Raw genomic sequence first — 57,671 nt, 5'->3', positions numbered from 1 at the left:
GCGCGCGGTGCGGTGGGGGACCCGATGACCTTCGGGACCGACGTGGCCCGATTCGATGCGGTACTCGGCCGGGAAACGGATATCCGAATCCCGTCCGGCCAGGACGCGGTTCTGGTGGGGGTTGTCGCCCTCACGGCCCCGATGCGCGCCTGAAGTCCGTTGCCGGTGTGGCCTTCGCGGGTCTGGTGAGACGACCGGAAAGCCGCTGCCCACCCCAGAAAATCGGCTGTGTGTAGCAAGTCCATAACTGTCAGTGTTTGCCGATGGCACGCAAAACGAGACAGACTTGGCTAGGCTGTGCCCCGGTCATGGATATGGCCCCAGAGATCGACAGGGAAGGGGGCGGTGTCACGTGGACCGCTGCGCGTTGTTCGTCGACGCGGGATACCTTCTCGCCGACGGCGCGATGGCCGTACACGGAACCCGTAACCGGGACTCCGTCGCCTGGGACTACTCCGGCCTCGTCCAGTTCCTCAACGAGGTGGCACGGGACCGGACGGGGCTGCCGCTGCTGCGCTGCTACTGGTACGAGGCGGTCGCCGACGACCGGCGCGCCCAGGAGCAGGACAGCATCGCCGACATCCCCGGCATCAAGTTCCGAGCCGCCCGGATACGTCCGGGCCGCCGCGAGGGCGTGGAGAGCTACGTCCAGCGCGACCTCACCACCCTGGCCCGTACCGGCGTCCTGTGCGACGCGGTGCTGGTCAGCGGGGACGAGGACATGGCCTCCGTGGTCGCCGACGTCCAGGACATGGGGGTGCGCGTCACGGTCGTCCACATCTCGGTGGAAGGCAACTGGACCATCTCCCGCGCGCTGCGCCGGGAGTGCGACGACCTCATCGAGATCGGCGCCGGGCACCTGCGCCCCCACGTCAGCCTGCTCTCCGGCGGTGGCTCCACCCAGGAAACGGCAGCCAAGACGACCACCCCCTTCAACAACGGCCGCGCCCGCTCGGCGCCCGAGACGCCGCGCCAGCCCGCGGCGGCGGCCGCCAACACCGGCCGGGTCGAGCCGGTCAACACCTCCACCGGCGGCCTCGAGGCGATGTTCGCCGGTACCGGCGGTCAGCCCGTGCCCCAGGGCAGCGCCATGGAGCAGTTGCGTGCGATGCGCCGTTCGATAGCGCAACAGCGCGGCGTCGACCACCTGGCCGGACCGGGGGCGGAGAACGCCTCCTCCGGCGCGATCGACGTGAACGGCTTCCCCTCCGGCGGGCAGGTCCCGCCCGCTGTGAACGGCAACGGGTCCTACCCCGGTGCCTCCGGGGCCAACGGGGCGCACTCCGCCCCGAGCGCGCCGAGCGGACACGGCACCAACGGACACGGTCCCGTCGGTCAGGGCGGCTACCCGGCCTCCGGAACCGGGGGACACCAGTCCATGCGCGGGGTCGACCCGGGCGGCTACGGGATCCCCGGAAGACCGGTGCCGCCCCAGGCGCAGGGCCAGGGGCAGCCGCAGGGCCCGCCCATGGCCGGTGCCCAGCCGTCCTTCAGCGGTACGGGGCCCCAGGCCTCCTTCGCCGGTACGGGACCCCAACGGGCCTTCGACGCCGGGACCGGGCCGCAGGCCTCGTTCGCCGACAGCCAGCAGGGCCCGCCGCAGAGAGACACGCCACCCCTCCAGCAGGATCTGAGGTTCGGAGCCGGCGAGGATCCGGGCTTCGGAGGTGGGGCGGACGCAAACCCTACCTATGGGACCAGTACGGAAACTGACGCCGCGCGCCGCGGTGGCGCCGCACCCCGTTTCGGGGGAAGGCGACCTACTGGTCCCGAGTTCGACAGCCGGTTCGGCCCCGCTGGATACCAGGAACCCAGTCCCAGTCCTGGATATGGCCAGCAGACGGGCTCCGCCGCGAATACCGTTGATGACGCGGTGCATGTCGCGCACAAAGAAGGGAACGACTTCGCGGAGTCGATCGCACGTGAGGCACCCGCCCTGTGGGTCGAGGCCGTGCTGGCACGGAGACCCCGGATGCCCTCCGACCTGGAGGCGCGCCTGCTTCAGGGTTCCTCACTCCCGATCGACCACCTGTTGCGCGACGAGGTCCGTGACGGACTACGTCAGGGGTTCTGGCAGGCGTTGGAGCGTGCCAGGCCCTGATCGGCGCGCGCGAGTGCGAGTAGGGGATGGGGGCGATGCGGTTGACCCGCGTGACGACGGCAGAACTCGACCGGTTGGAATTCCACGCCGTCCGGTCGGGTGAGCACAGTCGGATCGCCGCCCAGCTGCTGGATCTGGCCAACCGGGTCGATGCCGGGAGCGAGGTCACCCGGGCGGAGCTGTTCGTCCGCGCCGGGGAGCAGTGGGAGATCGCGCAGGAGTTCGAGCGTGCCTGCGCCGCCTACCAGCGGGCCATGGACGACGGCGGCCCGACGGTGGTGGACGCGCACGCCCTGAGCGCCGGGGCGCTGCTCCAGCTCGACGAGCGCGAACTGGCCTACGAGCACCTGAAACGATTGGAGGGCGCGGACCGGTCCGGGCTCTCCACCTTCATCCACGTCGCCGAGGCCCTCTACGCCCACGACGACCTGGAGGGCGCGGAGCGCTGGGCCACCCTGGGCGCCCGGGAGGCCGAGGGCCGGAAGTCGTCCGCCTACGCCCAGGACCTGTTCCTGGAGCTGCTGCGGATCCGGTTCCGGATCCGGACCGATCTGGGCCTGCCCGAGGACGACCTGGATCTGCGTCTCGACCAGGAGTGAGCTTTCTGACGCACCCGGCCCGATACCCGGCTGGGTGCGTTCCGCCCGGACACGGCGGCGCCGCGGGGGCGGGCGTCCGCTTCCGGCCTCCCGGCGGCCGAGCCGCGCTGCCGGGGCGACCGGGTACGCCAGGTCCCCCGCCCCCGCCCGGCCCCGCGGAGGCCCTTCCGGGGGCTCTCACGCCTCCCTGTGGCGACCCCGCGGGAGCGGGGCCCGGATACATTGGCCCCTCCGACGTTCTAGGCTGTGTTCGGCCCTCTCCGAAAGCCTGAGAACTCACCGCTCCGCGCCCTGGAATCGGGCGCCGGTGAGGCACTCATACCACGCTCCACGCGTGTGTTCGACACTCGTCGATGAATCCGAGAAATCAGCGACACGCCATCATCTTGGGGTGTTCCAAGGCAGCCGCCCCTAGATGTAGTATCGGGTCCCGTTGGTGGTTCACCGGGGTTCCCGCCCTGGTGAAGCAGGCGGGAACGACGACCGCCACGCCCGCCGAGGTCCGATCGATCTCGGGAGCGGAGGTCGAGTAGGTCACCCGCGGGTCCCCAGGACCCGCCATCAGCAACGCAGACGAGGGGGCTTCCAGGGGAGCCGCCGCGACCCACCGGTCGCGAGTCCATCCGCATCCAGTGCGGGGGGCCGCCGGTGCGAGCCGCGTCTGCTACCCGTGAACCCCGTTTCCCCGCCGGGACTCTTCTTTACCGAGGTTGGAGCCGCTGTATGACCCTTGACGTCGAAGCCGTGCCCGCATCCGTTCGGCCCGAGCCGACCAGCGGCGGTGGCGCCCGCGCCGCCATCGACCGGATCGAGCACGTCGTAACCGAGGCCTGTGCGCGGCTCACCGGTGTTTCGGCGGACAAGGTCCTCACCGAGGCGCGGCGGGGCTTCTACCCCGGGATCTCCGACTCCGAGGTCGAGCTGGCCCTGGTCATGGCCGCCCGCAGCTTCGTCGAGGTCGACCCGAACTACTCCTACGTGGCCGCCCGCCTGCTGCTGGACAAGCTCCGCACCGAGGCCCTGAGCTTCGTCGGCGGCGAGGCCGAGACCGCCACCCAGTCCGACATGGACGAGCGCTACGCCAGCTACCTGGGCGCCTACGTCGGCCGCGGCATCGCCCTGGGCCAGCTGGACCCGGCGCTGGCCCAGTTCGACCTGGAGCGCCTGGGCAAGGCCCTGCACGCCGACCGCGACGAGCAGTTCACCTTCCTCGGCCTCCAGACCCTGTACGACCGCTACTTCCTGCACAGCGACGACGTCCGCTACGAGCTCCCGCAGGCGTTCTTCATGCGTGTCGCGATGGGCCTGGCGCTCAACGAGGACGACCGCGAGGCCCGCGCCATCGAGTTCTACGAGCTGCTGAGCTCGTTCGACTTCATGGCCTCCACCCCCACCCTGTTCAACTCGGGCACGGTCCGCGCGCAGCTCTCGTCCTGCTTCCTCACCACGGTCGGCGACGACCTGCAGGACATCTTCCACGGCATCAGCAACAACGCCATGCTGTCCAAGTACTCGGGCGGTCTGGGCAACGACTGGACCCCGGTCCGCGGCCTGGGCTCGCACATCAAGGGCACCAACGGCAAGAGCCAGGGCGTCGTCCCGTTCCTGAAGATCGCCAACGACACCGCCGTGGCGGTCAACCAGGGCGGCAAGCGCAAGGGCGCGGTCTGCGCCTACCTGGAGACCTGGCACATCGACATCGAGGAATTCCTCGACCTGCGCAAGAACACCGGTGACGAGCGCCGCCGCACCCACGACATGAACACCGCGAACTGGGTTCCGGACCTGTTCATGCAGCGTGTGGAGCAGGGCGGCAGCTGGACCCTGTTCTCCCCGGACGAGGTCCCCGACCTGCACGACAAGTACGGCAAGGACTTCGTCGAGGCCTACGAGAAGTACGAGGCCGACGCCGAGGCCGGCCGCATCAAGGTCTCCAAGAAGATGCCCGCCGTGGACCTGTGGCGCCGCATGCTCACCATGCTGTTCGAGACCGGCCACCCGTGGATCACCTTCAAGGACCCGTCCAACCTGCGCTCGCCGCAGCAGCACAACGGCGTGGTGCACTCCTCCAACCTGTGCACCGAGATCACGCTGAACACCAGCAAGGACGAGGTCGCGGTCTGCAACCTCGGCTCGGTGAACCTGCCCCAGCACGTGGGCCCGAACGGCATCGACGTCGAGCGCCTGCGCCGCACCGTGCGCACCGCCGTGCGCATGCTGGACAACGTCATCGACGTGAACTTCTACACGATCCCCGAGGCGCGCCGCGCGAACATGCGCCACCGTCCGGTGGGTCTGGGCCTCATGGGCTTCCAGGACGCGCTGTTCAAGATCCGCACGCCGTTCGCCTCCGAGGGCGCGGTGACCTTCGCGGACGAGAGCATGGAGCTGATCAGCTACTACGCCATCGAGGCGTCCATGGAGCTGGCCGGCGAGCGCGGTGCCTACGAGAGCTTCGACGGCTCGCTGTGGAGCCGGGGCATCCTGCCCATCGACTCCCTGCGCCTGCTGGCCGAGTCCCGCGGCGGCGACCTGGACATGGACCGCGGCGAGAACCTGGACTGGGACTCCCTGCGTGAGCGCGTCAAGAGCAACGGGATGCGCAACTCCAACGTCATGGCGATCGCGCCCACCGCGACCATCGCCAACATCACCGGCGTCAGCCAGTCGATCGAGCCGGTCTACCGGAACCTGTTCGTGAAGTCGAACATGTCCGGCGACTTCACCGTGGTCAACGACTACCTGGTCCGCGACCTCAAGGAGCGCGGCCTCTGGGACGACGACATGGTGTCCGCGCTGAAGATGCACGACGGCAGCCTCGGTGACATCGACCGCGTCCCGGACGACCTCAAGGCCCTGTACGCCACCGCCTTCGAGGTCGACCCCAACTGGCTGGTGGACGCCGGTTCGCGCCGCCAGAAGTGGATCGACCAGGCCCAGTCGCTGAACCTGTACATGGGCGCCCCCAGCGGCAAGAAGCTGGACGCCCTGTACCGCCGCGCCTGGCGCTCCGGTCTGAAGACCACCTACTACCTGCGTTCGCAGAGCGCCACCCACGTGGAGAAGAGCACGCTCAAGGGCACGGACGGCCGCCTCAACGCGGTGTCCTCCGGTCCGGCCGCCGCAGCCGCCCCCGTGGCCGCCCCGGTGCCCGCCGCCCCGGCCCCGAGCCCCAGCCCGGCCCCGGTGGCCGAGCCCGTGACGCCCGAGGACGAGTTCGAGATCGTCGACGGCCAGGCGTGCGGCATCGAGGACCCCGAGTGCGAGGCCTGCCAGTAACGAGGACCCCCGGGGCGCCCGCCACAGCGGGCGGGCGCCCCGCCTCCTCGCCCTCCCTCCACTCCCGCAGACGACCCCGGCCCGACCGGAGAACGGAAAAGTACCGAGCATGACCGCGGTTTCCGAGAACAGCGCCACAGCCACCAGCGGCCTCGGCGAGATCGAGCGCGACGCCGAGCGCGTGAACGTCGACGACAAGTCGATGATCAACGCCCGTGCCGACGTCAACCAGCTGCTGCCCCTCAAGTACACGTGGGCGTGGGAGAAGTACCTGTCCGGGTGCAACAACCACTGGATGCCCACCGAGGTGGCCATGCAGGCCGACATCGCGCTGTGGAAGTCCAAGGACGGGCTGACCGAGGACGAGCGCCTCATGCTCAAGCGCAACCTGGGGTTCTTCGCCACCGCGGAGTCCCTGGTCGCCAACAACATCGTCCTGGCCGTGTACCGCCAGCTGACCAACCCGGAGTGCCGCCAGTACCTGCTGCGCCAGGCCTTCGAGGAGGCGGTGCACACGCACACCTTCCAGTACATCTGCGAGAGCCTCGGCCTGGACGAGGGCGAGCTCTTCAACATGTACCGCGAGGTCCCCTCGATCACCGCCAAGGACGCCTGGGCGCTCAAGTACACCCAGAACCTGGAGAACCCGGAGTTCCGCACCGGCACGCCCGAGGCCGACCAGGCCTTCCTGCGTGACCTGGTCGCGTTCTACGTGATCTTCGAGGGCATGTGGTTCTACACGGGCTTCGCGCAGATCCTGTCGCTGGGCCGCCGCAACAAGATGGTCGGTATCGCCGAGCAGTACCAGTACATCCTGCGCGACGAGTCGATCCACCTGAACTTCGGCATCGACGTGATCAACCAGATCAAGATCGAGAACCCGCACCTGTGGACCGAGGAGTTCCAGGCCGAGGTGCGGCAGATGCTCACCGAGGCCTGCGAGCTCGAGGTCGCCTACGGCCGCGAGACCATGCCGCGCGGCGTGCTGGGCCTCAACGCCGAGCTGTGCGAGAAGTACATGCACTTCATCACCGACCGCCGCGCCGAGCAGATCGGTCTGGCGCCGATCTTCGGCGAGACGGAGAACCCGTTCCCGTGGATGTCGGAGATGATGGACCTCCAGAAGGAGAAGAACTTCTTCGAGACCCGAGTGATCGAGTACCAGACGGGTGGCGGCCTGGACTGGGACTAGGTCCTCTTCCGGGAGAGACCGAGTTTCTCCCCTCCAACGGCCCGGGGCGGGCGCGCGCCCCGGGCCGTTCGCATGGTGTGCCCAGCATGGGCAGTTGCTTGGAGGTGGAAGTCCTCTAGAGGAAGCGGCAGTGCTAACTCTGAGCCGGAGGCAACGGCGTCACCGCGAGGTGGGGTCGGGAGGAAGCCCGAGGCGAAACCCTGCACTGAGGAACACGAACCGCATACAAGGCAGTCCGGTCGGGGTGAGCCAGCCATGGATGGCGAAGCCCGTCACTGCCAAGACGGCCGGGGTGTAGATGCGGCAGGCGTAGGGGGAAAGTAGCTGTTCTTACCTGGGGAGGTCTGTCCGGGTGTCGGTTGTGCTGAGTATGTCGCCGCGCCGACGGCCGCGACCGCAAGGGAGCGGCTGACCGGGCAGAAGTCAGCAGAGGTCGTAGTACCAGCCGGGATCGCTCGTGGGCTGGGAAGGGCCGAACGTCAAATGGGACAGAGGAACCGGTGCCGCTCGTGCTGGTCACACAGATCGCAGCCACCCCGCCGAAGGCGGGCCTGCGGTGGGAGGGGACGGTGCATTTCCGTTGAGTACCGCCGTAGAGCGTAGTGACCTGTCGGCGCGGCCTGGAGACGATGTCCACCACGGCCAGGGGGATCTGTGGCAGCGAATGCTGTCCAGCGCGAACCTGGCCGCGGCGCTCGAACGGGTCGAGACCAACCGGGGTGCCCCGGGTGTGGATGGAGTCACTACCGCTGATCTGCGGGGATGGCTGCGCGAGCACTGGGAGGGCGTTCGGGAAGAACTCGACGCGGGGAGATACCGGCCCTCGCCGGTCCGCCGGGTGATGATCCCCAAGCCCGGGGGCGGCGAGCGGATGCTGGGTGTTCCCACGGTGCTGGACCGTTTGATCCAGCAGGCCATCGCGCAGGTCCTCACCCCGATCTTCGACCCGGAGTTCTCCGGGTCTTCGTTCGGGTTCCGTCCCGGCCGGTCCGCCCATCAGGCGGTGCGGGTCGCGCGGCGGGCTATTGAGGACGGCCACCGATGGGTCGTGGACATCGACCTGGACCGGTTCTTCGACCGGGTCCAGCACGATGTGTTGATGGCCCGGGTGGCGCGCAGGGTTGACGACCGCAGGGTGCTGCGACTGATCCGGTCCTTTCTGGAAGCCGGGATCATGGCGGACGGGGTCAAGATGCCGAGCGCGCAGGGGACCCCGCAGGGGTCTCCGCTTTCGCCGGTCCTGTCCAACATCATGCTCGACGACCTGGATCGGGAGCTGTGGCGTCGCGGTCACCGGTTCGTGCGCTACGCCGATGACATCCGTGTCTTCACGCGTAGCAGGCGGGCCGCTCACAGGGTGCTCGACTCGATCACGGTCGTGGTCGAGCAGCGGTTGAAGCTGAAGGTGAACCGGGAGAAGTCGAAGGTGGTTCCGGCATCCGTCGCGACGTTGCTGGGGTTCGGTTTCTACTTCACCCGGGCCGGGGTGCGTATCCGGGTCGATCCCAAGGCGCTCAGGCGCTGGAAGGTGCGGATCCGGGAGCTGACCTCGCGCCGGTGGTCGGTTGCGATGGAGTATCGCATCGGCCGGTTGAACCGGTTCATCGTCGGGTGGATGGGTTACTTCCGGCTCGCGGACACCCCCAGGGTGTTCCAGGGGTTGGATGAATGGCTCCGCCGCAGGATGCGGCAGGTCCGTTGGAAGGAATGGAAGCGGGCCAGGACCCGCCGCCGGATGTTGCGCTCGCTCGGTATCTCGGATCGTGTGGCCCGGGACTGGGCGATCAGCAGCAAGGGGTACTGGCGGATCGGTGGCTCGGTCGTCCTTCAGCAGGCGCTGCCCAACTCCTACTGGGAGGGCTTTGGTCTGCGGATGCTCAAGCCGACCTGGCAGCGGTTGAGATCAGTTTGACGAACCGCCGGATGCGGGCCCGCATGTCCGGTGGTGTGGGGGGAGGGCCGGGCGACCCGGCCCTCCTACCCGATCCCGGGGCCCGGTACCCGTGGCCGCTCCCGGGAGCCTGAGCACGGGCACCCAGGTTCCTGGCCGGTTCCGGTAGCGCTCTGGCCGGAGCAGGCCAGAACCGGAACGAACCCGCGTGAGCCGCGTCGGAACCGGGTGCGACCAGGACGTTCCTGGCGCGGAAGGGAAAGACATGGAGCATCACTTCGGCGACGGGCGGCACGAGGCGCTGCGCAAGGAAGTACGTGATTTCGCGGAGCGGGAGGTGGCGCCCCGGGTTCCGGAGATGGAGCGTGTTCGCGGTGTCGACCACGAGCTCTCGCGGTTGATCGCCGAGCAGGGGTGGATCGGGGTCACCGTCGGGCCGGAGCACGGCGGGATGGGGCTGGGGCACCTGGCCAAGACGATCATCATCGAGGAGATCTCGCGGGTCAGCGGTGCCATGGGCGCGATGGTGCAGGCCTCGCAGCTTGGGGTCGCCAAGATCGTGCACTTCGGGGACCAGGCGCAGCGCCGGACCTGGCTGCCCGAGATCGCGGCCGGGCGCTGCCTGCCCACCATCGCGGTGACCGAGTACGGCTCCGGCGGGCACGTCCTGGGCATGACCACCGGCGCGGTGCGCGACGGCGACGACTACGTCCTGAACGGGCAGAAGGTCTTCGTGGGCAACAGTCACGTGGGCGACCTGCACGGCGTGGTCGTCCGGACGGGGACCGGTTCGCGGGGGCTGTCCGCCTTCCTGGTGGAGTCCGGCCGGCCCGGGTTCTCGCTGGGCGAGCACCAGGGCACCATGGGCCTGCACGGGTTCAGCTTCGGTGAGCTGGTCTTCGAGGACTGCCGGGTGCCCGCCGCGAACATGCTCGGCGCGGAGGGCGACGGGCTGTCGGTGGCCTACTCGTCGAGCGTGTTGTACGGGCGCGCCAACCTCGCCGCGGTGGCCCTGGGCATCCACCGGGCCCTGGTCGAGGAGACCAGCGCCTACGCCTCGGAGGTGTTCCGCTACGGCAAACCGCTGGCCGAGGTGCCGTCGGTGAGGCTGAAGCTGGGGCAGATGCAGTCGCGGCTGATGATGGCGACGCTGTCGCTGTACCACGCGGTCTCGCTGCTGGACCAGGGGCGGCCCTGCGACCACGAGCTGATCAACGCCAAGCTGGTGAACGTGGAGTTCGCCCTGGACACCGCCCGGAACGCGATGGAGGTGCACGCGGCCCAGGGGCTGTACACGCACCGACCGATCGAGCGGTACCTGCGGGACGCGCACCACATCTTCGCTCCGGCAGGGACGTCGGACGTCCAGCTGCTGCGGCTGGGCGAGGCCGCCCTGGGGGTGGACCGGGGGCAGTGGTCCGACCGCCTCTCCGACCGGATCACCGAACACCTCGCGATGCCGGTCGGTTAGCTCAGGACTCCTGACGGTACGACGGGAGTAACGGGAGTGTGGCGGGGACCGGAGGGGAGAACCACGTCTCCGCTGCGCTGTCAAAGAACCTACCTTTGTGAATGCCGACAAACGGGCACGAAAGCGGAGTCACGTGCCTCTTCGAAATGCGCCCGCCTCCAGTCGGCGGTCTTTTCCGGCCGCCAAGGAAAACGATCAAGTAAATTCGTGAGCCGTGCCCGGCCGAGGCATCGCCCTGTGGGGCTGGAGTGCGCTAGCGTTCCCCCTGTGCTTCGCGCCGTGTCGTGCGCGGGCGCCTCCGCGTCTCGTGTATTCGGGCTCTGACCTGCCATGTCATCGCTGTGTCCAGTGCGGTCGGGGCCCCGATTCGGTGTGCTTGAAGTAGCCCGAAGTCAACGTTGACAGATCAGGACAAGAACATGACCGAAATGCGCGCGGGGGAATCTCAGGCCTTCTTCGGCCGGTGGCGCAAGTCGCAGTACTCCTATGACATCGGGGCCTGCTGTGAGGTTCTCAACCTGAAGTCAGGGGAGTCGTTCTTCCGTGACTCGGTGCATCCCGAGGACGCCCGGCTGGGCTTCGACAACCGCGAGTGGAGCACCTTTCTCGCGGTTTCCAAGGGATCGTTCTGAGGCTCCCTCACAGGGGCGCGACGGGGAACACGTCGCAGTCCTGACGGGTGAACGAGGACATGGACACCGTCCCGGGGTGCTCGCCGCCGAAGCGTTCGGCGAATTCCGCGCGTAGCCGGTCCCATTCCTCGCTCACGTCCTCACCCCCGGCATGTCGGCTGACCAGGTGGTTCCGGCGTGCTGTCAGGAGGATCGGATGGTCGGCGGGCAGCCGGTGACGGCAGTCCGCCTCCGTCATGGCCTCCAGGTCCCCCGCCTCGCGGAACCGGCCCAGGCGGTACAGGTCGGTGGCCACGTTGAGCGCGGCGGGCAGGGTGCTGAACGACCCCGGACCGTAGATCCGCAGCAGTCGCTCCAGCCCTTCCTGGTCGCGTTCGAGCGCCTCGGTGTGGCGCCCCGCGGCCCGTAGGACGATGCCCATGCTGAGCCGGGCCGCGGCCGGGAACGGGTGCTCCGCGGGGTAGCGCTCGTCCAGCGGCGGCATCAGGTCGTCCACCTCGCGCAGCGCCTCGTCCAGGGAACCCGCCCGCACCAGCGACACCATGCGGATGACCCGGCAGTACAGCACCTGCCGGACGGTCGAGGGGTGTTTGCGCCGGTACCGGACCAGAGCCCGGTTGGCCAGCTCCAGCGCCCGCTCCGGATCCCCGAGCCGCCGGTGCGCCACGGACAGGAACAGCATCCCCTGAAGCGCGTGCGGACTGTCGGGCTCAGCGGCGGTCTCGAACCGCTCCATGCACTCCGTGAGCTGTTTCCGGGCCTCGTCCAACCGGCCCAGCAGGATCAGGTTCAGGCCCAGGGACAGTCCCGTGCGCAGCGTCTGCACGTCGTCCGGCCCGAGCAGGGCGCGGCGCCCCGCCAGGGTGCTCTGGTCCATGGCCAGCGCCTCCTCGAACCGGCCCTGCTCCTGCAAGGCCTGCCCGTAGTCGTGCGCCGCCTCCAAGGTGCGCCGGTCGGCGGCGGAGTGCCGTTCGCGCCGCTGCTCCAGGATGTCGCGGAACAGCTGCCCGGCCTCCTGGAACCGGGCCAGGCCGCTCAGTGAGATGGCGACCGCCCGGAGCGCCTCCAGGGTCTCGTCGCTGTCGGGTCCGGCCCGCTCGACCTGTTCGGCGTGGATGCTCCTGGCTTCCTCCAGCGCGGTGACGTACTCACCGTGGATACGCCGGATCTTGTTGCGCCGCAGCCGGGCGTGCAGGAGCATGCTCGGGTCGTCGAGCCAGACGTTGACGGCCTGCCCGAGCAGGCTGGTCGCGTCCGAGTAGTTGCCGACCTCGGTGAGGAAGTCGACCACGTTGAGCACCATGGCGCGCACCCGCGGGTCCCGGCTGGTCCAGGCGTGCGAGGCCTTCACGTGCGTGTACAGGGACAGGTAGGCGGCGCGGTGGGCCGGGTCGGTGGGTCCCTCCGGGGCGTTGTCCGCCAGGACCAGGTGGGCCAGGTTCCGGTGGTGCACCCGCTCCGCCATGGTGAGCGAGTCGCGCACCACGGACTGGAACAGCTCGTGCAGCTGGAAGGCGTCGTTCCGGTCGTCGAAGAAGGCCAGGTCGTGCCGGCGCATGTACTCCAGGGCCCGGTCGAGCACGGCGCCGTCGGTCCGGTGGAAGAGGCCCCGGGAGAGCGGAAGGGGCGCGAAGAAAGCGCAGAGCCGGACGAGCTCCAGGGCCACCCGCCCGGTCTCCCGCTCCCGCTCGTCGGCCCCCTCCAGCATGTGCTCGGCCTGGATGCTCCAGGCCACCCGCAGCGGGGCGGTGTGGTCGTCCTCCGCCCCCATCTGCCAGAGCATCGCGTCGTAGCGCTCCTCGAACAGATCGAGGAAGTCGCCGGTTGGCATGGCGGACTCCCGCAGGAACGCGCCGACCTGGCTGAGCGCCAGGGGCAGGTGTTCGAGCAGCTCGGCGAGGCGCTCGCCGTCACCCGGGGGCTCCAGCCGCTCGGGGCAGATCCGGCGCAGCAGGGAGAGGCTCTCGGCGGTGGTCAGCCGGGGGACCACCTGTCCGTCGAAGCGCTGCCCGCCCTGCCCCCGGGGCAGCCAGCGGTGGTGCCGGGAGGTGACGATGATGTGCCCGCCGCTGTGCGGGAAGTACTCGCTGGCCAGGGCCTGCGCGTCCACGACGTCGTCGAACACCAGCAGCCAGGATCCGAGGTCGGCGCGTTCGGAGAGCTCCCTTCGCACGGACTGCACGGTGCGGGGGACGTGCTCGTAGGAGACCGGCAGCCCGAGGTGCTCGGCCAGGCGCAGGTAGGCGCGGTGCGTCTCGATGTCGGTGGCGGCGGGGATCCACCAGATGAGGTCGTACTCACGCGCGTGGCGGTACGCGTACTCGGCGGCGATGCGGCTCTTGCCGACACCGTTGCCGCCGCTGATCAGGAAGCGCGCGCCGGGACGGGAGCCGAGGAAGTCGTGGATCCGCTCCAGGGCGGCCTCGCGTCCGGTGAAGTGCGGGTCGGCGCGGGGAACCCCGCCGGTGACCGGAAGGAGCTCGTGCTCCCCCCGTCGGGGGCGGCCGGGTCCGGTCGTCATCGGTCCACCAGCTTTCTCGTGCGGCGGTGAGGTCGGGCCCGGGGCCGTGGGCCCTGACGTCAAGACCGTTCACCTGGTGCTCTCGGACGGTGACGGAGCGGCGGAGGAAGGGAGGCGGGGCGCGAACGGCCCTGGGGAGCGATGGGGAACCCTTCCTGGTCAGGGCAGGGCCCGCTTTCCAGGCTAGGTTCTGCCTCGGCGCCGTGTCGATAGCCCGTGATCGGTCTTTTCCGGGCGAGGGTGCCGAACACGCCCTAAGCTGGCCCCGTGGTCCCAACCTGTGATCCCGCGGCCGAGGCTGTCTTCCGCCCGGTCCAGGCCGGTAACGCCCTGGAGGTCACCGTCGAGCGGCTGATGTCCGCCATCAGACTCGGCGTCGTCCCGGCGGGCGCCCGTTTCCCCGCCGAACGCGACCTGGCCGCCCGTCTGGGCGTCAGCCGCATCACCCTGCGCGAGGCGATCCGCCTCCTCCAGCGCCAGGGGTACGTCGAGTCCCGGCGCGGCCGCAGCGGCGGCACGTTCGTCGCGGAACTGCCGCCCAGGCCCACCCCGGAGGAGGCGCGCCGCGAGCTCAGCGAGACCGGCACCGCCCTGGAGGACCTCCTCGCCTTCCGGCGCGGACTGGAGACGGGCGCCGTGGTCCGGCTGGCCGAGACCGGACTCACCGGAGCCCAGGGCGACCTCCTGGACCGGCGCGCGGGCGTGGCGTCCGAGGCCGGGGCCGCCGACTACCGGCGCTGCGACACCGTCTTCCACATCACCCTGGCCCAGCTGACCGGTTCCACGCGGATGGCCGCCGCGCTCACGGACGTGCGGATGCGGATCAACCAGCTCATGGACGTGGTGCCGCTGTCCGAGGCTGGGCTGGCGGCCAGCGACGGCGAGCACCGCCGGATCGTCCGCGCCGTGCGCGAACGCGATCCGGAGGCGGCGCGGCGGGCGCTGGGCGAACATCTGGATGGTGCGGAGCGGCGGCTGCGGGAACTGCTCGGCTGATCCCTCCGGGCGCCCGCGGGGTGACAGCGCCGGAGCAATTCCGGGCGGCTCCGTCCCGGACCATCGGCGTCTCGTCCTGCGAAACACATCCGATCACGGGACGTAACGTATGTCCGATCAGGCAAGCGGGCCCTCGCGGTGATGGCCTATCGGCCAATAGTGCCTGGTCAAGAACTCGGCCGGGTCTCAAAAGGGTGTTTTTCCGCGCACAGGGCATTGTGATCCGGATTGCGGGGAGTGATGATCGGCCTCCTCTGGACAAACTGCGCGTAAGGCTCAGATCACGCGCTTCGAAAGAAAGGAGGGGACTGGTGAACAACTCCATGCTCGCGTCAGTCGCAACGTTCGGCGTGTACCTCGTCGTCATGGTGGCCATCGGACTGTGGGTCTACCGGCGGACCGTCTCGCAGTCCGACTTCGTGCTCGGCGGACGGCAGCTCAACAGCTGGGTGGCCGGACTGAGCGCGAACGCCAGCGACTTCAGCGGTTGGCTGCTCCTGGGCCTGCCGGGCGCCATCTACGTCTCCGGCCTCGGTGAGGCCTGGATCGCGGTCGGGTTGGCGGCGGGGTTCGCCGGCAGCTGGATCCTCATCGCCCCGCGTCTTCGGGTCTACACCGAGAGGGTCACCGACTCCCGCTCCGGAGGCGAGTCCGATTCGCTGACGCTCTCCTCGTTCCTGGAGAACCGCTTCGAGGACCGGTCCCGTTCCCTGCGCGCTGTCTCGGCCGTCCTCATCATCGTCTTCTACTTCTTCTACGTCGCGTCCGGCCTCGTGGCCATGGCGGCCCTCTTCGACCAGGTCTTCGGTCTGGACCCGGCCCCCGCCATCGCGATCGGCGTCAGCATCGTCGTGCTCTACACGGTGCTCGGCGGGTTCCTGGCCGTCTCCTACACGGACGTGATCCAGGCCGTCATGATGTGGGCCGCCCTGTTGGTGGTCCCGGTGCTGGCCATCACCGCCATGGGCGGGCTCGGCGGTCTCGCGGAAGGGGTCACGGACAAGGGCGACGGCCTCCTGTCCGCCATGGGGGGCATGTCCCTGGACGGCGACGCCGGTGCCTGGGTCAGCACCGAGACCCTGGGCTGGGTCGTCATCGTCTCCGGCCTGGCATGGGGCTTCGGCTACTTCGGCCAGCCGCACATCCTGGCCCGCTTCATGGGCATCCGCTCGGTGACGGACATCCCCAGGGCCGGGTTCGTCAGTGTGGCCTGGGCGGTCTCCGCGATGGCCCTGGCCGTCCTGGTCGGCTTCATCGGCATCGCCTACTTCGACACCCCGCTCGACTCCCCGGAACAGGTCTTCCCGCGCCTGATCGAGGCCCTGACGCACCCGTTGGTGGCCGGTCTCCTCCTGGCCGCCATCCTGGCCGCGGTGATGAGCACCGCCGACTCCCAGCTCCTGGTGGCCGCGTCGGCGCTCACCGAGGACGGCTACAAGGCCTTCGTCGACAAGGACGCCGCGCCCCGGTCGCTGCTCTGGATCAGCCGCGGCACGGTGGTCGCCGTCGCCGTGATCGCCGCCTGTGTGGCGCTGTGGGGCAACCAGTCCGTCATGGATCTGGTCGGATACGCCTGGGCGGGCTTCGGTGCGGGCTTCGGGCCTGTCCTGCTGCTGGCGCTGTTCTGGAAGCGGATGACCTGGGTCGGTGCGCTCGCCGGCATGATCGCCGGTGGCGCCACCGCGATCATCTGGGACATCGTCGACAGCGCCTACCTGGGCATCGGCCTGTACGCGATGCTCCCGGCCATCCTGCTGAGCTTCGTCGCGATCTTCGCCCTCAACGGGATGGGTCGGGTCAGCCCGCAGATGGCGGATGACTTCGACAAGGTCGTCCGTGAGATCGAGGAGGCCAAGCAGGCTTCCTGACTCCGCCGGACAGGGTCCGCGGCTCACCAGGGGCGAGCCGCGGACCCTGTGGTGAACGGCCTGCCGTGCCCGTGTCGTGTTCGGCACGGGCACGCTCGCGCCCTGGCGTCCCCGGTGCTCGTAGCGGTAGAACGGTGACATGTCGTCACTGACGGAACACCCCGCCGCCTGGACCCGCATCGACGTCCCCGAGGGGTTGGGGCTCGGCGCGCTCCTGCCCGAACCGGACGGCCACCGGCTGGAGGCGGGGGAGACCGTGGTGGAGGGGGAGGAGCGCTTCTTCACGCGTTTCACGGTCCGTACGGACCTGGCCTGGACGACCCGGGAGGTCCGCGCCGAGGTGCTCTCCGCCTCCGGTCTGGAATCGGTCACCCTCCGGGCGCAGGACGGCCACTGGGCCGACGCCCACGGCAACCCCCTCGCCGAACTGGTGGGCTGCCTGGACGTGGACGTCGCGGCCACCCCCCTCACCAACACCCTCCCGATCCGGCGGTTGGGCCTGCGGCCCGGGGAGCACCGGGACATCGCGGTCGCGTGGATCGACATCCCCTCCCTGCGCATCCGCCGCGTCCGCCAGCGCTACACCCGCCACCCGGCCGAGGCCGGCCTGGAGCTGTACACCTACCGGGACCCCCTGCACGGCGAGTACCGGCTGTCCGTGGACGGCGACGGCCTGGTGGTGGACTACGAGCGGTTCGCCCGAAGACTGCGCTCGGAGCCCTGATCCCTGAACCGGGAGCCGCTGTGCCCGGAGGCCGGAGTCCTGTTCCCTCCCCGGCACAGGTCATAATCGGGGGGCACACGCACCACACGCAGGGAGCGCACGTGACCGAGACCGAGCTGAGCCAGGAACGCCGCGAGATCATCCGCGACCTCGAAGTCCCCGAGCACTTCGACGCCGCGGCCGAGATCGAGCGCCGCGTGGCCTTCCTCGCCGAGAGACTCACCACGACCGGCGCCCGCGCGCTGGTCCTGGGGATCAGCGGTGGCGTGGACTCGCTCACCGCCGGTCGCCTGTGCCGCCTGGCCGTCGACCGGGCCTGCGAGAGCGGGCACGAGGCCGAGTACGTGGCCATGCGCCTGCCCTACGGGGTTCAGAAGGACGAGAAGGACGCCGCCCGGGCCGTGGAGTTCGGCGCTCCGGACCGCTGCCTGACCGTGGACGTGCGTCCGGCCACCGACGCCATGGCGGCCTCCCTCGGCGAGGGCGGCATGACCTACGAGGACGCCGCCGCCGAGGACTTCGTGGTCGGCAACATCAAGGCCCGGCAGCGGATGATCGCCCAGTACGCGGTCGCGGGCGGACTGGGCGGCCTGGTGGTCGGTACCGACCACGCCGCCGAGGCGGTCACGGGGTTCTTCACCAAGTACGGCGACGGCGGGGCGGACCTGGTGCCCCTGACCGGCCTGACCAAGCGCCGGGTGCGCGCGGTCGCCGCCGAGCTCGGTGCCCCGGAGGACCTGGTGCACAAGGTGCCCACGGCCGACCTGGAGACGCTCACCCCGCAAAAGCCCGACGAGGACGCGCTGGGTCTGACCTACGAGCAGATCGACGACTTCCTGGAGGGCCTGCCCGTCTCCGACCATGTGACGCGCACCCTCGTCGACCGCTACCGTGTCACCGCTCACAAGCGCGCACTGCCCACCGCGCCCTGATCGGCGCACTCCGATCACCGCGTGCTGACCCCGCCGCGTCGGCCCAGGCCACTGCCGGGGCGGCGGGAACCCCCGCACCACAGGCGAACCAGGGGACCCGGTAGTGCAGGCACCACCTTCCAGGGGTGGGCAGGCCGCCGGGACGAGAGGGTACCCAGCGCCCTCGCGACCGCTTGACCCCGCGCCTAGGGTCGTTAACAGCGACGCGTCACCACTCGGGACCCGTGCCGGTGAACGCCCGTGAACAGGGCAGACGCCGGGAAACGTGTCGAAACCCCCAATGGGTCAGCACAGCCCGGTCACCGAGGCCTGAGCACCGCCGTGTGCCCGGCCGCCTCCCAGAGACCGGGAAGACCAAGGAGCGACAACTCTATGACCCTGACCGTCGAGCCCACCGGCGGGGACCGACCGCCGACCACGGCCCTCGTCAAGGCTCCGGTACGCGCCGTGCCGAAACCGGTGGTCGGTCGTGACCGCTTCCTCGACGCCCTGCGTTTGTTCGTCATGGTCCTGGTGGTCGTCCAGCACTGGTGGCTGCCGGTGCTGACCGTGCAGCCCGAGGGCGAGCTCGCGGCGACCAGCGTCCTGAGCACCCCGGGCGGGTTCGCGCTCACCTGGGTCTCCCAGGTCATGCCACTGATCTTCTTCGTGGGCGGCGCCGCCAACCTGATCAGCTGGCGCTCGGCCTCGGCCCGGGGTGAGAAGGCCTCGGTCTGGTGGGCCAAGCGGCTGCGGAGACTGGCCTGGCCGGTGGTCCCGCTCGCCGTGGTGTGGATCCTCGCCTCCCACATCGCGGTCCTGGGCGGCACCCCGGTGCAGCCCGTCCTGATCGGTGCGGGCGCCGCGGGCATGGTGCTGTGGTTCCTGGCCGCCTACGTGCTGGTGGTCGTGGCGACGCCGGTGCTGGTGGCCGCCCAGGAGAGGTTCGGCTGGTGGGTTCCGGCCGCGCTGCTCACCGGTGCCGCCCTCGTCGACCTGAGCCGGTACGGGTTCGGGGTGGACGCGTTCGGCTTCCTGAACGTGGCGTTCGTCTGGTTGGCCGTGCACCAGCTCGGTTTCCACTACGCGACCGGCACGATCCGCCGGGCCCACACGGGGTGGATGATCGCGGTCGGCGCCGCGGTCGCGGTGGTCCTGGTCTACGCGGGCCCCTACTCGCTGAACATGACCGGCGTGTTCGCCGCCGAGACCTCGAACGTGGCCCCGCCGACCCTGGTGCTGGCGGCGCTGGGCGCGGTCCAGGTGGGTATCGCGGTGCTGCTGCGGGACCGGATCGCCGCGTGGTCGGACCGGCCCGGACCGGCGCGCATGCTGGACCGGGTCTCCCCGCAGCTGATGACCGTGTACCTGTGGCACATGCTGCCGATCACCATCGTCGCCGGGGTCGTGGTGTACGGCCTGGGGATCGACACGCCCGACCCGATGACCGGGCTGTGGCTGCTGTGGGGCGTGCTCGGTGTGGCGGTCCTGCTGCCGCTGCTGCTGCCGCTGGCCCACTGGGCGGTGCGGTTCGAGAACCCGCCGAAGGTTCTGCGGGGCGACCCGGGCCCGATCCGGGTGCTGGCCGCCGCGGCGCTGATCGGCGGAGGCCTGCTGGCCCTGACGGTGGCCGGTCTGGGCTTCGGTCTGGCCCCGGTGCTGGGCCTGGTGGCCGTGGTGTCGGGCCTGCTGCTGACCGCGGCCCCGCGGCTCCGCCCCGAGCGTGTGGACGGCTCCGCCGGAGGGTCGGCCGAAGGGTCAAGCTGGGTGCACCTGTTGTCTAGTTTCGTGGCTCGGATCGGCGGCCGGAGCGCATAGCTCGGGTAGACCGGTGGAATGGACCCCAGACGCATCGCCTACGACCGACACGGCAGCGGCCGCCCCGTGGTGCTCCTGCACGGGCTGGGTGACCGCAGACAGTGCTGGCGGGCCGTGTCGCCCCGGCTGGCCGACGACTACGAGGTCGTCAGCGTGGACCTGCCGGGGTTCGGGGCGTCCCCGGCCCCGGAGCGGGACGAACCCTACGACGTGCACAGCCTCGTGCGGGTCATCCGGGAGTTCTGCGAGCTGCACGGCCTGGAGAACCCGCACCTGGCGGGCAACTCCCTGGGCGGCTCCATCGCCCTGGAACTCGGGGTCCAGGGGGTCGCGGGCTCGGTGACGGTGTTCTCCCCGGCCGGGTTCTCGGACAATCTCGCCCGCTGGGGCATGCGCACGGTGGGCCTGATGGCCAACCTCGCCACCCGCATCCCGATGCCGGTCAAGGAACGGCTCGCCGACACCCCGCCCGCGCGGGCCGCGGCCCGGCTCGCCCTGCGCGGCGACCCCTCCTCGCCGGAGGCCAAGGCGACCCGGTTCGGTGTGCGAGGGCTCGAACCGGGCGCGCCCTATGTGCGGATGGTGCCCAGGATCGCCGACTACGACTTCACCCCGCGGCCGATCCCCTGCCCGGTCACCATCGCCTGGGGCGACCGGGACCGGACGCTGCTGCCCTCCAGCGCCGAGCACGCGCACCAGCGGGTGCCCAACGCGCGCATGGTGTCCCTGCTCGGGTCCGGGCACATCCCGATGGCGGACGACCCCCGCACCGTCGCCGAGCACATCCGCTGGACCTGCCGCGCCGCGGACCGGGGGGCCAGGACGGCTCCGAGGGGGTGAGCGCCGCACCGGGCCGCGCTCACCCCCTCGGGATCACGCCCCGCCGGCTTCGGCCCGGTCCGGCTCGATCGTGACCGAGTCCAGGTAGCACCAGCCCCAGCTCTCACCGGGTTCCGCGGACGTCACGACCGGGTGCCCGGCGTCCTCGGCGTGGACGCGCGCGTGCCTGCCGGGGGAGGCGTCGCAGCAGCCCACGAAACCGCAGCCGGCGCACAACCGCAGGTGGACCCAGTCCCGCCTGCCCTGCCGCAGGCATTCGGTGCAGCCGGGGCTCTTCGGCAGCACGGGCTGGAGGTTCTCCGTGTGCGCACAGGAGGAGCCGGGGGCCGGGGCGAAGAGGGACATCACGGTGGGGTCGGGGTGGTGTTCTCTGGTGCGGCCGATGCCGAGCAGGTCCAGGACCGCGCGCCCCAGCGGCTCGGTGACCGCGCGCTGGGTGTCCACCACCCGGGCGGCGTGCGCCTCGTACAGGCCGGGGACGTCCGGGGAGTCCACCGGCCGCACCACGATCGGGACTCCTGGTGCGACCCCGTTCAGGATGTGGGCGGTGTGGGTGGCCTCCTCCGCCGTGTTCTCGGAGATCACGATCAGCCTCACCCGTGCCATGTCGATCTCGTGGAGGACGCTCGCCTTCGTGGCCTCCCCCCGGACGACCGTGTGCCCCTCCGCCTCGGCCTAGGCGGCCAGGTCCGGGTTGAGCGTCGTCACCGTCACCGGGACGCCGTTCGACCGCAGGTAGGCGGAGAGGTTGCGGGCCACCGGGCCCCAACCGGAGACCAGGACGCGGTCCCGTGTGTCGCTGTGCTCCCTCGCGTCGACGTGCCCCCGGCCGTCCCCGTCTGCGGAGGGGCCGGCCGTTGTCCCATCCGCTTGGTGATGTGCTCGCCGAGGGCGCCGAGGGCGGGCGTGGCGGTCATGAGGACCACGGTGACGGCCACGAGGAGCTGGTCCCCGTCGGCGCCCAGTCCGGCCGGGCTGAGCCCGTACTCGGCTCCCACCTGCTGGAGGACGAAGGAGAACTCGCCGATCTGGGCCAGGAGGAAGGCCGCTCCCATCGCCGTCGGCGCGCCGACCCGGAGAACGGAGACCGCCGTGTAGGCGGTGGCCACCTTGATGACCACGACGGCGATCGCGGTCAGCAGGACCATCCACCACAGCTGGGCCAACACGGCGATGTCGAGCATCATGCCGATGGACACGAAGAAGACCGCGCTGAAGATCATCTGGAGCGGCATGATCTCGCTCAGCGCGTGGGCGCTGTGCCGGGACTCGCTCAGCACCATGCCGGCGAGGAAGGCCCCCAGCGCGTCGCTCACCCCGGCCAGAGAGGTCAGGTAGGCCACGCCCAGGGCGATGGCGACGATGGACAGCAGGAAGATCTCGGGGGAGCACAGACGTGCCACCCGCTCCAGCAGCGGGGGCATCACCTTACGGGCGACGACGATCACGGCGGTCAGGACCAGCGCCGCGGTCCCCAGGGCCTGGATGATGCCCCAGACACCCTCGCTCTGCCCGCCCAGGATCGGGATCAGCAGGACCATCACGATGATGGCGAGGTCCTGGAGGATGAGGGTGCCGACCGAGGCCTGGCCGACCGGCTGTTGCGTGATGCCCTTCGCCGCGACCACCTTCAGTACGATCGCCGTGGAGGAGAGGGCGACGAGGAATCCGGTGAAGACTCCGATCCGCCAGTCGACCCCGAACAGCACGCAGAGTACCGTCACGACGGCGGTGGTCAGCAGCACCTGGACCGTTCCGCCGCCGAGCACGAACTTCTTGATCCTGGCGAGGCGTTCGATGGAGAACTCCACGCCGATGGTGAACAGGAGGAGCATGACCCCGATCTCGGCAGCGGCCTCCACCTGGCTCTCGTCCGCGACCACTCCCAGCTGGTGCGGGCCGATGAGGACGCCGGCCAGGAGGAAGCCCACGATGGGCACGACCTTCAACCGGACGAAGAGCGCCCCGATGAGCCCTGCCGCGACGAGCAGGGCCACGATGGGGCCTAGGTATACGGGGGTCTCCCCCGCAGCGAGCATCATTGTCTGTCTCCTGAACGTTCCCGGTGGTGTGGGGCGGATGCGCCGCGACGCTGGTGAGGGCAGAGAGGATACGGGGTGTTGCCGTTCTGACCTGGTCAGACCGAATCATCGGCGGGAAGCCGCAGCAACAGATCAAGATATATCGTCATGAACGTCACGTGCGGCTCCGGGCCTGGCGGAGTCCGCCGCGACGGGGCTCTCCGGCCTTTCCCGGACGGAGGGGCGCGGGATACGGTTACGCGCGCAACGACTCCCGAGGAGGCACTGGTTTGACCGCATCGACACATCCGCTCCCCGGCGATCCCGCCTGGCTGGGGGCCGAGGAGCGGCGCCTGGCCGGTTTCGCCGCGGGGGCCTTGGTCCCCGACGGCTTCGGTTGGCTGGACGCCAGGGGCGGAGTGGAACCCGACCGCCCGACCGAGACCTGGATCACCGCGCGCATGACGCACGTGTTCTCCCTGGCGCACCTGCGCGGCGACCCGGGAGCGGTGGATCTGGCCGACCACGGCCTGGCCGCGCTGTTCGGGCCGCTGTACGACGTTGAGCTGGGGGGTTGGTTCGACGAGGCGCCCGGGGGAGGGGGCGCGGCCGCGATTCGGGAGCGCTCCCAGGCAGGGGGCGGAAAAGCCCTGCCGCGCAAGTCCGCCTACCCGCACTCGTTCGTGGTCCTGGCCGCGTCGTCGGCCGTCATCGCCGCCCGGCCCGGCGCGCGTGAGCTGCTCAACCGTGCCCTGACCGTGTTCGACGAACGCTTCTGGGAGGAGGAAGCGGCCTGCGTCCGGGAGAGCTGGGACGCCGACTGGACCGTCACCGAGCCCTACCGCGGCGCCAACAGCGCCATGCACTGGGTGGAAGCGCTCCTGGCCGCGGCCGACGCCACCGGTGACCTCCGCTGGACGCGGCGGGCCCTGGCCATCGCCGAACGCCTGGTGCACGGGGTGGCCGCCGCGCACGACTGGCGCCTGCCCGAGCACTTCACCCCGGACTGGCGGCCGGTCCCGGACTACAACCGGGACCAGCCCGACCACCCCTTCCGGCCCTTCGGGAGCACCACCGGCCACCTGCTGGAGTGGGCCCGCCTGCTCGTGCACCTCGAACTCGCCCTGGAGCGCGCGGGCCAGGCCGCCCCCGCCTGGCTGCGCACCGACGCCGAACAGCTCTTCGCCAACGCCGTCCGGCGCGGCTGGGACGTGGACGGCGCGGAGGGGTTCGCCTACACCCTGGACTGGCAGGACGAGCCGGTGGTACGCCAGCGCATGCACTGGGTGGTCGCCGAGGCCACCATGGCGGCGTGGGCGCTGGCCCGGCGCACCGGCGACCCGGCCTACACCGAGCACTACGACCGCTGGTGGTCCTACGCCGACCGCTTCCACGTGGACCGCGAGCACGGTAGCTGGCGGCACGAACTCGACCCCGCGAACCAGCCGTCGGGCTCGGTGTGGGCGGGTAAACCGGATGTCTACCACGCCTACCAGGCCACACTCCTGCCCCAGGTGGGTTTGGCGCCCTCGATCGCGGCGGCCCTGTCCGCCGCCGGCAACGACGGGGGTGTCGCGTGAGCGACCAGGTTCCCGCACGGCTCGTGGTGGTCGGGGAGAACGTCATGGACCTACTGCCCTCCCGGCACGGCCCCGACGTCCTGCGTGCGGCCCCCGGCGGCGGCCCGGCCAACACGGCGGTGGCCGCCGCCCGGCTGGGTCTGCCCACCCGGCTGTTGGCGCGCATCGGCTCCGACGGGTTCGGTGAGATGATCCGCGACCGCCTGCTGGCAGAAGGGCTCGACCCGTCCGGCCTGATCTCCGCCGAGGAGCCGTCCGCGCTGGCCCTGGCGACCGTGGACGAGAACGGGGCGGCGCGGTACGACTTCCGCATGGACGACGCCGCGGACTGGCGGTGGCAGCCAGACGAGCTCCCGGAGAACTTCGAGACGGGTGTCAGGGTGGTGCACGCCGCCTCGATCGCGCTGTTCCGGGAGCCGGGGGCCTCCCTCGTCGAGGCCCTGCTGCGGCGCGAGCACGGCCGGGGCCAGGTGACGGTCACCCTCGACCCGAACATCCGCCCGGACGTGATCGGCGACCCGGCCGCGGCCCGAGCCCTGGCCCTGCGCCACGCCGCCCAGGCCCACGTGGTCAAGGCCAGCGACGAGGACCTCGCCTTCCTCTACCCGGGGCGCAGCCCGCAAGACGCCGCCCGCGCCCTGGCGGCGCTGGGCCCCGCCCTGGTCGTGGTCACCCTGGGGGCGAAGGGGGCCTTCGCCCTCTCCCACGGGGCGTCGGCCTCGGTCCCCGCCCCGGAGGCGGAGGTCGTGGACACGGTGGGCGCGGGGGACTCCTTCATGGGCGCCCTGCTCCGCCGCCTGGACCTGGACGACCGTCTGGGCCCCGAACCCCGGAACCGTCTGGCCGGACTCGCCGAGAAGGATCTGACCGCCCTGTTGTCCTTCGCCGCCACCGCCGCGGCCCACACGGTGACCAGGGAGGGCGCCGACCCGCCCACGGCTCAGGAGCTGCGTCTGGACCCGTCCGGTGAGGCGGGCACGCACCACGGGTGAGGGGGCGGGCCGCCGCGGGCGCGATGGGCCGCGGACCGGCCCGCCGCCCCCGTCCCCGGCGAGCGCGGAACCCCGGGACAAGAAGCACGAGAACCATTTATCACTTCTTGGTTATATGGATTCTTCATAAAAAGGCGAAGGCCCATTTCGAGGGCGGTCCGCGGGTTCCGTGGAACGCGCGCGGTCACCTTGGGTGTTTATTTTGTCACCTTTTGTGTGCCTTTTTGTGCTACCATGAGGCTTATTCACAAGCTCCACAAGAGATAAATCCGATCATCCGATGAAAGGACCCATCCTGTAGATGCGGTGAGTTTTCGCGTTCTGTGCACACAGCAACGGCTCCTCCGCTGAAATCTGGGGTTGAGAGACCGAACCAGACCCGCAAAGAAGCCGTTGGACCTGCAGCGTATAACCGGACTGTCACCCGAACAACTCACCGAACTCACCGCCCGTGTCCACCACCAACTGGGCCCGCTGACCCATCCCGGAGGCAGACCCGCCGCGATCGGTCTGTACGCCTCCGTCGCGCTCGTCGTGGCGCTGCACCGCCACAACCTCACCCAGGACCTGGCCGGAGCCCTCTTCGATGTCTCCCAGGCCACCGTCAGCCGCCGATGGGACCTGCTCCGCCCCCTCATCGCCGCCACCCTGGCCGACCTGGTCCTGGCCCCGGACGCAACCGTAGGCGGCTCGACCGTCCTGGTCGACGGCACCCTCGCCGCCACCTGGGACTGGAAAACGGCCGAAGGCATGTACTCGGGAAAACACCAGACCACCGGCTTCAACCTCCAGATCGCCTGCACGCCCTCGGGCGACATCGCCGCCGTGGGCCCCGTGCCCGTACCAGGATCACGCCACGACGCCCACGCCTACTACGCCAGCGGCCTGGCCGACCTCATCTTTGATCTGGACAGCACTTTGGGTGACAAGGGCTACCAAGCCCACGTGGACATCTCACCGGTCCGCAAACCCCCGGGCGGCGAACTCTCCCCGGAGCAGCGGGCCAACAACACCGTGATCAACAGCGTCCGGGCCGCCGTGGAGAGAGCCGTCGCCCATCTGAAGAACTGGCGCATGCTCCAGACCCGCTACCGCGCTCCGCTGGCCAAGTTCAACGAGGCCCTGTCAGTGATCATCGGCCTGTACTTCTTCACTCGCTACTTCGAGGCTTATGAATAAGCCTCCATGGCGCGCCGTTGGCTGGTCGTCGATAGCTGCTTTGTCGGGCTGGCCTTTGTCAGTCTGCTGTCTGTCGTTCAGTGAAGAGGGTTCTGCTAGTGGCCGCAGTGGGGGGACTCATTACCGCCGGAGTCGGTATTGTTTTCGTCTCGGGGTTCATGCACTGAGCGCTTTTCATCCTGCTTCTCGGAGTTGGAGGGCGAGCACGGCTCGGGTGATCTCACCGGCCCGTCGCGGGCAGCACCGCAGCCGGCGTAGCACGTCCCAGTTCTTGAGCTGGGCGATGGCCCGCTCGCCCGGGCCGCGAAGCTTGGCGTGCTCGGAGTTGGCGTCCTTCTTCCACTGCGGCTTGCCCCGGCCCTTGAACGGGCAGAACACCACGTCCGAGAGCCCCACGTACCCCTTGTCACCCAAGCCGAGGAGCCCCGCGGCAGCGATGCGCTCGGCGATCCTCCATACCCGTGCGGCTCTGGTGTCGTGCACCGAGCCCAGGAGTGACCACGAGGTCCACAAGGGCTCGCCGTCCGGGGCCGCGACGACCTGGATATTCATGCCGTGCCGCTTGTGCTTGCCCGAATAGAACGGGCGGTCGGCCGCGACGCGGTCGCAGGCAATGAGCGTGCCGTCCACAATCACATACCCCCACCCTGTGCGGCGTGCGCGGCGCAACCCCTGCTCCAGGGTGGGTGCCAGCTTCGCGAGCAGGGCCGTGGTCTCGCGCACGTACCGCCAGGCGGTTGTGGTGCCCACCCCGAAACCGGCCGCGAGGTGGGTGAACGTCTCGCCCTTGTACAGATGGACCAGCACGAGCAGGGCCTGCTGTGCGGGGTCCAGGCGTCGCCATCGGGAACCGGTGTTCTTGCGGTGGGTGCGGATGGTGCGGGCGGCCAGGTTCAAGGTCCGGCGTGACAGGGGCAGCGCGGCACGGTAGAAAAGCATGTGGAGCCTCTGGTGGGCTGGTTTTCTTGGTCGTTAACTCATCTACCAGGGGCTTCTTGCTGTCAGGGGAGGTTTCGGGTAGTCGGTGCGAGCCTGTGACCAGCACCTTCAGGATGAAAAAGGCTCACGTGCGCCACGAGGCGCTGTTCAAACACATATCCGAGTGGAGGTGAAAGCAACTCCGCCGCCTTCTCGTCGTAGCGAGAAGGTGAAGCAAGGGGCAGTCTGAAGCGGAGATCGCCGCCAAGGACGGGAAGCAGCCCTGACAATGCCTGGATGGCCCAGTACTACCGGATGGGTCATGCCGCGGTTAGCGAGATGGGACGGTATACGAAAGGAACCGGTGCCATAAAACCCCCTAATTTTTCGCCAGCTCTAACCCGGTGGATCCGGGCTGGAAAGCAGTGCGCATCCACCAACGGAGAGGACCATAGTTCTCTCTCGTGGTGGAAAACTCCCGAGCCGGTATGTGAGATCTGGCAGGGAGGCCCTGGTGAAGGTCTACGGCGTAACCAGGGCGATACTGCGGGGGTAAAGCCGGGTACCTCGCCCGTCGATCGGAGAACAGCGAACGTGGGAACCACCGGTCCTCACTCCCTTCCCTTCTCGATGCCATCGAGAAAGGAAAGGATAGGTGCGATGCTCACCGAAGAAGGCCAGTGGGGCGGAGACGCCGTAGTAGTCCGAGACCGGGAAAGCCGGTCACATGGCGAAGGGCGGCAGCGATTCCAAGGAGAACACAGGTGAATGCAAGATCCGAAGACGCACCGGTGAACACCGGAGCTTCGATCGTATGGCCGGATTCCGATACCGCCTACTTTCGGGTACGGAAGATGCAGACCAAACTCCATCAATGGGCGAAGGAGGATTCTTCACGCAGGTTCGATGACGTATTCAACCTGGTCTATGATCCGGCGTTCCTGGTCGATGCGTTCGAACGCACCGCCCGGAACAAAGGTGCCAGGACAGCAGGAGTCGACGGGGTCACCGTGCACATGGTCCGATCCCGTATCGGAAGGGATGCGTTCCTCCAACAGGTGCGCGACCTGCTCAAAAGCGGGGAATTCCGACCCAGTGAAGTACGTCGGGTGGCGATCCCCAAAGCGGGCGGGAAGCTGCGCAAGCTGGGGATCCCCACCGTGATCGACAGAGTGGTTCAGGCATCACTGAAAGCGGTGCTGGAACCGGTCTTCGAGGCGGACTTCCTTCCCTGCTCCTATGGTTTTCGGCCCAACCGGCGCGCTCAGGACGCGATCGCCGAGATCCACAGCCTCGCCTCACCGGTGAAGAACCACCACTGGGTTCTGGAAGCCGACATCAAAGCGTGCTTCGACGAGATCGATCACACCTCTTTGATGGATAGGGTGAGAGGACGGGTCAAGGACAAGCGGACCAACGCGCTGGTGAAATCGTTCTTGAAATCCGGCGTGATGACACAGTCCGGGAATCGAGAGGAGACCATCACCGGGACGCCGCAAGGCGGAATCCTGTCACCGTTGCTGGCCAACATCGCGTTGTCAGCACTGGACGAATACATCGCAGCGCAATGGGAAACCAGTGCATACCGTAGACGTGTTCGTCGCCAGAAGGGAATCGGTAACTGGAAACTGGTTCGTTACGCTGATGACTTCGTCATCATGGTGCAAGGGAGCCGTGACCGGGCCGAGGTCTTGAAAGAAGAGGTGAGCCAGGTACTGACCCCGTTAGGGCTGCGCTTGGCCGAGGAGAAAACCGGGGTTGTCCATATCGACCAGGGGTTCGATTTCCTCGGGTTTCATATTCGCCGCAGGGTGAAGAGAGGGACCCGACGTCGGTACGTCTACACCATCCCGTCTAAGAAATCCGTTCAGGCGATCAAGGACGGGGTGCGGCGGGCAACGAACAGACCCACCCGGAACACGGCCACCGAACGCAAGATCGCGGAGGTGGACACGATGGTTCGGGGGTGGGCGAACTACTTCCGTCATGGTGTGTCCAAGAAGATGTTCTCCACTGTGGATTCCTTTTCCTGGTGGAGGTTGTCTTCTTGGATCCGCCGCAAGCACTCCAATATTGGTCTGCGTGAGTTGAGGCGGCGGTTCACCGATCGTGGGTGGCGGCTCGCCTATCAGGGATCTGTTTTCCGTGGCGCATCCAACGTCACGGTGTCCCGGTATCGGTTCAGGGGGTATTCGATTCCCACCCCGTGGACCACACGACCTGCAACCTGTTGAGGAACCGTGGAGAGCCCGTTGCGTTGAAAGGCGCACGGCGGGTTCGGAGGGCGGGCCGTGGAAACCTGTCGTGAGTGATCACGGTAAGGCGCCACGGTCCGACCCTACTACGTCAAGAGTGCCACGGAAAACGGATCCCTCGATCGGAACTCCGCTGTCGGGATCAGGACAAGGATCACCACGGCTTCTGACGCGGCTTGGCGGTCGGGTCACCGGGCCGCGGGCCCGTGGCTGCTTTCCGGTGCTTTCACTGGATATTTCATCACGTTTCTCTCGCTGGCGTCGGCGGTGTATGGAATGACTTCCGGTGGTGTGGGTGATGCTTTCATGCTCATTCCAGGCACTGGTTTCCTGGTGCTGGTGGTGATTCTCATCGTGGCCGCCATTATTGCCGACAAGCACGGATCCAAGGTAAGCATTCAGTTGCTGGGTTCGCCTGACAGGGCGACACTGGACCAGGCACGATGTCCACCATGCCGTCGGGACTGGAGACCGCCTCGCGTGAGGACCTGCTCGCGCTGATCGGTGTGCTCCACGAACAAAACACCGCCCTGCGCCAGCACCTGGCCCAGCAGACCGAAGAGATCACCCGCCTCAAGGCCGAGAACGAACAGCTCCGAGCCGACAACGCGCGTCTGACCACCCGGGTCGCGCAGCTCGAACGCCGCCTGGGACGCAACTCCGGCAACTCCTCCCTGCCACCCTCCTCGGACCTGTTCGACAAGCCCGAACGCGCACCCGCCAAGAAGAGCGCCCGCAAACGCGGACGCCAACCAGGCGCTGAAGGCTTCGGACTGCCTATGGTCGAAAACCCCGACCAGGTCCACGACCATCTGCCCGCCACCTGCACCGGGTGCCACGCCGAGCTGGACCCGGCCTCCTCCATTGGCTACCAGCGCCGTCAGGTCCGCGACATCCCCCTGGTCACGGTGCAGGTGAGTGAGCACCGCGCCCACACCTGCGCGTGCCAGTGCGGAAGCATCACCCAAGCAGCGATGCCCCAGGAACTGGCCGCCTCCCCTTCCTCCTACGGCCCCCACCTGCGCACCCTGGCCGTCTACCTGCTCGTGTTCCAGCACATCCCGGTGGAGCGCACCGCACAGCTCATCAACGACCTGACCGGCGCGAAGGTCTCCACCGGATGGGTGTCGCATCTACTGGGCGAGGCCCATGCTCTGGTCAGCGACAGCCTCAACCTGATCCGGGCGTTGCTCACCCTGGCCCACGTGCTGCACGCCGATGAGACCACCACCCGCATCAAGGACCAACGGTGCTGGTTGCATGTGGCCTGCAACGAGCACCTGACCCTGCTGGGTCTAGCTCCGCGTTCACGAGCCGGGGCGAACACGTTGGGGGTACTGCCGGGCTTTACCGGCACCCTGGTGCACGACTCCTTGGCCTTGTACTCGGGTTACACGTGCGCCCACCAGCTGTGCGGGGCGCACCTGATCCGCGAGCTCACCGCTGCCGAACAGGACCACCCCGGCCAGCACTGGCACCGTCAGATCCGGTCCGCGCTGGCCACCTTGGCCCGCGAGGCGGGGCGTGTGCGCTGCGGCCAGGCCGAGCACATCCCCGCCGGGGTGCTCCTGGCCCAAGGGGAGTTGTTCCACCACGGCATCGCGGTCGGGCTGTCCTGCCATCCCCGGGCCCAAGGAAGGAAGCAATCACCGGCCCGCAACCTGCTCGAGCGTCTGCGGGAGCGGGCCGAGCAGGTGTTGGGCTTCTCCGACCGGCCCCACCTGGTGCCCTTCACCAACAACCTCGCCGAAAGAGCGCTCAGACCCCTCAAGACCCAGGTGAAGATCTCCGGTTGCCACCAGTCCCGTCAGGGGGCGGCGGCCTGGCTCGGGGTGCGTTCCTACATCGACTCGGCCCGCAAGCACGGGGTGAGCGCGTTCGAAGCGCTGCGCCGGGCGTTCACCGGACAGTTGTGGATGCCGCCCATCCCCGCCTCCGCCTGACCAGCTAAGGCCATCTACCCTCCGCAGTCCCCAACGCCTTCTGAATGCTTACGGCGTGCTGGTGGTCTTCGACGACGCGATCGCCCATTTCGACACCGGTTCCGTCCGTGAGATGTGGAGCCGTTTCGATTTCGGCGGATCCATCGCGGCGGGTGTCACCGCGGACGGCGAACGAGTGGTGCTGGCCCACGAGGGGGCGGGACTCTTCTCCGGGCAAACACGCTGGATGGTGCTGGAGTCGCAAACCGGGGAGTCTGTCGCGGCACATTGGTCTAAGAAGTCTCCGGCGGATCTGGTGTCCGTGCTGGCCGCGCATTCCAGGATCGAGTTCTCGGATGACGGACGCGTGACCGCGTACTCCCTGGATGAGGACAGGCAACTGTGGTCCTATGACGGCCCTGGCGAGGGGTGCGCCGATTCCGCAGCCGAGGCTGTGGGCATGCGGGTGGCCCTGGTGAGCGTCTGTGGCGACCAGGTGAAGCTAGTCGAGCTGTCGGCCGAGACCGGTCGGCTGTGGGATGCCCGGAGCTGGGCCGGTACGGAGGTTCCGGAGCTGCTACCCCTCACCCCGCGAACGGTTCCGGGATCAAGCACGGATCCGGTGAGGAGCCTGGTGAACGGCGGCTGGGTCGACGGTTATGTGCAGCAGGCCGAAGGCGCGCACATCGATCGGGACACCAGTTCTCTGGGGTATTTTCCGCCGCAGTCCGAATCGGATCAACTCCCTGGGCACGTCCTCCTGGTGGAGGATGCGCAGAATGCTCGGGGCAGATTCGCCCTGGCGGCGGCCGAACTGTTCCTAGAGGAGGGGTTGGTTAGCCTCGGCGAGGTGGAAGAAGCCGTTCCATTGGTCAATGGAGGACTTCCCGGATCGACCCAGGAATGGGGCACCGGAGATCTTGTTATGGGCGGAAATCTGCAGGCTCTGCTGAACGACGTGCTACGGCGGGACCCAGGGCTCCGGCAAAGTCAGGTCTGTAGGAGTCTGAGTGGGCGAGCCTCGTCGCGGATCATGTGACGGTTGGCCTGGGCGATGTTGTCGAACCCGGCTGCTCGCAGCAGTCCGATCGCGGTGTTGCGCAGGGTCGCCATGACCTGGGGAGCGCTGCCCGTGCGCACTTGGGAGCGGTCCTCGTCGTAGGTCACATCCCGCACGTGATGGAGCTTGTTCTCGATCCCCCAGTGCTGGCGCACCCACCCGGACAGCACCAACGCAGGAGCAACGCGGTGGTCGGCCGAGGTGATCAGGTAGACGACCTCCACGCTCTTGCGTTTGGGTGAGCCCTTGGACTTCTTGCGCCAGGTGGTGCGGCGTAGCTGGGCGATCTGAGCGGCGCCTTCGAAGGTGACCCATGCCGGGACCTGGGCGGTCTTGATGGTGCGGGTCTCTTTGCGGCCGTGCCCGGTATCGCGTGTGGTGTGTACGGGCACGTGCTTCCACGGCACCTTCTTGAGCTGGGCGTACAGGTTTTTGTTGTTGGCCTTGACTGTGAAGACGTAGTGGGCGCCCCCGGTCCGGATGGTGGTAGCGGTGTCGGTCTGGGTGTGCATCGCGTCAAGGGTGACGACCGCTCCGTCGATGTCCAGGAGGCCGAGCAGGTCCCGCACGGCGGGAATCTCGTTGCTTTTGGCGTCCACCGCGACCTGGCCCAGGGTGGTGGTGCCGCACAAGGCGGCGACCAGGTGCGGTGCCCGTTCGGTTCCGGTACGGGCACCGCGCAGGGTCTTGCCGTCCAAGGAGATGACCCGCAGCCCGTTGACCACCATCAGGCGGGTGGCGGCCCAAGCGCCCAGCACCTGATCGAGCAGGTCGGCGTCCAAGCGGGCGAAGGTGCGGCGAAAGGTCGCCTCGTCGGCGGCTCCCCGGAGCATGCCCAGGGCGGTGAGGGTGTGGGTGGTGGTCTCGGCGGCCCACTGGCCGATCGCGGTGAACCCTTTGGCTCCGGCCAGGGTCGCGCAGACGGCCACGGCGATCAGCGCGGCCAGGGTGTGGCGTCGTCCGCGGGGTTTGCGTGGGTCGGGCACACCTTGAAGGACCTGGATCAGGTGATCCTGGCGGGAGACGGGCTCGACGATGAGCTCGCCGGGGTGAGACGATGACATTCGCGGGCGTGTTCCTCGGTTGGGCGAAAGCGTGAAGAACTTCCATCCAACCGGGTCGGACACGCCCGCTTCTGCTTGTTCGCCCTACGAAGACGCAGGTCACATCCCTACAACCCGACTTTGCCGGAGCCCTGCGGCGGGACCCTGACGTGTGGGGCGGATTCCGGTAGAACGCCCTTCGCCGAGACGGTGACGATGCGGCAGACAGAGACAGCGGTGATGAGCGCCAAGGGGATGGTCAGGATCCCAGCGTGGGTTCATCGGAGGCGATGTCATCGAAAACCGAACACCCGTTGACCAGGAGGAGGGCTACTGACAAGGCCATCGCGGCCGGTGGGGTCGTCCTGCCGTTCTGTCCTACACGGAGAGCTTTCTAAGGGCTGGAGGTGGAAGCCGGGCTCTGGGAAGCGTCCTCGCTCGGCTCCTCGCTGGGATCCGCGGGCGGTTCCTGGGACCAGCGCACGGCCAGGGGCCAGCCGTCCATCGAGGTGTCGTGGTAGCGGGGGAATGCCTCTTCGGTCTCGGTCACCGAGCCGTCCTCCAGGTCCACCCGGAACCACTTCTCCTCGGTCTGGAGCAGGATCGCGTCCCGCTCCGGAGCCAGGGCGTACTGCACGACCGGTCCGGGTTCGTCCTCCAGCAGCCTCGTGACCGAGTGCCCCTGGCCCTCGATATCCAGCAGGTAGGCGCCCCTGGGGCCGTCGCCACCGTTGCCGTCCGGGCGGAGCAGGGTCCTCTCCCCGCCCCACACGGGGGCGTCGTCGAAGGTCTGCCACTGCTCCCCTCCGGTGGTGAGGGTGGCGTTGACGACGCTGCCGTTCGTCGAGCGGACCACGAGGTTGCCCTCGCCGCCGGTCACCTGCTCGGTGGGGACGCTGTTGCGGATGTGCAGGGACCCGTCCGGGGTGAGCGTCCAGTCGCTGGGCCGCTGCCCCTCGCCCAGCGCCAGGCTCCCCTCCTGGTTGGGGGTGCCCGCGGGTGCCTCCAACGGCACTGACTTCACCTGGGGCGGCTGGCCAGCGCCCTGCGCGGAGACGAACCAGAGCCGCTCCCCGTGGATCACCGGTTCGGACAGGGTCTCCTCTCCGCTCGCCGGGATCGACTCGACCGGCTGGTAGGAGAACTCCTCGCCCTCACCCTCGGACTCCTGCGGGTCGGTCAGTACCGCCAGGTGCACGGCGTTCGGCTCAGACGTGGCGAAGGCGAAGTACTGCCAGTTCTCGGAGAACTGTTTGTGCACCGGCAGCGCGGGAGCCATCGGGTCCAGGGCCCCGTCCGGCAGGTCGATCCGCTGCACGGGGGTACCGGTGTCGGGGTTGTGGAAGACCAGGACCTGATCGGTCTCCGGGTCCCCGCCCTCGAAACCCCGGTGCACCAGGGCCAACCCGACCAGCCCCTCCTCGGCGAGCTCCTCGACCGTGCCGGGCGACCCGTCGGAGGAATCCGAGGAGGATTCGCACGCCGTCACGGCAAGCAGACACACGACCGAAGCCAAGGCGAGTGAGCGCCGCATGGATCGCCTTTCGGGGGAGAGGTGAGCGAGTGGTTCCAGAGCGTGGGATCACCCACGTGGCGTCAGAGTTCTCCCGATCTCTCACGTTATAGGGGGAGAAGCGCGGAGTGCCCGAAGCAGAACTCCGGGCAGCGAGGTCAGGTGGTGCCACCCGAGCTGGGCGGACGGACCTCGATCGGACCGGCGGCGTTCGCGCTGGGCTCCGCTGGCGGATCCTCGTCCTCGTCGTCCTCTACCTCGTCCTCTTCTTCCTCTTCCTCCTCGGCCGCGGCCTCCTCCTCGGCCAAACGCTCGGCCTCGGCCCGCGCAGCGGCCCGGGTCGTGCACACCTCGTCCGCCGGAGCGGAACCGCCGTCGACGGCCACCACGGTGAAGCAGTACTCGGCCCCGGTGTCCTCGGTGGAAACCTGCGCCGTCACCGCACCGGGCCCGGTCCGAGCCAACGTCATCGGATCATGGCCCTGCCGCCCGCCCAGTACGAAGTACGACCCCGTACCCCCGGTGTGATCCGACCAGGTCAGCGTGACCGCACTGAGCGTGTCCTCCAGCCTCACCTCGGAGGGAGGCGTCACCTCCGGAAATGGCGAAGGCTCGGCCACAGGCTCGGGCTTGTCCTCGGCGACCGCTTCCTCCTCGGTCTCCTCTTCCTCGGCCGCGACCGCGATCGGTTCCGGAGATCCTGTCGCCGCGAACACGCTGGAGGTGGCGGTGACCAGGAGGATGCCGCAGACCGTCACCCCGATGTGCAGGTGACGGCGCCATCGGGGCTGGTCCAGCTCGGACTGGTGGAGGGGGCCCCACTCCGGGTCTGCGGAATCGCTCTCCGCCGGTTCGTCCACGGGGAGATAGGAGTCCTCGGCGTCACCGGTCCAACCCTCCAACCGGGACCAGGCCCGCAGCGGTGAGATCTCCTCACCGCGGAGCCGGGCCATCATGATGTCGGCGGTGCTGTTGGGTGCCTCGACGGGCACAGCGCCGTGAAGTTCGCGCTCCTCCGGGGTGGGCAGGTCCCGCTTCGGCGGGCGCAGACGCCCCGCGTTCTCCAACCGGAGCTGGGGGTCGGCAGGCGTTTCAGCAGGCTGCTCGGCCGGGAACCAGGACTCGGAACCCTGCTCGAAGGGATCCTGCGGTTGCACGGGCGGCGGCTGGACAGGGGCGAACCCAGGAGCAGAGGGTGGAGGGGCCTGGGGTCCGTTCATCGGACGCTGAGGCCCACTCATCGGGACCTGAGGCCCTGAAGGAGGCAACTGCGGACCGGAAATCTGGGGCCCCGGGAGCTGGGGCCCAGAAAGTGGCTGTTGTGGCCCGCTCATCGGAACCTGGGGTCCCGAAGGCGGATGCTGTGGTCCAGGAATCGGCCGCTGGGGCCCGCTCTGCGGGGGCTGAACCCCTGGCAGTGGCCCCGCAGGGGCTTCCCGCGGTCTCACCGGAGGCTGTTGTGGCCTGGCAGGAGGGCGCTGAGGTCCGGTCTGCGGCCGCTGCGGGCCTGTGCTCGGAGCCTGGGCGTCAGCCAGCGAGGCGCTGCCACCGGTCGCCGAGATCGTGGTCGCGGGTCGTGAGGTCCGCGCCTGCTCGAAGGCCGCGCTGAACGCCGCCGCGTTCGGGTACCGATCGTCGGGTTGCTTGGCCAGGCCCCGGTTCAGGACACCGCGCAGCTTACGAGAGATGTCCTGACGGGGAACCGGCTTCGGGGCCTCGTTGAGAACCCGGTTCGCGTAGACCTGCGGATCGAAGGGCGCACCGTCGGTCGGCGCGAAGGGAGCGTGACCGACCAGCATCGTCCAGATTGTGGAAGCGAGCTGGTAGACGTCGGAGGCGGGGCCGCGCGGCTCCCCGCGCAGCGCCTCCGGTGCGGAGTGCAGGAAGGCTTCAGCCGAAGGTGGCGGCGGGGGCAGGGCCTCGCTAGCCGGACGCACCGCACCGAACCCGGTGAGCACGGGGGTGCGCCCGGCACGCAGGACGTTGCCCGGGGTGACGTCATTGTGCGTCAACCCGCGGGCGTGCATGGCTCCCAGCGCGCCCGCCACACTGCGGGCGACCGCCGCTGCCTCCTGGATCGGCGCGGGGCCCACCCGGGAAAGCATGTCGGCGAAGGAACCGTCCGAGTAGAACGGGAGCACCACGAACATGTCGCCTTCGGCGGTGGTCCCGGCGTCCAACAGGGGGACGACACCGGTGACCCCACCGAGCTGCCGCAGCTGATCGAGCTCAGCCCGTCCAGCTTCCGCGGGCAGCACCTTGAGCACGACGTCGGCCCCGCTGGTGGTGCGGGTGGCGCGCACGATCCGGGCACGACGCCCCTGCCGCAGCAGCTCGGACGTTTCGTACCCAGGAGCCCAAGGGGCGGGTGCGGAGTCGGACACGAGAGATCGACCCCCTGTTCGTGGTGGGAGATAAGAGGCAAGGTCAGGGCATCAGGAGAGATCCGGCAGCAGCGGAGCCTCAACGACGGAACTCTGGGGCGGAGGTTGTCTGAACTGCCCGATCCCGCGTTCCTCGTTGAGGTCCTGCTGTCGACCGAAGGCACCGATGAGGGCGATGACCCCGCAGACCAAGGCAGTGAGGATGAGACCACCGATCACCGCTGGCCATACCCGCTGCCTGCGACGCCAGTAACGACTGGAGCCGTAGAGAAGAGCCGACCTCAGCTGCCGGTGTCGCAGGGCGTCCGCCTGGAGGACGTACTTCTCCTCGTCAGGGGTGTAGTGGAACGCCTCGGGAAGCTGCGGATCGGGATCGGCCGGGGTAGGAGAAGGGGTGATGGTGGACATCGGGTGAGTTTACATCTCGAATGTCTTGTTGAGTCGGGCGTGCATGTTGACCATTTGTGCAGTCACTTCGTCGTTCGCCCCAATCATGCCTCTGAAGGCTTCCTGTACATTATTGAATTCTTCGTTGAATTCTTCAGTTTTGGTTTTGGCGTTCTCTTCGCCCGCGCCCTCCCATACGCTGTGGGTGTTCGCGGCGGTCGCCTCTAGGGCTCCCATGATCTGCTCAAATCGGTCTCGAATATTTGTGAGGTCGTCCGAGACATTCTGCATTTCCCCGGTGTGGCTGAAGTGCCTGTCGGAGGCCATGTTCTCTCCTTTTTGGATTAGGCGTTAACGCTTCGGGTGAGGGCGTCTGTTTTGCTTGTCTCTTTATCTAGGATTTCCATGGAGTCATGCTCTGTCTGCCCAAGGAGCTGGTGTGCGTCCGACATGTTCATGCCATTTCGGATGCACCAACCTAGAAGGTCGTTGAAGCAATTTGTCAGGCCTTCAATGCCGTTCTTTAGTTTGTCTCCCACGGGTCCATCGATGGCCCTGGAGAGCGTTTCTATCTCAGAAATGAGAATCCGCACTGCGTTGCTCATCTCGTCGGAATTGTCCATCGTCGCCTGGCTGTTTTCGCCGAAAGCACTGGATTCCTGAAGGTTAAGGTTGTTGCCGCTCACGTCTTCCCTTTCGTTCTAAGTTTCGAGACTGTGGGTTGGTGATTAAAAATGTTACTGAGGTGAAGGTGTCTGAATCCACTCCTCGGTGGTGAGAATAGTGCGTCGTCTAGTCGGAGTCAATGGGGGATATTTATTTAGTGATCTATTTCGGGGTGATGGATTGCCTGCTGGTTCAACGCTGTCAAGCGTTATGGAAATCATGCTGGCGGATCACTCCACCCGGTCTGGAGAAGTTCCGGGCGACGTCCACGCAACGCCAATTGTGCGCGCCCTGACGGGAGTTCTCTAGAGAACACACCGTTGGCAATACGGCCTTCCCTTCGGTCACCAGAGAACAGCACGCCAGGTGTGCCCATGTCGGTCATCGCTTGGAATGTGGCCTCGTACATGGCTCGGGCCGCACCACCCGTGCGCCTGGCCATGATGAGGTGCAACCCCAGGTCCGAGCCCTGCGCGATGTAGGGAACCAGCGGAGCCAGGGGGCTGCTCCGGGTGCCGAGCATGTCCGTGTCGTCCACCACGATGTACAGGTCCAGCCCCTTCCACCAGCTGCGCTGGCGAAGCTGGCGGGGCGTCACATCTGGTCCGGGGAGGCGTTCGTGTAGCGAACCGGCCAACTGCTTGGCGACTTTCGCTGTCTGCTCCAGATTCGTGCAGTACGCGAGCAGGTGATCCTCGGGGACCAGCTCCAGGTGGCTGCGTCGGAAGTCCACCATGATCACCCCGACCTCTTCCGCGGGGCGCTGGATGATCTGCTTCACCAATCCTCGGAGGAACGCGCTCTTCCCTGACTGTGGATCGCCGAAGACGAGGAGGTGTGGCTCTTTCGCCAGGTCGGTGTGTGCAGGGGCGAGTGTGCTTTCGGCCAGTCCCAGAACAAGCTCGTTGCGCCTGCGCGTCATCTTGTGCCCCTTGATGACCGTGGCGAGGTCGACCTTCTCCGGGAGGGTCTTGACCCCTTGCACCGCTTCCTGCGGCCAGCGGTCCTTCACCCTCTTGATCAGGTCCTGGATGCCGTCGGTGACGCTCTCGCTGTCGGCGATGCCGTCCACGCGGGGCAGAGCGACGTGGAACTGCCGTTCCTCCGCATCGATACCACGTCCCGGCCGGTCCTTGGGGATGGAGTCGGCGGGCTTTCGACCGATACCGGAGTCCATGGGGTCGCTCAGACGCAGCTCTAGGCGGCCGCCGAAGAGCGCCTGGAGGCGTGAGCGGATCTGGGAGTTGGCCGCACCGCTGAGGATCGTGTGCACTCCGAGGGACGGCCCACGTGTGGCGATGTCCATCACGAGATCGTCGGCCTCGTCGAAGACATCCCGAACGGAGGACCAGCCATCGACCATGAGGAACAGATCCCCGACGACACTGCTGGGTATCTTTCCCTCGGCGCGGGCCTGACGCAGGGCTGCGGGAGAGTCCAGCTTGTACTTGCGGAAGATGCGCTGCCGTCGTTCGAGCTGGGTCCTGACATCGACCAGGATGCGCTGTACCCGCTCAGGGTCAGCCCGTCCGGCCACACCGGCCACGTGCGGCAAATCCTCCATGGCCTGGAGCGCACCACCGCCGAAGTCGATTGCGTACACTGCGACCCGGCCGGGGGGATAACGCCAGGCCAGGCTCGCGATCATGGTCCTGAACAGGGTCGACTTGCCGGACTGCGGCCCGCCGAGGAACACGACGTTTCCTTCACCACCGGTGAAGTCAAGTTCTGCGGGAACGACTTGCTGGTCCCGTGGGATGTCCATGAGACCGAAGACAGCCCTCGCCTCTGAGGGGTCCGGAGGTACTCCCTCGCCTTCCAGGTCTTCCCTTTCGCCCAGGTACTCCAGGACCGTGTCCAGAGTGAGCGCCTCAGGAAGGGGAGGTAGCCAGACTGGCCGCACGCGTTCGGCTCCCGAGGCGATGATCTGGTCGATGGTCACCTGGAGCGTGGTGCGGTTTGACACCTGTTTGTCTTCGGGCTTGCTGTCCTCGCCCTTACTGAGTGAACCGACTAGGGATTGGACGAGCGCATTGGTTCCCATCGCCTTGTCCAGTCCATTGAAGGAGAGAAGGGGCAGCATGGGGGCTTCCTGCTCCGATTCGTCATCCTCGACGGGCGGTACATACTGCTGGGACACCATGGCGGCCTTGAACCGTTCGAACACCGAGGTGTCCACTTTCAGATAACCGGAACCGGGCTCGGGCGGCAGGTGATAGGCATCGCCGACGCCGATAGCCTCGCGGCTCTCAGCTTCAGAGAAGGTTCGCAGACCGATCCGGTAGGACAGATGCGACTCCAAGCCCTTGAGCTTGCCGGAATCCAGTCGCTGAGTGGCAAGCAGCAGGTGCACACCGATGGAACGACCGATCCGGCCGATGGCCACGAACAGCTCCGCGAAGTCGGGGTGTGCTGTGAGCAGTTCGGAGAACTCGTCGATGATGATGAGCAGGTGCGGGAGCGGCTCCAGCTCCGGGTTCCTGCTTCGCTCTTCCTCGTAGGCATGCAGGTTGGGCAGGTTGCCCGCCGCCTTGAGCACCTGCTGGCGCCGAGTCAGCTCGCCATAGGTGGCCTCGCGGAACCGCATGACAAGGGAGTCGTCGTCGGCGAGGTTGGTGATCAGGCCGGAACTGTGCGGCAGCCGGTCAGTGTCGGCGAAGGTCGCGCCACCCTTGAAGTCCACCAGCAGCAGGGAGAGCTGTTCAGGCGGATGGTTGATCACCAGCGAGGCGAGCAGGGTCCGCAACATCTCGGACTTACCCGAACCAGTGGCACCGACCACGAGACCGTGCGGTCCCATACCACCGAACGCTGATTCCTTGAGATCCAGCAGGACCACGTTGCCGTGAGGGCCCACACCGATGGGAACTCGGAGGTAGTCGCCGGTGCTCCGGGTCTTCCAGGACTTCCGGGTGTCCAGCTCTGCTACGTCGGGCACACCCAGGATCTCGGGCAGACCCACTGTCGAGTGCATGGCGTCGTCCTCGTCAGCCGTGGCGATGCCGTACGGTGCCAGGCTTCGGGACAACGTGGTCAGGTGCGCGATGCTGGAACTGTCCGCCTTACCCTCCAACGGAACGTGTTCGGACTCTCCAGAGGGGACCGGACCGCTGTCCTCGGTGAGATGACCGTCCGCGTCGACTCGCAGGCGCAGGTCGACGGCTTCGGGCTCCTCGCGGTGATCGCTCACCAGAGCGATCACGTGGATTCCGATGTCAGCCAGGGAATTGACCGGAGGCTCTGCCTGGAGGCCGGAGAGGGTCGACTGGTGTTCACCGTCCAGGATGATCACGAGTCGCCTGGTCCCCGGACCTGGGGGTGCGCCCCTGCGTCGCTGGAGATCCACCGTGCGTGACTCGATCTCCTCGGCCAGCAGCTCACCCATCTGCATGGTGTTGCCGGTGATGAGGCGGGCGGGGAGCGGCCCGTCCTTTTGGTCCTCGAAGGTGTTGTGGGGCAGCCACTTGAGCCACTCCCAGTGTTTTTGCAGCTTCTTGTCCCGGACCACCCCCACACGAAGATCGTGCGGTGAGTGGAAGGTCGCCATCTGGGCGACCAGGGACCGGACTAGTCCACGTCCCGCCGTACGGTCTCCCACGATCGAGACGACCCCGTGTTCACGGAGGGGGATGACCAGCGGCATCTCGGGGACGTTGGCGTACAAGTCGATGAGCTGTTCGGCGGAGCCCTGACAGACCGGGTCGTAGACGATCAGCGGGTTCGACGTGTCGACTTTGAGCTTGAGTCGGCGGGCAAGAGGGCGGATACCCGAACCAGCGCGGAGGTCCAGGAAGTCCGGATCGCTTTGTCGCCTCTCCCACCTGCGCAGACGTGAGCGTGCGGGGTCGATGAGGAACTTCGGGTCCGGATGACGGAAGGCGTTGTCCACGCGTTGTGTCGAGGCGACGTCCCGGATGATCTCGCGGAGTTGGTCCAGGTAGTCGACGTAGCGCTCGCGCTGCTCACGGATGCGTTTGCGCGGTCCGTTGTACTGCGCCATGAACATGATGATGCCGATGATGACGCTGGCCGCCATGATCATCACGCCCGCGACGGCCATGATCGGCCGGTGGCCCATGGTGATGGACATCAGAAGGGAACCCGAGCCGGTGATGATCGGCATGATGATCATCGCCCCGGAGCTGCCAGCAGGGGGGTTCTCCGGCATCTGCGGAGGCGTCGCCATGACCAGGGGGTTCTCCCCAGGAGAGGGGGGGAGTGCTGCGGGCTGGCCGGGGGACCGGTCTGGTCGCCACAGTTTTCTCTCTTCCGTCCACCTTTGGGGGCTGGGTGTCTGGGTGACTACCCTGAGGATAATCTCGCGAACACCGTGAATCATCCCATTCACGACAGCCCCACCCCTGGGGCACCCCCAGCCCCCAGGTCGAGAACAAAGGAACCCTTGGTGTGAGTGGATACTGCCGGGTCACGGTCACCGGCCCCAGCAAGTGGGCTGACCTGGCCCTTCCCGGAACAGTTCCCGTTGCGACGCTGATGCCTCGGATCATCGAGGTCTGCGTGACGGAGGACGAGGGCACCGAACCGGGCGCTTGGACTCTGAGCACGATCGACGGTGACCCCGTCCACGCCGACGAACCGCTGGAGGGTGCGGGAATCTACGACGGTGACGTGCTCACGCTGAATCGGCAGAGCGCGCCCGGACGCCCTGAGTTCGTGGATGACGTTCGGGGCGCGGTGGAGGACAAGGTCGACGAGGGATCGTGGATCTGGACCCCCACGTCTACCCTCGCCTTCGGCCTGATCACGGCGGCCGTGGCGCCCCTGCTGATGCTCGCCCTCATGATGTGGTTGAGGCCTTCCTCCGGCCATCTAGCGATCGCCTCGCTGGGTACCGCCTTCTCGTTGGCCGTCATGGTCTACGCCGCTCGCAGGCCTCTTCCCGCAGTGGCACACATTCTCTTCTCCGCGGCCTGTGTATGGGGATCGGTCACTGCATTTCTGGCAGGCCAGCTGCTGACCACCGCGAACTGGCTGGTCCTGGCAGCCTTCGCGCTTTCGGGCGCGCTGTTGGTGGCGGTCATCGGTTGGGCACTGGACAAGACGGGTCTGGCCTACATCGCCGGCCTCGGTGTGCTCGCTCTGGCCTCCGGAGTGCTGGTAGCTGTCGGGATCTTCGTCGAACCCGTCCAGGGCGTCCGCTCCATGGCACTCGTCCTGGCCCTGTGCGTTGGTGCGCTTCCCCGTGCGGCGATGGTCATGGGTGGCCTTTCCGGCCTTGACTACGAGGTCGGCCGCTCGGGGCAGGTCGCCACGGACCGCTTTGACGACACCTTCAGTACCAGCGACCGCCTCTTGCTCGGTGTCGTCACCGGAGCAGGAGTGAGTATGGCCATCGTGCTGGCCCTGCTCGCCTACCTGTCACAGGGTTTGCCTGACCTGCTGCTGTGCGGCCTGCTCTCGGCCCTCATGCTGTTGAGGTCCCGCCTCTTCGACCGCATCCGCCACGTACTGCCCCTGCGCCTTGCGAGTGTCATCGGAATCGGAGCGACAGGGGTGGCCACAATCGGCCACTACCCAGTTCTTGGCCCCTGGTTGCCTCTCGCTGTATTGCTTCTGTGTGTGACGGTCGGCATCCTGAGCAGCATCCGCCTCACCGACGTCCCGAGGGCGTCCCTGCGTCGCATCCTCAACTGGACCGAGATCGTCGTCGTCATCGCGATGTTCCCGGCCTTCGCTTGGTCCATGGGCCTTTTCGACTTCGTGGCAGCCCGTACCGGGGCTATCTAGAAAATAAATTCTTAAGGAGTGAAATGTCTCAAGTAAGCGCACGTCCAGAAGAAGCCCACAGTGTTGGGCGTTCGTCAGAGAGTGCAGCCGCTCAACTTCACGATCTTCCGGAGGATTTCAGGGATATCCAGGAGAGGTGCAAGAGTGCCACGTCCAAAGATCCTGGCCTAGATACTTGGGATTCTTTTGGAAACAAGTATATTGAGTATATGAATTCCATCAAAGAGCAGGCGGATATTATTTCTGGGAATATCCAGTCTTCCGCAGAAGATATCTCGAGTACGGAGGACCAGGCCGTGGATACGTTCGATGGAGTGAATGTTCCTATTTGATCTTTTAGACTGCAAGATATTGGACAGGCTAGAATTTTAGGAGTAATATGTCCTTGCTTTCCTATACACCTTGCGAGTGGGATGTCGGAGAACTCAAAGAATGTCAAGAAGAGTGGGATGTGCTGCTTGCGTCCATCAGTGGGAGATCGGATGAGTACTACACGATCACGGAGCCAGCATCAAATCATTTTGATGGCCTGATCGGGCAAGGATTGAAAGAGGTTGCAGGAAACAATCGAGAGGCGTGGGAAAATGCAATGCTTGCCTGCATTCATTCTTTCGGCATTCTTGGAAAAGCGATAGAAGATGTAGAATGGTATGAAGGCAAAATCGAAGATATTAAAATTAGGCTGAGTGCAGCACTCAATGATGAATCAAATTATGAAGATGCAACCACCGCAAAAGAAATAGCTGCTGAAACAAGCAATATTACCAACCTGTACAACACGGAGGCAGGACTTGCCTGGGAAGAGTTCGAAAGGAAAATGCCAGGAAACAGCAAGTGATCTAGAGAAAGGACCAACGCCTGAGACACTGAGGAAACTTGCAGAGGGAGGATATATTGGCGATATCGGATACTATGTTACCGAAGATATTGATTATCTGGTAATTGACGGGGATGCTGGAAGCGAGGCTGCTGATTACATCGCCGAAGCTGTTCTCAATGGAGAAGATTTCCATTTGGATCAGTTGGAAGGAAACGAAGGTGTGTTGGCGATTGTTGCGACAATGGTCTCGCGTGCACAAAAAGCCCAAGAGGGGGGGGAAAGAACTTAGTGAAAGCGAGCTCGAATTTTTCGATAACTTTGTCAATGGCCTAGGGGCGGCAAGCGGGGAACCTCCAAGGCTTCTTGATTTCATGGTTGAAATGAGGTCGAGTGACCATATCGATGACAAACTAATGTTCGAGATAGAAAGACAGGTGGCAAATTCAACACTACTTCTTTCAGATGAGTCTATCGGGGGAGGCATGGACTACCTCCCTGAAGATATTGTGGAAGCTGCAGGAGGCCCTCCTGATTCCATGCTCCCGTACGGGACTACCCCTCTGAAAGAACTCGATGTTCTTCTGTCTTCCGCTAACACCAATATTCAAGGAGGAACCGAGATCTCTGCCAGTATCACTGCGACTGTATCCAGGGTTATCGCAGGGCTGTTGCAAAGTCGGGGATGAGTAGCGTTATCACTGATCACAAGCCTGCAGCGATCCAGTAGAAGACCCCACACACAACAACGGAGCCCTGGCCCGGATTCGTCAGGGGTCTGATCGCGTCTTCTGATCCGGCACTTCGCCCATGGTGTCCCTGGTCCGGGCAGGAACGAGCCCTCGCGTGACGCCGCGGTGCGCGCCGGGCTCCACGAACCCCGGAACTGCGTGCTCCCTCCTTCCTGCTGCTCGTCGGATCAGGTCCCGATCCTCAGGTGAGGGTCGGCAGAGCGGTCAACCGCTGCCAGCAGGTAGTGAACGCCTCCGCCCAGGGCCAGGACCGTTCGATACGCAGGAAGCGGCGGCGGGCGTGGCGGGCCAGACGGGCGGGCAGGTGGTAGATCCGAAACCGCATGCTCTCAGGCTCGGCATCCGCGAGGTCCTCCGCATCGTGCAGGGTGAGCAACCGCAGCCAGGCGTCCAGATCCGCGGCCAGGTTGGCCGCGAGCACCCACGCCTGGTTGACCTGCCAGGACGATGACGGCAACAACGCGAGCCCCATCGCCTTGTTCGTGCGCACCCGATCCTCGACCTCGGCGTGGTCTCGGTGCAGCGCGTCCAGAAACTGGGCCTGGTGGGAGCCCGGCACCCGATGCATCCGCTTGATGTTGGTCGCGCAGATGGCGTAGCGCCAACCGGTCTTCCTCTCCATGGCGGTGAGCTTGGCGGTGTGGCGGCGGGAGGGGCGTACCCGGCGGACGATGAGCCGCATCCCCTTGGGCCAGCCTTCGCGGGTGTTGAGCCCGGTCAGTTCGGCGACCTCATAGCCCTCTTGGAGGTCGCCTTTCTGGTCCACGGCGCTCTCCCACGCGCTCTCGGGGATCTTCGCGATCGCCTCCTCGTCCGCGGTGGTGATCTTCCACCCGACGGTGAAGCGCACCGTCCTGCGGCTGGTGTTCAGCTTCTCCAGGTACTCGAGGAGGTCGTGGGTGGCGCCGGCTCCGTCGATACGGACGAGGATCTTGGCCCGGGAAGAGCCGGGGACCTGATCCAGGGCCCAGGTGAGCACGTTGATGTGGTCGCTCGCGGTGTTGGCTCCGGCGTTGCCGGGGCGCAGCAGCATGGCCAGGCACTCGCCGGTGTTGGCGCACCAGGCGGCCAGGGGGTGGAACCCGAAACTGGACTTGAAGGTGGGTGCGGCCCCTTCCTTGTTGGAGGTGGTGGTGATGATCGTGGCGTCGGCGTCCAGCACGATCCATCCCTTCAGGGGTTTGCCCGCGACCTTCACTTGGGGGAACCCGCCGGGGCGCAGGTGCAGCAGCGTCCACACGTGGCGGCGGATCTGCCGCCGGGCCTTGGCGATCGCCGCCAGGGCCCTCTCGTCGAGGACGTTCAGGGCGCGGCGCAGGGTGGAGTCGGAAGTGGGTGGGCCGAACACGGGCCGGTGGTGCAGGCCCAGGCGTTCGGCTTCGGAGAGGTTGCGGGCGCCGAGCACGATGGCGATGACCAGGTGGACCAGGGTGGTGGCCCGGTCCCGCCAGCCGTTGGCGGTGCTGGTGGGCAAGGCTGTGGCGAGGGCCCGGGTGAGGCCGGTGCGGTCGGCGAGCTGGCGGAGCAGGACGGCTCCGGCATGCCCGACGAGGTTGGTGCTGTTGGCGGTCACGGACAGGCGGTGGTCCCAGGTAGGCTCGTGCACCAGAAAGGTGCTCCTGATTCTGCTGTGATGTTTCCTAGACAGTCACATCTTTGCAGGTAGGGGCACCTTTCGTGCTGTCAGGGGTCGGTCCTCCCAATTCCGCTGAATAGCCGGGGCTGGTAGAAGGTCAGGAACTCTCACACCCCTGGCCTCACAAGGACTCCGTTGCGCCCCCAGTCTGCCACGCCCTCTCCCGCCCTGTCCGCGCCCACCGGAGAAGAAGCCGATCCTCGCGATCGGCGGGGCCGCCGCCACCGCCTGGGCTGCATCATCTTGATCTGCCTGTGCGCCGTGCTCTGCGGAGCCCGCTCCCTGACCGCGATCGGCCAGTGGGCGCATAACGCACCCCAACACACCCTGACCCGATTGGGAGCCCGCATCACCCACCCCGAACTCGGAGTGCGCACCGCCCCCTCTGCGGCCACGATCCGCAGGGTCCTGACCAGCCTGGACCCCGCCGCGCTGAACCGCATGAGCACCGCCGCCGACCTGGCCGTGCTCATCATCGACGGCAAAAGCGTGCGAGGCTCGCGCACCCGCCGCTCCCAGGCCGTGCACCTACTGGCCGCGATGACCCCCACCGGACAGGTGGCCGCTCAGATCCGGGTGGCGGACAAGACCAGCGAGATCCCCGCTCTCCAGGACGTCCTGGCCGGGATGGACATCGAAGGCACTGTGATCTCCGCTGATGCGCTGCACACCCAGACCGATACCGCCCAGCACCTGGTCAAGGAACGCAAGGCCCACTACCTACTCACCGTCAAACGCAACCAGCCAACCTTGTTCAACCAGGTCAAAGCACTTCCGTGGAGGCAAGCGCCCGCCCTGTTCACCGAAGCCTCGCGTGGGCACGGGCGCCAGGAGAGGCGCACGGTCAAGGTGCTCACCGCTCCCCGGATCGCTTTTCCCTACGCCTGCCAGGTGGTGCGGGTGCACCGGTGGGTCAAGGAGGTGGCCACTGGCCGGGTGAGGCGCACCTACGCCTATGTGATCACGAGTTTGTCCGCAGAGCAGGCCGGTGCTGCCCGGTTGGCGGGCCTGGTGCGGGGTCATTGGCGGATCGAGGCGCTGCATCATGTGCGGGACGTGAGCTTTGGCCCCGGCTATTCAGCGGAATTGGGAGGACCGACCCCTGACAGCACGAAAGGTGCCCCTACCTGCAAAGATGTGACTGTCTAGGAAACATCACAGCAGAATCAGGAGCACCTTTCTGGTGCACGAGCCTACCTGGGACCACCGCCTGTCCGTGACCGCCAACAGCACCAACCTCGTCGGGCATGCCGGAGCCGTCCTGCTCCGCCAGCTCGCCGACCGCACCGGCCTCACCCGGGCCCTCGCCACAGCCTTGCCCACCAGCACCGCCAACGGCTGGCGGGACCGGGCCACCACCCTGGTCCACCTGGTCATCGCCATCGTGCTCGGCGCCCGCAACCTCTCCGAAGCCGAACGCCTGGGCCTGCACCACCGGCCCGTGTTCGGCCCACCCACTTCCGACTCCACCCTGCGCCGCGCCCTGAACGTCCTCGACGAGAGGGCCCTGGCGGCGATCGCCAAGGCCCGGCGGCAGATCCGCCGCCACGTGTGGACGCTGCTGCACCTGCGCCCCGGCGGGTTCCCCCAAGTGAAGGTCGCGGGCAAACCCCTGAAGGGATGGATCGTGCTGGACGCCGACGCCACGATCATCACCACCACCTCCAACAAGGAAGGGGCCGCACCCACCTTCAAGTCCAGTTTCGGGTTCCACCCCCTGGCCGCCTGGTGCGCCAACACCGGCGAGTGCCTGGCCATGCTGCTGCGCCCCGGCAACGCCGGAGCCAACACCGCGAGCGACCACATCAACGTGCTCACCTGGGCCCTGGATCAGGTCCCCGGCTCTTCCCGGGCCAAGATCCTCGTCCGTATCGACGGAGCCGGCGCCACCCACGACCTCCTCGAGTACCTGGAGAAGCTGAACACCAGCCGCAGGACGGTGCGCTTCACCGTCGGGTGGAAGATCACCACCGCGGACGAGGAGGCGATCGCGAAGATCCCCGAGAGCGCGTGGGAGAGCGCCGTGGACCAGAAAGGCGACCTCCAAGAGGGCTATGAGGTCGCCGAACTGACCGGGCTCAACACCCGCGAAGGCTGGCCCAAGGGGATGCGGCTCATCGTCCGCCGGGTACGCCCCTCCCGCCGCCACACCGCCAAGCTCACCGCCATGGAGAGGAAGACCGGTTGGCGCTACGCCATCTGCGCGACCAACATCAAGCGGATGCATCGGGTGCCGGGCTCCCACCAGGCCCAGTTTCTGGACGCGCTGCACCGAGACCACGCCGAGGTCGAGGATCGGGTGCGCACGAACAAGGCGATGGGGCTCGCGTTGTTGCCGTCATCGTCCTGGCAGGTCAACCAGGCGTGGGTGCTCGCGGCCAACCTGGCCGCGGATCTGGACGCCTGGCTGCGGTTGCTCACCCTGCACGATGCGGAGGACCTCGCGGATGCCGAGCCTGAGAGCATGCGGTTTCGGATCTACCACCTGCCCGCCCGTCTGGCCCGCCACGCCCGCCGCCGCTTCCTGCGTATCGAACGGTCCTGGCCCTGGGCGGAGGCGTTCACTACCTGCTGGCAGCGGTTGACCGCTCTGCCGACCCTCACCTGAGGATCGGGACCTGATCCGACGAGCAGCAGGAAGGAGGGAGCACGCAGTTCCGGGGTTCGTGGAGCCCGGCGCGCACCGCGGCGTCACGCGAGGGCTCGTTCCTGCCCGGACCAGGGACACCATGGGCGAAGTGCCGGATCAGAAGACGCGATCAGACCCCTGACGAATCCGGGTTGGCGAGGACGCCTCCAGGGTGCGGTGCGGGAACGGCCCACAGAACATGGCGATGCTGCGCAACCTGACGATTCCGCTGCTGACGGAGCTGGGGATGACCAGCATCCCCGAAGCGATCCGTTGGGTGTCCTACGAGACCTTCACTCGCCCTCTAGAGCTACTCCAGATCCCCTGAACAGGGGCAACGAATCCCTCACCCGACTTTGCAACAGCCCTGGGGTTATCGCGAAGGAATGGGGGGAGGAACTTGGAGACAGTTTCCCTGACGATATAGCCAGTAGCCTTTTGAACATTTCTACTCGAAACGAGGAAGCTAACTATGTGATCTTGTCTGGAGAATATCCCAATGGTCATGATTTCGATCATTTGCCGAATAACTCTCACCTTAAACCAGAGGACATTCTGGGGGAGCTGTACACACGCGATTGGGATGATGATGGCAAAGCCGCGAGTAAAGTGACTGACTGGCTGGCGGAACACACAATCCCGAGTAGCGATGAACTTAGGGAGAATCCTCCAATCCTGCCTAGGGATGAGCTTAAAGATAAGGGGCTGGATGCGCTACTGGCACTATTCGATAATGAAGACTTCCGTGAAACTATGTCAAACACAGGCCACTCAGTTGTAGACGAAGGTGGAGGCGAAGACGGAAAAGATGAAACCTGGTACGACGTTTCAGCTGGACATCTGAACCCAGAGCTGGCAAATGGTTTTGGAGATGTTTTCCTAGCGAACATGGAAGTATTTGGTGACACTAATGGTGTAGGAGATGCCGCAGCTGAACAAGACACTCGTTTTTCTGCGGAGTCCAGAATCGCATTTATGCAAGTTCCGATGGCTGACAGTGATACAGCTACTTCCATTTACCAAGACGTCCTTACTAACTCCGCTGAGAAGATGGAAGAATTTCTTCAAGGTGGGGACTTTCCTAACACTGAGGCTGGTCGTGCGGGGGCAATCCAAGGGCTAGTTGAGCAGGCGCTTCTGAATGAGAGCCAAACAAGAGGGGATAACCATAATGAACAAATTGAACACTATAATAAAGTAACTTCTTCAGCCGTGGACGTCCTGGGATCGGTCGATCTAGGCCTGTCTGGGCCAGTTGTGGAAGTTGCCAAAATCTTTGCCAATGAAATCCTCGAAAAGGACACTAAGGATGAAGTGGAAATTAACGCGAGAAGTGGTACTATTGAAAAAGAATACGAGTCGGAGGAGAAGCTAAATGCTATGGCTGTGTCTCTAATTCTTGGAGAGGGGGGTGATGGGTCAATTTTGAAGGATAATAAGTACGAGGAGATGGTTGATTTCATCGAAAAAATGGAAGAAAAATACGCACCTTATAATAAGGAGAAAGGTGAGATTCTTGTGGATGGGCCAAATGGAACTTATGTCCCACCGAATCATATGGATTGGGATTTGGAGAGCACCAGCGGAGCCCTTAAAGACATCTTTTCTGAATTCAGTAGCGAAGATTTTCGGGATACTGTTGGCGGAACAGAAAAGAATCTCGGAGATGCTACCGAGGACTTCCTTGGCAGCTTCAACCGTGCTCGGACAACGTGGGAAGAACATGCAGTATAAGAAATTCGGTGATGTGAAAAATGATGTCTAGTGATTATTTTTTTGAATCTCTTAATGGCTCATTTTTGTTTTCCTTTTCCTCCATTTTCGTGGTTCTCCTTGTGCTTTCTGGTTGCTCCTCCGAAGGTGTCCAGCACGAGATCGCCGATGATGTACCGATGGACCTTGAGTATCCACTTTCGGTGAGTGAGGTGGCTTGGGAGTGGCAGGCTCCTGATGGTGGTGGTTGGTTGTTGAGTAAACCGATCCCTGTGGGGGTCGCTGTATTCTATGGTGACGGAGTTACGGTATTAGCCGGTGACAGTGGAGAGGAATTGTGGGCGTACCGAGTTCCAGGAAGTGAGATATTGGGAAACGTCTCGGATGATCAGAGGTTTGTTGTTTTAACTTTAGCTAACGAAGGCGAAGACAATGTAGAGATGTTGATTCTAGATTCAGGCACAGGTAAAATCCTGCATCGTTACAACCTTAGTGAAATTTCTCGATCGGTGGTGGGAGAAGGTAGCTCCAATTATCATCTTCGGTCGGCACTTAGCTCGGTGACAGAAAGCGCTTGGTTCACGGCGGATCAAAGCGGCGAAGTGACTGCTCGAGAATTTTCCACTGACGAGAAATTGTGGTCTGTTGAAGTAACAGCAAATTGTCCACAGGATGAATCTGTTGATGATATTTTTGCCTGGGACAAAGTTATTCTATTGGCAGTAACTTGCTTTCCGGGCACCGAGGCAAAAAGTGGCGTTTCTGCTGATTTTGTCTCGGCCTTGATAGGTATTGACCCTAGTGACGGAGTGGAGCTTTGGCGTGAGGAAGTGTTTTTCTCAGACCATCCGGAAAGTTCGTTCGATCGAGAGTTCACGGCTCGACATGATGGCATGGTTCTAGCTCGCTATTCTCATTTCGATTCGGGTCAAGTTATTGATGCCTTTAAAGGTGAATCTTTGATCACAGATGGTCGCGAGATTCCGATTTGGGTTTCCGACGATGGCTCGGAGATCGGGCTCTGGGACAGGCGTGTTGAGAATTACTGGATCAAGGATCACGATGGCCGAATAAAAAGACAGCTCAATGGCAGAGGTGAGTCAGTTGTTCGGCCGATTCTTGCTGATCCGGGAATTGGCCTAAGGCAAGGAATTCTATTGACTGATCGCGTCTTCTTGGAGGACGGAGAGTTGGCACTTTTTGAAGGTTTTGATCATTCGGTTTCCATTCCATCTGATCGGGTTGTAGCGTGGTCGTCTGGTCACTTGGCTCCAGGGTCGGTTGTCGTTACCTATAATTCTAATAATGATGAGCGATTTGCCGTCGGGCTTCGCTGAAGCGAAAGTGGCAATTGGATCTTTCGCTTCGAAGTGTAATAGCCTGAAATAAATGTGACTTTTGTTTAATTGGTGAATTTCTTGAGTAAGAGATTTTGTAACTGTTCAAGTTGCTCGGGCCAGTTAACTGGTTCTGCTGCGGGACGGGCACCCGGCCCGCGACAATGAACCCGTGACCCCCACCGACCAACCCCCGCCCTCCTATGAGGAACTCGCCGCGCTGGTCGTCGAGCAGGCCTCCTCGATCGCCCAACTCCGTGCCGAACTGACGCGGACCCGCGAAGAGCTTCGTCTGGCCCACGAGCGGATCACCGAGCTGGAAGCCCGCCTGGCACAGAACTCGGCGAACTACTCCAAGCCACCCTCCTCGGACGCGTTCGTCAAACCAGCTCCGATTTCCCAGCGCCGCTGAACGGGCCGCAAGCCCGGCGGCCAAGACGACCACCCGGTCCGCACCCTCGCTCAGGGAGATGAAGGAGCTGGTGGAGGACCACCTGGCGAGGGTCGGCACGCTGGCCGGGGTCGATGTCCGCCGGTTGGGGGAGTTGCGCCATGCCTGGCGTAGCGCGGCGCTGGCCGGGGAGGAACAGACCTCGGGCCGGGTGTCGAAGCTGGTGGCGAAGTTCCACGCCCTGGCCCGGCGGATGCTGGACAGGCAGGAGGAATACCTGCGGTTCACCGTGGATGAGCGGGCTCCGTTCGACAACAACGCGGCTGAGCGCGAGGTGCGGATGGTCAAGGTCCGCCAGAAGGTGTCGGGGTGCCTGCGCTCTTTGGCGGGGCAGAGTGGTTTTGCGCGGTGCGCTCCTATGTCGCGACGGCGGCCAAGCACGGCATCGGCATGTTCGCCGCCCTGGCCCATCTCGTCGAGGGCGACTGCTGGATGCCCGAGACGGCGTGACCCGCGTTCACCCTACCTGAATAGTTACCTCTCATGATCTGCTCTTGAGGCCCGCATCGCTCTGGTCAAAGCTGGCACAGATGCGACATGAGGGCGGAATTTCTTCTTGGCTGTGCCTGCGATCGTGGGGCCGGGGGACCTCGTGCGGCTCACCCCGGGGCTTCCTACTGAATCTCCTCCGCTCCCCGCTGGGCCTGTTCGGCGGCGAGCTGTTTGCGGCGGCGGGCTTCCTTCACGGAAACGGTGACGATGCGGGTGACCGCGGCGGCGGTGATGAGGGCCAGGGGGATGGCCAGGGCCGCGGCGGGTTGGCGGATGGGGTGGTAGGTCGCGCAGTCCGGGCTGACCACCAGGAAGCCGGTCGGGCGCACGCGGGTGTAGCCGAGGCCGCCGGCTCCGTCGCCGCCGAAGAAAGGGATGTTGCCGGTGCCGCCGCCCATGGTGCTCAGGGTGCTGACCCTTGCCACCGGTACGACGGTGGTCGCGCCGGAGGTCACCGGTGAGCCAAAGGCAGTGGTGGAACTGGACAGGGCACGGGTGTTGTCGAGCAGCGAGGTCAGCGCGGCCATGGCGCCGCGTGGGGCCTTGTTCCTGGGCATGCTGCGGGTCCTCTCCGGTGGCGGATACCTGATGTCACGCTATAGCGGACCTCGCCCCTGGATGGGGAGGGCGGGGCTCTGGAGTGTTCGGGTCACCCGAGGGTGTCGATGATCTCCAGGGTGTCCGGGTCGATGAGGTTGACGTTGCCGTCGGCGTCGATCCCGGCGATCACCTCGGGGTGGAAGGCCGCCCCCTGAGCCATCAGGTCCTCGTTACCGGCCAGCAGGTCCTCACCGGTCTCCAGGTCCCACAGGTGGGCGCGGCGATAGGTGGTCCGGTCCTCAAGGTCCTCTTCATCGGAGGTATACGTCCAGGTGACGTGCACCAGGCCGTGGCCGGGGTCGTGGGTCATCGACCTGATGTTGGCGTTGAAGGGGGCCGCTGTGTAGTCATCCAGTGGGAAGACTCCCAGGGGTGAGCCGTCTTCCAGGTCGTGCCAGACCACCTCGCCGTTCGCGATGTAGATCACCTGGTTGTGGCCGGGGACCGTCACCATCTCTCGGGTGGAGACGTTACGGATGGTCTGGACCCGCTGCCCGCTCTCGATGTCCCAGACGATGATGCTGTCGAGCCCGGAGCTGGCGACCCTCGTATCGTCGAGGAAACCCAGGTGGCTGCTGTAGTCCATGTCGTTGAAGGTGCGGACCTGCTCGTTGGTTTCCATGTCCACGATCGCGATCGAGTCGTCCCGGTTGACCTCGATGCTGGTACGGGCGCCCAGGGCCAGCCACCGGCCGCTGGGGCTGAAAGTGGTGGTGGTCACCGACATCCGCTGCTGGCTTCCGTCCGGGCGCGGTGCGGGCTGAGGGCCCAGATGCTCCAGGGCTTGGCCGCTGGGGATGTCGAAGGTGCTGGCCACCCAGTAGGACGACTGCTCCTCCTGCCCGGCTTCCTCGACTTCGTCCTCCCAGAGAACTGAGAACGCGCAGCCGACCGGGGAGAACTCCAGCTTCCCGGCCCGATCCACATCCTCTGCCGGGGTGGCGATCAGTTCACCCGCTCGCCAGTCCCACAGGCTGAGGCCGTGTTCGAGCCCGGCCAGGGCCAGCACGTCGCCATCGGGGGAGAAGGCCGCCTCATCGGCTAGGAGTTCCCCCTCCCAGCCCGCGGGCTCGGGGAAGCCGCTCCCCTCCAGGCAGGCGGCGTCGGTGATCATCGCGGGGGTTGTCGGCTCCGGTTCTTCAGCGGCGGTTTCTGTCTCGGACAGGCCGGTGAAACGGTTGTACCCCCAGGCTGCGCCGGTCGCCGCGACCAGGGTCAGGGCCAGAGCCCCGGCGGTCAGACCGAGGAAGCGGCCCTGGCCACCGGGTGTGGGGGCGGCCGATTCGGCGGGCAGAACTCCGCGCACGCTGGCGGTTGAGGCCTCGATCACCGGAATCAGCTCCGGTGGCCAGGGCGCCGCCGCGGCCGTTCCGCCGAGCATGCTGACGAGGTCGACGGCGCTCGGCCGCAGGTTGGCGTTCTCCCTCAGGCAGGCGTCCACCACACTGCGCAGCTGGAGCGGGACCCGGTCGAGGCCGTCGGGCCCTTCAACTCCACTGGCGGCGAAGCACAGGACCGCGGCCCACGCGAAGATGTCCCCTGCTGGTGCGCCGCCGCCCTCGGGCGGATCGAACACGCTCGCTTCGGTGTCGTGGACCTCCTTCGCGGGGATCAGCCCGGGGTCGGTCAGCAGTGCCCGGTCACCAGTGAGCAGGACGCTCTCGGGAGCCAGGGTCCCGTGGGCGTGCTCGGCGGTGTGCAGGCCGGCGAGCCCTTGGGCGGTGGCCAGGGCGAGGGGGTGCAGGGCCGCGGTCGGGAGCGGGCCGTGTGCGCGGACCAGCTCGCCCAGGTCGGGGCCGAGCGGCCGCTCGATGGCGGCCCAGGGCACCGGGGAGTCCAGGTCGGAGTCGAGCACGGCCGCCACGTTCGGGCTGACTGATCCGGACCGGTTCTCCACCCGGTGGGTGAAGGCCGACCGCGTGGTGGGGTCGGTGGCCTGCCCGGAGCGCAGCACACGGATACGGACCGGCGGTCGGCCGGGCGCCGCCCCGAGGTAGGAGCGGGTCCAGGGGTCCTCACCGAGCCGGGCCAGGAACCGGTAGGGGCCCGCGGTGGGCGGGTCGTGGGGGTGCAGGGGAAGCATGGGCCTCGTCAGTCCGTCCGGCTCACTCGAAGATCTCGATGGGCTCCAGGGAGACCGCGTCTCGGATCTGGACCTCGCTGTTGTCAGGAGGGATGTTGGCGATGACATCGCCGTCGGGGTGTACGTCCAGAAGGGCGAAGCCAAGGCCATCGTCCACTTCCGGGGTCACATCCTCCGCGGTACGGATGTTCAGCACCCGGTACCCGATGAAGGCACCCCCGTCCTCGTCCTCCTCGCCCATGTAGAGGGCGTACATCAGGTCGTGCTCTCGGTTGATCGCGACCTTGATCGTGTCGCCCGGGGGTTCGTCGTCGGGCTCGTAGTAGGTGCCGCCCTCCTCCAAGTCGACGTCGATGACCAGAGGACCCTTGTCGTGCAAGGCGACGAGGACGTCGTCGGTGAAGAAGTCCAGGGCACGCCAGCTGGGAAAAGGTAGGTTCTGTGCGATACGCAGCTCCTCCCCGGTTGCGGCGTCCCACACCCGGACGTCACCCTTGCCGTCTTGCGCGGCCAGCTGGCTACCGGAGGGCGAGTAGACAACGCTGTGCCCGTGAGGGCTCCCGGTCTCGAAACGCGTGACGTCCTCTCCGGTGGCCAGGTCCACCGTGTAGATCCCGCCGTTGCTGTCCAGGAAGGTCTGGTCAGCCATG

General features: G+C 66.5%; 46 protein-coding genes and 2 pseudogenes (2 of these 48 running past the window's edge). 33 read left to right on the top strand and 15 right to left on the bottom strand.

Going from position 1 to position 57,671, the window contains the following annotated elements; all coding sequences use genetic code 11:
• The 8 genes from HNR07_RS23285 to HNR07_RS23250 form a co-directional block, all read left to right on the top strand.
• Positions 1-153, top strand: the final stretch of a protein-coding gene (locus tag HNR07_RS23285) for a sigma-70 family RNA polymerase sigma factor (RefSeq protein WP_184366795.1). The gene continues 2,814 nt to the left of window position 1, outside the view; the window shows 153 of its 2,967 coding nt (coding positions 2,815-2,967); its start codon lies beyond the left edge, outside the window; it ends in the stop codon at positions 151-153.
• Between the two features lie 199 nt (positions 154-352).
• Positions 353-2,101: an NYN domain-containing protein gene (locus HNR07_RS23280; RefSeq protein ID WP_184366794.1), complete on the top strand. Its 1,749-nt coding sequence runs from the start codon at positions 353-355 to the stop codon at positions 2,099-2,101.
• Positions 2,102-2,127: 26 nt separating this feature from the next.
• Positions 2,128-2,700 (top strand): hypothetical protein, encoded by a 573-nt coding sequence (locus HNR07_RS23275; protein WP_184366793.1) that lies wholly within the window; start codon positions 2,128-2,130, stop codon positions 2,698-2,700.
• Between the two features lie 723 nt (positions 2,701-3,423).
• Positions 3,424-5,979 (top strand): ribonucleoside-diphosphate reductase subunit alpha, encoded by a 2,556-nt coding sequence (locus HNR07_RS23270; protein ID WP_184366792.1) that lies wholly within the window; start codon positions 3,424-3,426, stop codon positions 5,977-5,979.
• Between the two features lie 109 nt (positions 5,980-6,088).
• Positions 6,089-7,171 (top strand): ribonucleotide-diphosphate reductase subunit beta, encoded by a 1,083-nt coding sequence (locus HNR07_RS23265; RefSeq protein ID WP_184366791.1) that lies wholly within the window; start codon positions 6,089-6,091, stop codon positions 7,169-7,171.
• 664 nt (positions 7,172-7,835) lie between these two features.
• Positions 7,836-9,083: a group II intron reverse transcriptase/maturase gene (gene ltrA / locus HNR07_RS23260; protein WP_184360845.1), complete on the top strand. Its 1,248-nt coding sequence runs from the start codon at positions 7,836-7,838 to the stop codon at positions 9,081-9,083.
• 244 nt (positions 9,084-9,327) lie between these two features.
• A complete protein-coding gene (locus HNR07_RS23255) occupies positions 9,328-10,533 on the top strand; it encodes an acyl-CoA dehydrogenase family protein (RefSeq protein ID WP_184366790.1) in 1,206 nt (401 codons plus the stop codon).
• Between the two features lie 419 nt (positions 10,534-10,952).
• Positions 10,953-11,165 carry a DUF397 domain-containing protein gene (locus HNR07_RS23250; protein ID WP_184366789.1) on the top strand — a complete coding sequence of 71 codons (213 nt, stop codon included), beginning with the start codon at positions 10,953-10,955 and terminating at the stop codon, positions 11,163-11,165.
• A gap of 7 nt (positions 11,166-11,172) precedes the next feature.
• Here the strand turns inward: HNR07_RS23250 and fxsT are convergent, their stop codons facing one another.
• Positions 11,173-13,686, bottom strand: a complete 2,514-nt coding sequence (fxsT, locus tag HNR07_RS23245; RefSeq protein ID WP_184366788.1) for an FxSxx-COOH system tetratricopeptide repeat protein — start codon at positions 13,684-13,686, stop codon at positions 11,173-11,175.
• A 267-nt stretch (positions 13,687-13,953) separates the two neighbouring features.
• Between fxsT and HNR07_RS23240 the strand changes: the two genes are divergently transcribed.
• The 6 genes from HNR07_RS23240 (at position 13,954) to HNR07_RS23215 (ending at position 20,843) form a co-directional block, all read left to right on the top strand.
• A complete protein-coding gene (locus HNR07_RS23240; RefSeq protein ID WP_184366787.1) occupies positions 13,954-14,682 on the top strand; it encodes a FadR/GntR family transcriptional regulator in 729 nt (242 codons plus the stop codon).
• A 323-nt stretch (positions 14,683-15,005) separates the two neighbouring features.
• Positions 15,006-16,550, top strand: coding sequence for a sodium/proline symporter PutP (putP, locus tag HNR07_RS23235; protein WP_184372526.1), 1,545 nt, complete (start codon positions 15,006-15,008; stop codon positions 16,548-16,550).
• 139 nt (positions 16,551-16,689) lie between these two features.
• The gene (locus tag HNR07_RS23230) at positions 16,690-17,274 is read left to right on the top strand and encodes a putative glycolipid-binding domain-containing protein (protein ID WP_184366786.1); all 585 of its coding nucleotides are present in this window, start codon (positions 16,690-16,692) and stop codon (positions 17,272-17,274) included.
• A gap of 101 nt (positions 17,275-17,375) precedes the next feature.
• Positions 17,376-18,206 (top strand): ammonia-dependent NAD(+) synthetase, encoded by an 831-nt coding sequence (gene nadE, locus HNR07_RS23225; RefSeq protein ID WP_184366785.1) that lies wholly within the window; start codon positions 17,376-17,378, stop codon positions 18,204-18,206.
• Positions 18,207-18,578: 372 nt separating this feature from the next.
• The gene (locus HNR07_RS23220; protein WP_184366784.1) at positions 18,579-20,003 is read left to right on the top strand and encodes an acyltransferase family protein; all 1,425 of its coding nucleotides are present in this window, start codon (positions 18,579-18,581) and stop codon (positions 20,001-20,003) included.
• Between the two features lie 18 nt (positions 20,004-20,021).
• Positions 20,022-20,843 carry an alpha/beta fold hydrolase gene (locus HNR07_RS23215; RefSeq protein ID WP_184366783.1) on the top strand — a complete coding sequence of 274 codons (822 nt, stop codon included), beginning with the start codon at positions 20,022-20,024 and terminating at the stop codon, positions 20,841-20,843.
• A gap of 33 nt (positions 20,844-20,876) precedes the next feature.
• Here HNR07_RS23215 and HNR07_RS35930 read toward each other — a convergent pair whose 3' ends face one another.
• A complete protein-coding gene (locus HNR07_RS35930; protein ID WP_312894076.1) occupies positions 20,877-21,455 on the bottom strand; it encodes a UBP-type zinc finger domain-containing protein in 579 nt (192 codons plus the stop codon).
• A 98-nt stretch (positions 21,456-21,553) separates the two neighbouring features.
• Positions 21,554-22,885, bottom strand: a complete 1,332-nt coding sequence (locus HNR07_RS23200) for a cation:proton antiporter (protein WP_184366782.1) — start codon at positions 22,883-22,885, stop codon at positions 21,554-21,556.
• A 269-nt stretch (positions 22,886-23,154) separates the two neighbouring features.
• Between HNR07_RS23200 and HNR07_RS23195 the strand changes: the two genes are divergently transcribed.
• From HNR07_RS23195 to HNR07_RS23185, 3 genes are all read left to right on the top strand, one after another.
• Positions 23,155-24,444 carry an AGE family epimerase/isomerase gene (locus HNR07_RS23195; RefSeq protein ID WP_184366781.1) on the top strand — a complete coding sequence of 430 codons (1,290 nt, stop codon included), beginning with the start codon at positions 23,155-23,157 and terminating at the stop codon, positions 24,442-24,444.
• Positions 24,441-25,436, top strand: coding sequence for a carbohydrate kinase family protein (locus HNR07_RS23190; RefSeq protein WP_184366780.1), 996 nt, complete (start codon positions 24,441-24,443; stop codon positions 25,434-25,436). Before HNR07_RS23195 ends, HNR07_RS23190 begins: the two co-directional genes overlap by 4 nt.
• A gap of 393 nt (positions 25,437-25,829) precedes the next feature.
• Entirely contained in the window at positions 25,830-26,615 is a 786-nt protein-coding gene (locus HNR07_RS23185; RefSeq protein ID WP_184366779.1) for a transposase family protein, read from the top strand.
• A 174-nt stretch (positions 26,616-26,789) separates the two neighbouring features.
• On the opposite strand, the gene HNR07_RS23180 is transcribed toward HNR07_RS23185, so the two are convergent.
• On the bottom strand, positions 26,790-27,554 hold the full coding sequence (locus tag HNR07_RS23180; protein ID WP_184366778.1) for a transposase family protein: 765 nt from the start codon (positions 27,552-27,554) through the stop codon (positions 26,790-26,792).
• 743 nt (positions 27,555-28,297) lie between these two features.
• On the opposite strand from HNR07_RS23180, the gene ltrA (HNR07_RS23175) reads away from it, so the two are divergent.
• The 4 genes and pseudogenes from ltrA (HNR07_RS23175) (at position 28,298) to HNR07_RS23160 (ending at position 32,749) form a co-directional block, all read left to right on the top strand.
• Positions 28,298-29,767, top strand: a complete 1,470-nt coding sequence (gene ltrA, locus HNR07_RS23175) for a group II intron reverse transcriptase/maturase (RefSeq protein ID WP_221318691.1) — start codon at positions 28,298-28,300, stop codon at positions 29,765-29,767.
• A gap of 150 nt (positions 29,768-29,917) precedes the next feature.
• Positions 29,918-30,289 (top strand): annotated as a pseudogene (locus HNR07_RS36180) (SdpI family protein); the annotation flags it as partial.
• Positions 30,232-31,731 (top strand): IS66 family transposase, encoded by a 1,500-nt coding sequence (tnpC, locus tag HNR07_RS23165; RefSeq protein ID WP_221318653.1) that lies wholly within the window; start codon positions 30,232-30,234, stop codon positions 31,729-31,731. The pseudogene HNR07_RS36180 and the gene tnpC, both read left to right, overlap by 58 nt.
• A 55-nt stretch (positions 31,732-31,786) precedes the next feature.
• Positions 31,787-32,749 (top strand): outer membrane protein assembly factor BamB family protein, encoded by a 963-nt coding sequence (locus HNR07_RS23160; protein ID WP_184366777.1) that lies wholly within the window; start codon positions 31,787-31,789, stop codon positions 32,747-32,749.
• Here the strand turns inward: HNR07_RS23160 and HNR07_RS23155 are convergent.
• The 7 genes from HNR07_RS23155 to eccCa form a co-directional block, all read right to left on the bottom strand.
• The gene (locus tag HNR07_RS23155; protein ID WP_221318711.1) at positions 32,701-33,834 is read right to left on the bottom strand and encodes an ISAs1 family transposase; all 1,134 of its coding nucleotides are present in this window, start codon (positions 33,832-33,834) and stop codon (positions 32,701-32,703) included. The genes HNR07_RS23160 and HNR07_RS23155 overlap by 49 nt on opposite strands.
• Positions 33,835-34,207: 373 nt before the next feature.
• Positions 34,208-35,347, bottom strand: a complete 1,140-nt coding sequence (locus HNR07_RS23150; protein ID WP_184366776.1) for a hypothetical protein — start codon at positions 35,345-35,347, stop codon at positions 34,208-34,210.
• Positions 35,348-35,484: 137 nt separating this feature from the next.
• Positions 35,485-37,710, bottom strand: a complete 2,226-nt coding sequence (locus HNR07_RS23145) for a serine/threonine protein kinase (protein WP_184366775.1) — start codon at positions 37,708-37,710, stop codon at positions 35,485-35,487.
• Between the two features lie 51 nt (positions 37,711-37,761).
• Positions 37,762-38,118 (bottom strand): hypothetical protein, encoded by a 357-nt coding sequence (locus tag HNR07_RS23140; protein ID WP_184366774.1) that lies wholly within the window; start codon positions 38,116-38,118, stop codon positions 37,762-37,764.
• Positions 38,119-38,127: 9 nt separating this feature from the next.
• Positions 38,128-38,424 (bottom strand): WXG100 family type VII secretion target, encoded by a 297-nt coding sequence (locus tag HNR07_RS23135; RefSeq protein WP_184366773.1) that lies wholly within the window; start codon positions 38,422-38,424, stop codon positions 38,128-38,130.
• A 17-nt stretch (positions 38,425-38,441) separates the two neighbouring features.
• Positions 38,442-38,783, bottom strand: coding sequence for a hypothetical protein (locus tag HNR07_RS23130; RefSeq protein ID WP_184366772.1), 342 nt, complete (start codon positions 38,781-38,783; stop codon positions 38,442-38,444).
• 197 nt (positions 38,784-38,980) lie between these two features.
• Complete coding sequence (gene eccCa, locus HNR07_RS23125; protein ID WP_246421189.1) at positions 38,981-42,895, bottom strand: type VII secretion protein EccCa; 3,915 nt, start codon at positions 42,893-42,895, stop codon at positions 38,981-38,983.
• 275 nt (positions 42,896-43,170) lie between these two features.
• Between eccCa and eccD the strand changes: the two genes are divergently transcribed.
• The 5 genes from eccD to HNR07_RS23100 are packed head-to-tail and all read left to right on the top strand — an operon-like array spanning position 43,171 to position 46,017.
• A complete protein-coding gene (gene eccD / locus HNR07_RS23120) occupies positions 43,171-44,511 on the top strand; it encodes a type VII secretion integral membrane protein EccD (RefSeq protein WP_184366771.1) in 1,341 nt (446 codons plus the stop codon).
• 23 nt (positions 44,512-44,534) lie between these two features.
• Positions 44,535-44,843 (top strand): hypothetical protein, encoded by a 309-nt coding sequence (locus HNR07_RS23115; RefSeq protein WP_184366770.1) that lies wholly within the window; start codon positions 44,535-44,537, stop codon positions 44,841-44,843.
• A 47-nt stretch (positions 44,844-44,890) separates the two neighbouring features.
• On the top strand, positions 44,891-45,349 hold the full coding sequence (locus HNR07_RS23110; RefSeq protein WP_184366769.1) for a hypothetical protein: 459 nt from the start codon (positions 44,891-44,893) through the stop codon (positions 45,347-45,349).
• The gene (locus HNR07_RS23105; RefSeq protein ID WP_184366768.1) at positions 45,303-45,620 is read left to right on the top strand and encodes a hypothetical protein; all 318 of its coding nucleotides are present in this window, start codon (positions 45,303-45,305) and stop codon (positions 45,618-45,620) included. The genes HNR07_RS23110 and HNR07_RS23105 overlap by 47 nt, the downstream gene beginning before the upstream one ends.
• Complete coding sequence (locus HNR07_RS23100; RefSeq protein WP_184366767.1) at positions 45,583-46,017, top strand: hypothetical protein; 435 nt, start codon at positions 45,583-45,585, stop codon at positions 46,015-46,017. Before HNR07_RS23105 ends, HNR07_RS23100 begins: the two co-directional genes overlap by 38 nt.
• A 244-nt stretch (positions 46,018-46,261) precedes the next feature.
• Here HNR07_RS23100 and HNR07_RS23095 read toward each other — a convergent pair whose 3' ends face one another.
• On the bottom strand, positions 46,262-47,686 hold the full coding sequence (locus tag HNR07_RS23095) for an IS1380 family transposase (RefSeq protein WP_312893591.1): 1,425 nt from the start codon (positions 47,684-47,686) through the stop codon (positions 46,262-46,264).
• A gap of 165 nt (positions 47,687-47,851) precedes the next feature.
• Here HNR07_RS23095 and HNR07_RS23090 point away from each other — a divergent pair, with 165 nt between their 5' ends.
• The 7 genes and pseudogenes from HNR07_RS23090 to HNR07_RS36175 form a co-directional block, all read left to right on the top strand.
• Entirely contained in the window at positions 47,852-48,865 is a 1,014-nt protein-coding gene (locus HNR07_RS23090; RefSeq protein ID WP_246420462.1) for an ISAs1 family transposase, read from the top strand.
• 34 nt (positions 48,866-48,899) lie between these two features.
• Positions 48,900-50,324 (top strand): IS1380 family transposase, encoded by a 1,425-nt coding sequence (locus HNR07_RS23085; RefSeq protein ID WP_312893591.1) that lies wholly within the window; start codon positions 48,900-48,902, stop codon positions 50,322-50,324.
• Between the two features lie 226 nt (positions 50,325-50,550).
• A complete protein-coding gene (locus HNR07_RS35670; RefSeq protein WP_281387186.1) occupies positions 50,551-50,673 on the top strand; it encodes a hypothetical protein in 123 nt (40 codons plus the stop codon).
• On the top strand, positions 50,619-52,079 hold the full coding sequence (locus HNR07_RS23075; RefSeq protein ID WP_449407633.1) for a TPR repeat region-containing protein: 1,461 nt from the start codon (positions 50,619-50,621) through the stop codon (positions 52,077-52,079). Before HNR07_RS35670 ends, HNR07_RS23075 begins: the two co-directional genes overlap by 55 nt.
• Positions 52,080-52,099: 20 nt before the next feature.
• Positions 52,100-53,395, top strand: a complete 1,296-nt coding sequence (locus tag HNR07_RS23070; RefSeq protein ID WP_221318908.1) for an outer membrane protein assembly factor BamB family protein — start codon at positions 52,100-52,102, stop codon at positions 53,393-53,395.
• Positions 53,396-53,567: 172 nt separating this feature from the next.
• Positions 53,568-53,807 (top strand): DUF6444 domain-containing protein, encoded by a 240-nt coding sequence (locus tag HNR07_RS35115; RefSeq protein WP_221318907.1) that lies wholly within the window; start codon positions 53,568-53,570, stop codon positions 53,805-53,807.
• Positions 53,808-53,865: 58 nt separating this feature from the next.
• Positions 53,866-54,165, top strand: a pseudogene (locus tag HNR07_RS36175) (IS66 family transposase); the annotation flags it as partial.
• Positions 54,166-54,460: 295 nt separating this feature from the next.
• Here HNR07_RS36175 and HNR07_RS23060 read toward each other — a convergent pair.
• The 3 genes from HNR07_RS23060 to HNR07_RS23050 all read right to left on the bottom strand — a co-directional run.
• Positions 54,461-54,895, bottom strand: a complete 435-nt coding sequence (locus tag HNR07_RS23060; RefSeq protein ID WP_184366764.1) for a GerW family sporulation protein — start codon at positions 54,893-54,895, stop codon at positions 54,461-54,463.
• 92 nt (positions 54,896-54,987) lie between these two features.
• A complete protein-coding gene (locus HNR07_RS23055) occupies positions 54,988-57,021 on the bottom strand; it encodes a WD40 repeat domain-containing protein kinase family protein (protein WP_184366763.1) in 2,034 nt (677 codons plus the stop codon).
• A gap of 22 nt (positions 57,022-57,043) precedes the next feature.
• Positions 57,044-57,671, bottom strand: partial view of a WD40 repeat domain-containing serine/threonine protein kinase gene (locus HNR07_RS23050; protein WP_184366762.1) — the 3' end only. The gene runs 1,475 nt beyond the window's last position; the window shows 628 of its 2,103 coding nt (coding positions 1,476-2,103); its start codon lies beyond the right edge, outside the window — the gene reads right to left on this strand; its stop codon occupies positions 57,044-57,046.

The sequence above is a fragment of the Nocardiopsis metallicus genome, assembly GCF_014201115.1.
GTDB classification, from domain to species: domain Bacteria; phylum Actinomycetota; class Actinomycetes; order Streptosporangiales; family Streptosporangiaceae; genus Nocardiopsis; species Nocardiopsis metallicus.
The sequence above is the reverse complement of the archived record's forward strand: the minus strand, read 5'-3'. Positions and strand labels throughout refer to the sequence as shown.

Bases quoted from the DNA above. Each gene is read 5' to 3' on its own strand.
- HNR07_RS23275 (WP_184366793.1), top strand. From the start codon at position 2,128: ATGGGGGCGATGCGGTTGACCCGCGTGACGACGGCAGAACTCGACCGG.
- HNR07_RS23270 (WP_184366792.1), top strand. From the start codon at position 3,424: ATGACCCTTGACGTCGAAGCCGTGCCCGCATCCGTTCGGCCCGAGCCG.
- HNR07_RS23265 (WP_184366791.1), top strand. From the start codon at position 6,089: ATGACCGCGGTTTCCGAGAACAGCGCCACAGCCACCAGCGGCCTCGGC.
- ltrA (WP_184360845.1), top strand. From the start codon at position 7,836: ATGCTGTCCAGCGCGAACCTGGCCGCGGCGCTCGAACGGGTCGAGACC.
- HNR07_RS23255 (WP_184366790.1), top strand. From the start codon at position 9,328: ATGGAGCATCACTTCGGCGACGGGCGGCACGAGGCGCTGCGCAAGGAA.
- HNR07_RS23250 (WP_184366789.1), top strand. From the start codon at position 10,953: ATGACCGAAATGCGCGCGGGGGAATCTCAGGCCTTCTTCGGCCGGTGG.
- fxsT (WP_184366788.1), bottom strand. From the start codon at position 13,686: ATGACGACCGGACCCGGCCGCCCCCGACGGGGGGAGCACGAGCTCCTT.
- putP (WP_184372526.1), top strand. From the start codon at position 15,006: ATGCTCGCGTCAGTCGCAACGTTCGGCGTGTACCTCGTCGTCATGGTG.
- HNR07_RS23230 (WP_184366786.1), top strand. From the start codon at position 16,690: ATGTCGTCACTGACGGAACACCCCGCCGCCTGGACCCGCATCGACGTC.
- HNR07_RS23220 (WP_184366784.1), top strand. From the start codon at position 18,579: ATGACCCTGACCGTCGAGCCCACCGGCGGGGACCGACCGCCGACCACG.
- HNR07_RS23215 (WP_184366783.1), top strand. From the start codon at position 20,022: ATGGACCCCAGACGCATCGCCTACGACCGACACGGCAGCGGCCGCCCC.
- HNR07_RS23200 (WP_184366782.1), bottom strand. From the start codon at position 22,885: ATGATGCTCGCTGCGGGGGAGACCCCCGTATACCTAGGCCCCATCGTG.
- HNR07_RS23180 (WP_184366778.1), bottom strand. From the start codon at position 27,554: ATGCTTTTCTACCGTGCCGCGCTGCCCCTGTCACGCCGGACCTTGAAC.
- tnpC (WP_221318653.1), top strand. From the start codon at position 30,232: ATGTCCACCATGCCGTCGGGACTGGAGACCGCCTCGCGTGAGGACCTG.
- HNR07_RS23155 (WP_221318711.1), bottom strand. From the start codon at position 33,834: ATGTCATCGTCTCACCCCGGCGAGCTCATCGTCGAGCCCGTCTCCCGC.
- HNR07_RS23150 (WP_184366776.1), bottom strand. From the start codon at position 35,347: ATGCGGCGCTCACTCGCCTTGGCTTCGGTCGTGTGTCTGCTTGCCGTG.
- HNR07_RS23140 (WP_184366774.1), bottom strand. From the start codon at position 38,118: ATGTCCACCATCACCCCTTCTCCTACCCCGGCCGATCCCGATCCGCAG.
- HNR07_RS23135 (WP_184366773.1), bottom strand. From the start codon at position 38,424: ATGGCCTCCGACAGGCACTTCAGCCACACCGGGGAAATGCAGAATGTC.
- eccCa (WP_246421189.1), bottom strand. From the start codon at position 42,895: ATGATCATCATGCCGATCATCACCGGCTCGGGTTCCCTTCTGATGTCC.
- HNR07_RS23115 (WP_184366770.1), top strand. From the start codon at position 44,535: ATGTCTCAAGTAAGCGCACGTCCAGAAGAAGCCCACAGTGTTGGGCGT.
- HNR07_RS23110 (WP_184366769.1), top strand. From the start codon at position 44,891: ATGTCCTTGCTTTCCTATACACCTTGCGAGTGGGATGTCGGAGAACTC.
- HNR07_RS35670 (WP_281387186.1), top strand. From the start codon at position 50,551: ATGCTGCGCAACCTGACGATTCCGCTGCTGACGGAGCTGGGGATGACC.
- HNR07_RS23070 (WP_221318908.1), top strand. From the start codon at position 52,100: ATGATGTCTAGTGATTATTTTTTTGAATCTCTTAATGGCTCATTTTTG.
- HNR07_RS23060 (WP_184366764.1), bottom strand. From the start codon at position 54,895: ATGCCCAGGAACAAGGCCCCACGCGGCGCCATGGCCGCGCTGACCTCG.
- HNR07_RS23055 (WP_184366763.1), bottom strand. From the start codon at position 57,021: ATGCTTCCCCTGCACCCCCACGACCCGCCCACCGCGGGCCCCTACCGG.